Here is a 57,671-nt window from a genome sequence, read left to right as displayed (position 1 = left end):
GTCAATAATTCCGGCAATGACGGGATCGACGTTGATGGATCGACCGGTGTTGTTCAAATCACCTACAACAACATCAACGGCACCGGCACGGTCGGTGGCGGCTATTCCGGCAGCGATGGTTATAACGGCATCGAAGTTTCCGGGACGACCAATGCCGTGATCTATACCAACACGGTGACGGGCGCTGCTTGGGACGGGGTGAACCTGCAAGACAGCACCGGTGCAAAAATCCTTAGCAATACCATCAGCAACACGCAGGGTGCTTCCGGCGTTGGCGTGCTGAACAGCAGCAACACCGAGATTGCCACCAACACCATCACCAACAGCTACCAGTATGGCATGTATATTGGCGGTCATACCGGCACGCTGAACATCCATGACAACACGGTGACCGGTGCGACGCTGCATGACGGTATTTATGTCACCGGCAGCCAGACGCCTTGGATCGAGAAAAACACGATCAATAACGTCGCGGGCGATGCTATCTCCGTTTACGCCAGCAGCAATGCCACGGTGAAAAAGAACAAGATCGGCCTCACGGGTGGCGCCAACAACATTGGCAGCGATGGTGTTTCCATCGTGGATTCCGCCAGCTCCACCGTTACCGGCAACGAGATTGTCAATGTGGTGGGCAGCGGCGTGTTCATCGACCCGAGCCCGAACAGCGCGGTGATCGGCAACACCATCACGGGTGGTGCGAACGGCGTGTATGTTCTGAGCGCGGATAACGTGACGGTAGGTGGCGCCAATGCCGCTGACCGCAACTTCATCACGGGTTCTGGCACGGGTGTGCGCGTTGAAAACAGCGCGGGCTCCAACGTGTGGAACAACTCCATCACCGGTTCTCTGGGCGATGGCGTGTATGTAAGCGGCCTGACGGGCACGAACGTGATCCAGGGCAACACGGTTTCCGGTTCCGGCGATGACGGGATCGAGGCCAATGGCTCCGCCGGTGTGACCATCAAGAAAAACAAGGTGAGCAACAGCCACGATAACGGCATTGCGCTGTGGAACAGCGCAGGCGCCACGGTGGGTGGTTCCGGTTCCAGCGATGGCAACACCATCAGCGGTTCCGGCTGGGATGGGGTGAATGTCTGGTACAGCGACAATGCCCAGATCCTTCGTAACGCCATCAGCGATTCCACCGGTGCATCCGGCGTGGGTGTGCTTGAATCCGCTAATGTGAAGATCGACCGCAACAACATTCAGGACGTTGCGCGTCTGGGCATCTATGGCGGCAATGTCGATAATGTTCAGATCACCAACAACACTATCAAGGGTGCAGGCCTGGAAAACAGCGGCACGGGCTGGTTGAGCGGCATCCATGTGGAAGCTACCGATGGCCTGACCATCACCGGCAACGATATCGACGGCACCAAAGGCGACGGTATCAATTCCGGTGGGGCCATCAATTACGGTTCTGCCAACAATACCGGTGTTATCCTGATCAACAGCAACAAGGTTAAGAATGTTGCGCGTCATGGTATCTACGGTTCCGCCAATGTGGATGAAGTGAAGTCCAACACCATCAACGGTGCGGGTGGCGACGGTATCGAGATGAACAGCAGCGCCGATGTTGTGATCCAAAGCAATAAGGTTGGCCTGACCGGCGGTGCGAACAACATCACGGGCGACGGCATCAATGTGAACGGTTCCGTCCGTGCGCATGTGAACAGCAACGAGATCAGCAACACGGTCCGTAACGGTATCTACATCAATGGCAGCAACTACGCCGAAGCGCTGAGCAACATCATCAGCAAAACCGGCCTGAACGGCATTTATGTAAACCCGAGCGACTATGTTCAGGTGAAGCTCAACAGCATCACTTCCGCCGGTCTGGACGGTATCAGCATTCTGGGCGGCAAAGAAGCCACGATCGACAACAACACGATCGCCGGCGGCAATGGTTCCGGTAACACTATGGGTGCCGATGGCGCCGTGCGTGACGGTATCCATGTGGATGGCAACAAGGATGTTGTGATCTCCAACAACCAGATCAAAGGCGGCAACGGCACCGTTGGTCTGACCGGTCTGGGTGCCGGTGGCAAAGGCGCTGGCGCTAACGGTATCTTCGTGACCGGCAGCACGGGTGCAAACATCCACCACAACCAGATCAAAGGCGGCAATGCCGGTGCTACGTTCTCCGGCATCACCGCAGGTGGTATTGCTGCGGGTGCAAACGGCATCCAGCTGGTGTCCAACAACAATGCGCATATCAACAGCAACGCGATCAACCGCGTTGGTAACCACGGTATTTACGTCCAAAACAGCAACAGCACGGATGTCAGCCTGAACACGATCGGCGACGGCATCAACTATGGTGCGGTTGTGGATGGCATCAATATCGAAGGCGGCCGTCAGGTCAGCGTCGATAACAATACCATCCAGGGCGGTCTGCTGAACGCCCAGGGCGCTGGTCATGACGGCATCCATGTGGTGAATAACCGCGAAGCACGCATTACCAACAACACGGTGAAGAGCGGCCTTGGCATCGGTTCCGAAGGCGCCGGTAACCATGGCATCTATGCCGATAACAGCGGCGCAATCATCGGTGGCGGTTTTGATGCCATCCTTGGCCAGCTGCGCAGCGGCATCGTGGTGACGGGTAACAAGATCATCGCGGCCGGTCTGTCCAAAGGCGCCGTGGTGGACGGTATCCATATCAACAACAGCGCAGGCGGCCTGGCCGGTGCGCGCGCCAACGTCAGCGGCAACACCGTAACCTGGGTTGGCAATGACGGTATCTTCGTCAGCAACACCAACGGTGTGCTGGTGGATAATAACGGTATCACCCTTGCCGGTGATGATGGCATCGACCTACGCGATTCAAACCTTGCCCATATCGGCACCAACACGGTGACCGGTGCTGGCGATGTCGGCATCTTTGTGGATCCGAGCAGCTTCGTGGTGGTGGAAAACAACACCGTTACCGGTGCTGCCAGCCATGGTATCCAGGTGCAGTACGGCCTCTCCAACACGGTGCGCAACAACAGCGTGAGCCTGGTTGGCGGCGATGGCATCAACATCGACCAAAGCGCGCTGGCCAACGTGACTGGCAACACCGTGACGGGTGCCGAAGGCGATGGTATCCATGTTTATGGCAGCCTGGGCAGTCATATCGGCGGCAACAATGTTACGCTCGTTGGCCTGGATGGCGTTGAAGTCATCAGCTCCAGCGGCAGCAGCATCACCGACAACACGGTGACCGGTGCCGGCGAAGAAGGCATTGACCTGAGCGACAGCAGCCTGACGACCATCAGCGGCAACCATGTTACCGGTACGGCCAGCCATGGTATCCTGGTGGATGGCGGATTGCTGAACCAGATCACCGGCAATAATGTAACGCTGGCTCTGGGTGGCGACGGTATCCATGTGAATAACAGCCAGCTTGCCAATATCAGCGATAACCTGGTCACGCTCGTGACGGGTGACGGTATCGAGGTGCTTGGCTCTAACGGCAGCCTGATTGGCAACAACACCGTAACGGGTGCCGGTGAAGAAGGCATTGACGTGAGCGGCAGCAGCCTGGTCGGCATTATCGGCAACACGGTTACCGGTACCGGCAGCCACGGCATTCTGCTGAATGGCGGTTTGCTGAACAAGATCAAGGGCAACACGGTTACCCTGGCTCTGGGCGGCGACGGCATCCATGCGGATAACAACTGGTTCCTCGATGTGAGCAACAACCTCGTTACCCTGTCCTTCCAGGATGGTATCGAAGTGACCGGCACGCTGCTGAGCTCCATTGCTGACAATACCGTGACGGGCGCCGGCGAAGAAGGCATCGAACTGAGCGGCAGTAGTCTGACCACCATCAGCGGCAACCAAGTTACCGGCACCGGTAGCCATGGCATTGCAGTGGATGGCGGCATTCTGAACAGCGTGCTTGGCAACACGGTTACCCTGGCTCTCGGTGGCGATGGTATCCATGTCAATAACAGCTGGTTCAGTACCATTGCCGGTAACGGCGTGTTCCTGGCTGCTCAAGACGGCATCGACGTGAATGGCAGCCTGCTGGCCAACATTCATGACAACACCGTTGCGGGCGCTGGCGAAAACGGCATCAAGGTGAGCAACAGCTGGCTGTCCCGTATCGTGGACAACACGGTTACCCTTGCCCTGGGTGATGGTATCAATGTGAGCAACAGCTGGTTCAGCACCGTTGCCGGTAACGGCGTGACCCTGGTTGGTCATGACGGTATCGATGTGGATGGCAGCCTGCTGGCCAACATCCATGACAACACCGTGGTTGGCGCTGGCGAAAACGGCATCAAGGTGAGCAACAGCTGGCTGTCCCGTATCGTGGACAACACGGTTGCCCTGGTGCTTGGCAACGGTATCGACCTACGCGATTCCAGCTTCGCCTATATCAATGGGAACAATGTGTTCCTGGTGGGCGATAACGGTATCTTCGTTGATCCGAGCAGCTTCGTGACGGTTGCCAACAACACCGTGATCGGTGCGGTTAATAACGGTATCGAAGTTCAGGACGGCATCTTCAACACCGTACGCAACAACTCGGTTGCGCTGGTGGGTGGCGATGGCATCCATGTGAGCAACAGCTGGTTTGCAAACGTGCTCGACAACACGGTCATGGGCGCGTTGCATGACGGCATTTATGTTGAAGGCAGCGGGTTTGCCAATGTGAATGGCAACACGGTTGGCTTTACCGGCGATGACGGCATTGACGTGCGCAACAGCTTTGCCGCCGATGTGAACGACAATAATGTATTCCTGACGCTGGGTGATGGCATTCAGGTGCGTGACAGCGCGTTTGCCGATATCAAACGCAACACCGTAACCGGTGCTGCCGATGATGGCATCGATGTTGAAGGCAGCGCTTTTGCGGATGTGAACCAGAACCGTGTCAGCTTCGTTCTGCACAACGGTATCGAAGTGTCCGACAGCTTCAATGCGGACGTGATCGGTAACCGCGTTGCGTTTGCCGGCCATAACGGCATCGACGTGGACAATGCCGATTACGGCGATATCCGCGGCAATGACGTGATCTTCGCTGGAAACGACGGTATCCATGTTGAGGACAGCCGCTATGTGGACGTGAAAGGTAACGTGGTGGCCTTTGTGCTAGGTGACGGTATCGACGTGGATCACAGCCGTGGTGCTGACATCCGCCGCAACCGTATCGCGTTTGCCGGTGATAATGGTATCGAAGTATCCGACAGCCGCGATGCCAACATCGATAACAACGTGGTGGCTTTCGTGCTTGGCGACGGTATCCATGTGAATGACAGCCGCAATGTGGATGTGAACCACAACTTCATCGTCTTCGCACTGCATGACGGTATCGATGTAGATGGCAGCCGCAATGCCGACATCAACCGCAACCGCATCGCGTTTGTTGGTGATAACGGTATCGAGCTGTCTGACAGCCGTAACTCCGACATTAATGGCAACCGTATCGCCTTCACGGGTGGCAATGGTATCGATGTGGATAACAGCGATTACACCGATGTTCGTCGCAACGATATCTTCCGTCCCGGCGAGAATGGTGTGGAAATCAACGACAGCTTCGCTGTGGATGTTGACCACAACACCATCCGCGGTGCTGGCGATAACGGCGTGTTGGCATACCATGCCGACCTGCTGCGCGTGCGCGGCAACAGCATCACCGGCTCGAATGAAGACGGTGTGCATGTATCCTACAGCGACGGCGTGCACGTGCTCCGCAACACCATCTCCGGCTCCGGCGATGATGGAGTGGATATCAGCTACTCCGGCACTTACTGGGATGACCTGCCGATGGGCCTTATGGAGGATTCGTCCGAAGGTGGCGAAGGCTCCTCCGGCACGCATACGGTTGTGGCCCGCAACGATATCAGCGATTCCGGCACTCATGGCGTTCGCGCTTACGAGACCAATGATATCCGTATCAGCCGCAACATCATCACCGATTCCGGTGTGGATGGCGTGAACCTCGGCAACAGCGATTATGCCAAGATTCGCCGCAACACCATCACCGGCGCGGGTAGCGATGGCGTGGATGTGTGGCAGGATGCCGGGTATGTGATGGCAGCCAAAAACCTCTATTCAGAAGATTACGAAGGCTACTATTACGGCACCAGCTATGGCGTGGAAGTGACGGACAACGTTATTACCGGCACGTCGGAAAGCCCGATCACGGAGAATGGCGTTCGCGCCACGAATGTGGGCGGCATTCTGATTGCCGACAACACCATCAGCGGCCAGTCCTTCGGCGATATCGGCGAAGACGGCGTGCATCTTGAGAATGCCAGCTATGGTCAGGTTCTGCGCAATATCATCTACAATGTCGGCAGCGACGGCGTAGAGATTGCCAGCACCTATGCCGATGAAATGGGCAGTGAAGGTGGTGACTCCATCATGCCGCTCATCCTCGGCGGCGATGGCAGCGTGGGCATCGTGGTGTCTGACAACACGATCGGCGCGGCTGGCCAGCATGGCATCAATGCATACGATGCCGACGGCCTGGTAACCGAGCGCAACGTAATCGGCACCAGCGAGCTTGGCCAGGTTGCCCGCGATGGTATTCATATCTTTGCCAGCGATAATGTGGTGGTGCGTGGCAACACGATCACCGGCGCGGGTGAAGACGGTATCGACATCAGCGGCGTTCAGTCCGAAACCGTACCGGGTGACGATAGCGGCGAAGGTGGCAGTGACCAGGTGTTCCAGCTCTTTGCCGGTCCGAGCTTCTTCTTCACCGGCAGCAGCAACAATGCGCTGGTGGAAGGCAACGTGGTGACGGATTCCGCTGAAAACGGCATCAAGCTGACGGATACGCCGAACGCGCAGGTGCTTAGCAACACGGTTACCGGCAGCGGTGATGCGGGTATCTATGCTCTGCGTGCGGACGGTCTGCAGGTTGGCAGCAACGTGGTGGATACGGCCAGCGACGGCATCTATGTCGATGACAGCCAGAACACCGTACTGCGCTTCAACCGCATTACCAACGCCACGCGCGGCATTCACCTGATCAACAGCGAGACGGACCTGCAGGACAACACCGTTGTCGGCGGTCAGGACGGCCTGGTGGCTGAGGGTGCAGACGGGTTCCTGCAGTTTGTCGGTGTGAACAACGTGTTCCAGGGCCAGAGCCGCTACTTCATCGATCTGGAAAATAACTTCATGGATAATCAAGTGATTGATGCCCGCGGGGTTTATTTCAACGGTATCTTTGGTGGCACCGCTACGCCTGCACAGATCGCCTATATCGAGACCAAGCTGCATGACCAGGATGATGAGTCCACGGTTGGCCAGATCTTCAGCCTGCCTGCAGCCGGTCCGTCGGGTTTCAGCTTCTTCCTCTCCCTGCTGGAGCAACTGTTCCGCGACAGGTCGCCCGAGCCGATCTTCTCGATCGCCGGTCAGACCATTGAGACCAATGGTTTCAACGCGCCGTTCGGTTTCACCCCGGTTAAGGTGAATCTGAGCTTGAATGGCAGCACCCCGCCCGCTACACCTAACTCATTCAACGTGGCAGGTATGAGCGATACGGAACTGGCTGGCATCGCGCCGGCTGCTGGTCCGGGCGCACAGGGCGGCCAGTCGCAGCAAGGTGAAAACCAAGGCGGCAGCTCCGGCTGCGCCGCGGGCTTCCTCAGCTCCGGCTTCAGCCCGGCTTACAATATGGGCACCTGCCAAGTCAGCCAATAAGGGGAACCCATGAGCAAGACGACCAAAGCCTCCAATGGTAAAGCTGGTTCGGATAAAGCGGCTTCCGCACAGGAAGCCGCCCAGACCGGTCTGCCGCTTTTCCTGAAGAACCCCCGTCCGCTTGACGCTGAGGTGCATGGCACCGCCGGTCTCAAGAAAGACGGCAATTTCAACTTCGCCCAGCAGACCAACTCCGTGCCCATTACGCTGGCGGAACTGCCGGAAGCGGCCCTTTATTACCCGATCGTTTTCACGGGTGATGACTCGGCGCTGCCGGTGGTGGTGCTTGGCCTGGAGCAGAGCAACTACTTTGTCAGCGACAAAGGCCAGTGGAACGATGCCAATTACATCCCGGCCTATGTGCGCCAATATCCGTTTGTGCTGATGGAAGTGGATAACGGCAAGCGCCTGGTGCTGTGCGTGGATGAGGCTGCTGAAAGCTTTACCGCCAAAGGTCCGGGCAATGCCTTTTTTGAAGCCGACAAGAAACCGACGGCTTTCACGCAGGGCGCGCTGGATTTCTGCACGGCCGTGCATCAGCAGCACATGCTGACGCGTGGGTTTGTTGAAGTGCTGAAGCAGTATGATCTGCTGTCGCTTCAGGGAATTCAGGTGAATGTCAGCCAGGGCAAAACCATCCGCCTCAGCGGGTTCAAGATTCTGGACGAAGCCAAATTCAACCAGCTGCCGGGTGAGACCATCCTGAAGCTGCGCGAGCAGGGCTATCTCGGCCTGATTTACATGGTGCTGGCTTCCAGCCGTAACTGGCCGAAGCTTGCCCGTTTCGCCACGCTGGACACACGCAAGGCCGCTTAGTCCGGCAATTAAATGATCAAGGCCGCCGGAGTTTTCCGGCGGCCTTTTTTATTTCTGCTTTTTTGCCGGTTTCTTTTTGTTTTTCGGCCTGGCCGTGGTTGCGGAAGCCGGGGCGGGTTCGGGCTGAGCAGGCTTGTCGAATACACCGGTTTTCAGTCGTTGGATGTAACTGTTGGTTTCTTTGATGATGCGGGGGGTCAGCAGATAGACGGCTATGAGATTGGGCACACCCATGCCGAGAATCAGCAAATCAGAAAAATCGAGCACCAGGCCGAAATGCATGATGCCGCCGAAGAAAGTCGCCGTGCAGAAAAGCAGCTGATAAAGACGGATGCCGCGCTGGCCGAAAAGATAGGTCCAGGCCATTTCGCCATAATAGCTCCAGCCCAGGATGCAGCCATAGGCAAAGATCAGCACGTTGATGGTCAGCAGGATGGGGAACCAGGGGCCAACGGTCTCAAACGCACGGGCGGCGATCAGCACGCCGTCTTCCAGTGTGCCGCCGACATAGGCCTTGGTCACCACGACGGTTAAGCCCGTCATCAGGGCGATGATGGCGGCAAAGAAAGGTTCCAGCAGCGCTACTGCGCCTTCGCGTACGGGCTCGGTAGTTTTGGCGGCGGCGTGGGTGATGGGGGCCGAACCAAGGCCGGCCTCGTTGGCAAAGGATGCGCGCTTGAAGGCAATGGCGAGCATACCGATAAGTCCGCCCGCAGCGGCCTCACCCGAGAAAGCATTGCTGAAGATGCTTGCCAGGGCAGCGGGAATCTCCCCTGCATTCACGGCGATGATCAACAGGCAGCAGCAGATATAAAGCACGCCCTTAAGCGGCGTGACGATGTTAGTGACCTTGGCCACGCGTTTGATGCTGCCGATAAGCACGAGGAACACGCTGCCTGCGATGAGAAGGGAGGGTATCCATTTGTAATCCTCCAGCGAGTGGAAGGTGTTCACCAGGATTTTGACCGACTGGTTGGACTGGAACATGTTGCCGCCACCTAGGGCGCCGCCCATGCAGAAGAAAGCAAAGACAATGGCCAGGTATTTGCCGAACACGGGCATGTTGATTTCCGCCAGGCCATGACGGATGTAATGGAACGGGCCGCCATAGACCTTGCTGGTGGCATTGTCGATGCGGCGGTAGGACAGGCTGAGGACGACCTCGGCATATTTGCTGGACATGGCGAACAGGCCCGCGAGCACCACCCAGAACACCGCGCCCGGCCCGCCCACGGCCACGGCCACCGAAATGCCCGCGATGGAGCCAAGCCCCACCGTGCCGGAAATGGCGGCGCATAATGCCTGGAAATGGTTGATCTCGCCGCTGTCGGCGGCTTGGTCGTATTTGCCGCGAACGATATCGATGGCATGGCCGAAAAGTCGGATGTTCACAAAACGCAGCGCCAGGGTGAAGAAGAGGGCGGCGCCCAATAGCCAGAGCACGATGAAATCAAAGCCTGCGATTTTGTAGAACAGAAAGGCTGAAAAGGCGTTGTTGATGATCTGCAGCAGCGACTCACCCATGCCGGCCAGGTTCATGTTATTCTCCCTTTATGTTAATGCCGCCACCAGTGGTTTTCATTGATGGCGTAAATTGGATGGTAATGCTTGATGCGGGTGCTTTCGGTGACTTTGGGGATGTAGTTATCCAGCACCAGTGCCCGGCCATTGAACGAGACCACCAGCACGGCGTGCATCATGTTGATATTGGAATCCTTCAGGATGACGATGCGCATATCCTCGGGCGAGAAGCCCAGTTCCCGCAGGGTCATGTATTTGGCGATGGCGTAATCCTCGCAGTCACCGCTGCGGTTGATGAATTGCAGCGGGGTTTCCCAATAGTCATCCATGCCCCAGTTAACCAGATCGGTGATGTAAGGGGAGCGGTTCATTTCATCATTTACTGCATAGATCTGGGATTCGCGGCCAAGCGATTCCGCGCTCGATACGAATTCTTCCCACTGGGCGGGTTTGCATTGATCGTTTGGGCAATTTTCCAGAGCCTTGTTCAGGTCTTTTGGGTGCGTATCCAACACGCGCAGCCATTTCTTGAACATGCTGATATCGCCGGATTCCCGCTTGGGAGGGCTGAAATAAGCCGGAAACGCCGATGCATCCGCCACAAAGCCAAGTGCAAGCCAAAGCGACCAAAAAAGGGCTATGGCGGCAGTATGAAATGGTTTGGGTTGCCTCAGCATATGGCCACTATATAGTCATTCCTGAAAGAGTTCATACATTATTTGGCATGTCGCGGCGCAATGCCGTGGCAGCCCCTATGGAAACCACATGGCCGACCAGCAGCAAGCTTCGACCCAAACCATGATCCATGCCGAACAGGGGAGTGCGGGCGCCAGAAGCACCCCCGCCAGTATCCGCAGTCTTACCATGCTGCTGGCGTTTATTATGCTGGCCGGTTTCGCCGTGCTCTGGCAAGTGGGTAGCCACCAGCGTGAGCAGGAGAGCCTCAAGGCACAGCATTTGCTCCGTGTGCTGGCCGACAGCCGTGCGGAAGCCCTGCGCGCACGCCTGCAAAGCCGCTTCGATGTGCTGCAGGATATTGCCAATAACGATACGGTGACGCTTTATCTCTCGGAAGTGGAGCAAGCTGCCGCGCAAGGACAGGGGCCGGATTACAGCCTGCCGGAAATCACCTCGCTGCGCATGCTGGTGCAGGTGGCGGCCGCACGCGGCGGGTTTGAACCGACTTATGCATTGCCGCCCACGCCGTCATCGGCACCGGTGGTGGTGGGTGGGGTCGCCTTGCTGAACATGAAGCGTGAGCCGCTGGTGATGTCGCGCACCATGCCGCCGTTGGAGGCGGGAGGCTTGAAGGACAGGCTGGCCAAGCTGCCGCTGGCGAAAAGCCATTTCATCGATTTGTACCCGATGGCGGACGGGCGTTTGGCCATGGCGTTTGTCGTACCGGTATTTGCCGTGCAAGGCACCCGCATGGATACCGACCAGCGCGGCTGGCTGGTGGCGGTTGAGCGTGCCGATGCCAGCCTGCTGCAAACCGATATTCCCACCGTGGAGCCATATAAAAACGTGACGCTGCAGCTGGTGCGCCAGGGGGCAAAACAGGTGGAGTGGCTGGAAAATAAAGGCCAGGACGTGGCGTTGAAAAATATGGATGCCACCACACCTGATCTGGTGCCGGCCAAGTTGCTGCAGGATTCCGGCCGATTCGTATCGGGTGTGGATATGAGCGGCACCAAGGTGATGGCCGTGGCGCAAAAGGTTGCGAATGTTCCCTGGCTGGTAATGGCAAGCCTGCCGGCCAAGGATGCGCTGCATGAAGCGAACCAGCAGATTCAGCGCATGGGGCTGATGCTGGCGGTGGTGTTTATGCTCGTGATCGTGGGTGTGGTGTGGATGTGGCGCAAGGTGAGCCTGCAGCGCGCCGAGGAACTGGCGCATGACCTGAAGGGTGTGACGGCGCAGCTATCCTATGAGCATGCGCTGCTGGAAGTGGTGACGGATGCCGAGCCGGATGTGATGTTTATCTGCGACGAGGAAGGCATTTATCATTATGCCAACCGTCGCCTGGCCACCTTGTTGAAGACAAAGGCGGAAGACATTGTCGGCAAGCATCTGGTGCAGGTGATCGGCCCGCATGAGGCGGAGCGTCATCAGCCCTGGATGGAGGATGCGTTGAGCACCCGCACCAGCCATGTGCATGTACACCAGCTGATTGCCAAGAAGGGGCTTCAGGTTTTGCAGACGACCTATATACCCGTGGATGATCTGCCCACACCGGAGGGAACGCACAAAAAAGGCGTGCTGGTGGTGGAGCAGGATATCACGGCGCTGTCGCTGCAGAAGGATAAGGCCGAGCGCCTGATGACGCGCCTGGTGGCGACCCTGATGGGGCTGATCGACAAGCGTGACAAATTCGCGGCCGATCATTCCGTGCGGGTGGCAAAGCTTGCACGCGCGCTGGCGGAAAGCATGAAGCTGGATGAGACCACACAAAAGACGGCGGAGATCGCCGGCAGTCTGATGAACCTTGGAAAGCTGTTCATTCCCGAGGCGCTGCTGACACAGGAAGGCAGACTGAAGGCGGGCGACCTGAAGAAGATACGCGAGAGCATTATCGCTACCGCCGATCTGCTTCAGGATATCGAATTCGACGGTCCGGTGGCGGATACGATCCGTCAGTGTAAGGAGTTCTGGGATGGCAGCGGGATGCTTGGCATGAAGGGTGAGAAGATACTCATGGCGGCGCGAGTTGTGGCGGTGGCCAATGCGTTCATCAGCCTTACGTCCGACCGTGCCTTCCGTAAGGCCATGTCTACCGATGACACGATTCGTCAGCTGTTGGATGATATGGGCACGCTTTATGACCGTGCCGTTGTTGTGGCGCTTGCCAATCTGGTGGTGAGTAAGGGCAACGACTGGCTGGACCGGGACGCGGCTTAATGCCTAACCTGCGCTTTGCGCCCATTAGGGCACGAGGCTTCAAGGGTCCCACTCGCGGCGCTCGTATACAATAAATACATTTTAAAGGGTGCGTTTGCGCTTCTGGATTGCCTGTTCCAGCGTTTGTAGAAACTGAGAACGGTCCTGCTTGGTGAAGCTGGGGTTGTGGCCTTTGATCTCGCCGGCCTCGCGCAGGTAGGCGGTGAATTCACGCATGGCGAGCGCGCTACCGATGTTGGCCTTGGTGAAAGGTTTGCCGGTTGGGCCGATGACATCGGCCTGTTTTTCCAGGCAGCGGGCGGCGAGTTTGATATCGGCCGTGATGGCGATGTCGCCCGCTTCGATATGTTCGGTAATCCAGTCGTCCGCGGCATCAGGCCCCTGGCCGACCAGAATACGGTGAATATTGGGGCCGGTTGCACGGAACAACCCGCTGTTGCTGACCATGTATACGGAAAGCGCGTGACGTTCCGCCACGCGCATCACCTCATCCTTCACCGGGCAGGCATCGCCATCCACATAGATGTTCAGCATATGGCGATGCCCCGGTTCGGATTATTTATCGCCGAAGCGGCCCTTTTCACTGGACCATTTGTTCCATTGCTCGCGCAGCTCGGCAATGGAGGATGGCGAGGGGGAATCACTGGCAAGTGCTGCATCCAGCTTTTCACCGAAGCTTTTGAAGCTTGCGTCCAGCTCGCGGTCAGCGGAGCTTTTATTGGCTTTATCCAGTGTTTCTTTCACCTGTTTCAGCAGGCGTTTGCTTTCGGTGAAGGCATCGGCCTTGGCGAGCGTTTCGGCGGTTTCAAGCGCCAGCTTGCCTTTGTCATAGCCGACGGAGCTAAAATAGAAATAGCGCAGGTCGCGCTCCTGGGATTTGCTCAGGATGTCGTTGGCTTCCATCAGCGCGCCAGCATTGACCTTAGCCTGAGCGTCCTTGATGTCGGATGCCATCATGTTGTTGAAGCGGAGGTTCACCAGCGTGGCCTGCAGATCCGTCAGTTCGGGGTTGGTTTCGGCACTATCCCAGCTGCCGACGCTAGCCTGGTTGCTGTTGCCGAACAACGGCACCACGATGCCGATGGATTTATCGGCGATGGCATAGGAGATATACAGAGCGCGCACGGCGTTGTGGGTGCCGCTCAGTTCATTGCGGCGGTTGAGCTCGAACATGGCGGTGGAGGCATTCTCGAGCGACTTGGCGGCTTTTTCCTTGTTACCGGTCAGCATGTGGTAACGCGCTTCGCTTATGAGCCAGAGCACGGCTTCCTGGGAATATTCATCCGGCTGGCCGGTATAAGCGCCGGGGTAGATTTTCACCGGAGCGGGATAATCGGCCACAATGGTTTTGCCGGCTGTGGCGGTCGTTGCTTTGGTGATGTTGCCGGTTTCTTCTTTCACGGTGGTTTTGGTGGTGGTTTCTACCGTGGTGGTGCTTTGGATGGTTTCTTTGATAAGGCCTTTGTCATCCGGCAGCGCAACAGCCTTGGCAGGCGCTTCCTCTAACGTGGATTTTGCGGTTTCCACCGTGGTGGTGAGGGAAGGGACGGCTTCAGCCGGTTTACTGTCATCCAATGCCGGGGCATCCAGAGTGATGCCGGATAGGTTGCCGCTATCTTCGCTTTGAAGAGAGAAGGATTCCGATCCATCCAAAGCCAAGGCAGCTGAGGAAAGCAGAGTGGTGCAGGTTAGCAACGCCGCCAAGGTGATGGTACGCATGTTCTTCTCCATATTCTTGATAACCAACGAGATGGCGATACTGCACCAGAAGCCGTTATTTGGCAAGTTTGCGCGCTGCATTAAAGGGAAGATTAAAAACCTGTAATGTACGAAGGATGCCTTTCACACGCTCGTATCATAGGTATCAGAACACTGATACTGGAGATGACCTATGAAACGCCTCATGCTTGCTCTTGCCGTCGTGGCCGGTTTAAGCGCCATGGCACCCCAAGCCGCCCATGCTGGTGACAGCCGTTTTTACCTGAATATCGGCGGGCCTTCCTATGTGGTTCGGGAGCGGGCCTATTACGAGCCTGCTTATTATCAGCCTACTTATTATCGTCCTGTACGGTATGTGGAACCGCGCCATGTGCATAAGCACCACCGTCGCGAGCGCGATTATTATGTGCGGCGTGCCCCGGTGGAGCGTGTGGTGTACCGTGAAGAACCGCGCGGCTGGTTCGGCTTCAGCTTCTAGCCTGACAGGTTAAACGAAAACAGCCGGGAATTATCCCGGCTGTTTTTTATTCGATTTTGTCGCAGTTAAGCGGCAAAACCGCGGTTCTGACCACGCGGATTGCCTCCGCGGCTGTTGCCTTTTGTCCAGGTATTGGACTGGCCGTTGCCACGAGGTTTAAATCGCGCAGGCTTGTCGCTACCGCCTTCCAGACGTTCGCTGCGTTCCTGACGGGGACGAGCGGCATCATGTGCCCAGTTTTGTTTCGGCTGCTCTTTATGCGGTCTTTCCGTGCGCGGCATGTCGGACGCGGCGTGAAACTCATCACCTTTTCGGTTGCGCCCTTCACCACGGGGGGCTTGCGCATCCCGCGGTTGATCGTCGCGGCGAGGGCGGCGAGCATCACCATCCTGACGATTGCCCTTAAAACCACCGCCGTTGCGGCCGCGGCCACCGGAGCGTTTGCCTTCCGAGCGGTTGCCGCCGGATGAGAAGCCTTCCAGTTTTTCACCCGGATGCATCAGTTTGTGAATGGCGCGCCATTTGCTGCCATCCTGCGGGGTGATGAGGCAGATGGCCGAGCCTTCCGCACCCGCGCGGGCCGTGCGGCCGATGCGGTGAATATAATCTTCCGGCGCCTGGGGCAGGTCGTAGTTGATCACGTGCTCGATGTGCGGAATATCCAGACCGCGCGCAGCGATGTCGGTTGCCACCATGATGCGGTGTTTCTTATCGCGGAAGGACTGGATTACGCGGTCGCGCTTGTTCTGGCGCAGGTCGCCATGGATGGCGTCCGCGCTGTGGCCGCTGCGGGAAAGTTTAATCGCCATTTTCTCGGCACCCCATTTCGTTTTGACGAAGATGATGATGGAGCCTTCGCGGTTATTCAGCTGTTCGATCAGGTGATTGTATTTATCGCCCTCGGACGTCTGGATGATCTCCTGCTGAATCTTGGGAGCAGCGGCCGTGGTGGAACCAACGGTGATGCGGACAGGATCCGTCAGGTATTTGCTGGAAAGCTGCATGATGTTGCCGGGCATGGTGGCCGAGAACATCAGCGTCTGGCGCTGCTTGGGAAGGTATTTGGCAATCTTTTCCAGCTGAACACCGAAACCCATGTCAAGCATGCGGTCGGTCTCGTCCAGTACCAGGAAGCCCGCATCGTGCAGGGCCAGGGTGCCGCGCGCCAGGTGGTCGTTGATACGGCCAGGCGTGCCGACGATGAGGCGCGGACGCGCGCGCAGCTGCTGAAACTGCTTGGGCATGGGCTCACCGCCAATAAGCAAGGCGGTTTTGATGGGGCTATATTTGCCGAGCATCTTTTCCAGTGCTTCCAGCACCTGAACGGCGAGTTCGCGCGTCGGCGTCAGCACCAGGGCAGAGCCGCGCGGTTTGTTGAGCAGGTGGGCCACCAGCGGAATGCCGAAGGCACCGGTTTTGCCCGTGCCCGTCTGGGCGGAGCCGAGAATATCTTTGCCTTCCAGCGCAAGCGGAATGGCCTGGGCTTGGATAGGGGTGGGGGTGTTGAATTGCATTTGCTCAAGCGAATGCATAAGCTGCATGGGCAGCCCGAGAGATTGGAAATTCTCCATTGGGTATCCTTTAATGTATTTTTATTATGAAAAGCTGTGAATCTCGCCAGAACCCTGATTGCAGGGCCATGCACCCTTTGTGGTGCGGAAATATGCAGCTTGCAGGCGCGCTGCTAAAAGGGGCGGATCACACAGCACCCATTGGAGTGCTAAATAATGCGGTTCTTAGTCACGCCTTATTGCCCGCAGCGGAATGCCGCGGGCAACAGTATTCGGTAGTCAAGAAATAGGACGCGTATTAGGCAACCAGTTTCAGGTTTGCAGCAGAGGTCTTGCCTTTGTTGGTGGCGAGTTCGTAGCTGACTTTCTGGCCTTCGTTCAGACCGGCGAGGCCTGCACGCTCAACCGCGCTGATGTGCACAAACACATCGTTGCCACCTTCTTCCGGCTGAATAAAGCCGTAGCCTTTGGTGGGGTTGAACCATTTAACGGTACCGGTAGCCATGGGTAGTTCTCCTAAAAAGTAGTCTATTGATCATGCGTAGTGACTGTCATTGCCTGCCTTAAGGGCCGAAAACAACAGAAAGAGCCTTGTATTCTCAGCTTTCGCTGTAACTCTTAGTCACGCAGCATAATGATCGACTTCTCAGAAGACCCTTATGTATCAGTAAGATAGGCCGGTTTGGACGGCCCGCAAAGGCGAAGAGTAAAACAAACACTCGGCTGGTCTTTTAATGCTACGCGCTGGAAAAGTCAAGGTAATTGCATGGGTTGTGCCAGGAAAGCCCCCTTGTCATACAAGAGGGCTTCCTTGCGGAGTAGCTAGGCTGCAGCGAGGTTTTGCGCATTGCTGCGTTTCAGAATGGCTTCCGCCAGGTCGTTTTCCGCATCATTATGAGTGGTCACGGCAATGAGAATGGCCCCGCCTTTCACATCGCTTTCGTAAAGCTTGGCTTCGTGTTCCGGCAGACCGAGGCCGATAAGGCCGCCTACCAGACCGCCCGTCAGCGCACCTGCGCCACCGCCGGTGAAGGCGGCAACAAGCGGGCCAGCTGCCAGAAAGCCCGCACCCGGAACAGCAACCGAGCCGATGGCAACCAGTCCGGCCGCGATGGCGCCGATAATGCCGCCAACTACGCCACCGGTGGCGATGCCTTCCGGCGCTTTGCTGGCATCCTCAATGCCGAAGAATTTGCTCCGCGTCTGTTCGTTCATCAGCACGCTGACGTCGTTACGGCTGAAGCCGGAGGTTTCCAGTTCAGCAATGGCGGATTCTGCATCGGCACGGGTGCGAAATGTCGCGGTGATGGTCTTGGTCATGGGTGTCTCCTGTTTCCTATTTGGTGTGTAATGGCAGCATCTGCCATAGCGTGCTCAGACTAGGCGGCGTGCCGTAAAGATGCGATGGCACGTGGCCGCTTGGCCATAAAGGAACGGTAAGGGCAATAATGCGGTGCAATATGAAAAAGCGTTGCGGGGCAGTGCCAGCCCCGTAAGATGATAAAAAATACAATCATCACGGGGAGTATGGATGAGCGCATCCATTTATGCCGATTTGCTGCGGAACGAGGCGAACTGCCTGCCGCTTTCCCCGCTTGGTTTTATCGAGCGCAGCGCGCAGGTTTATCCAAGCCATGTGGCAGTGATTCATGGAGACAGAAAGCATAGCTGGGCGGAGGTGTATGCGCGTTGCCGCAGGCTTGCCTCGGCGCTGGTTAAAAAAGGCATCAAGCGTGGCGATACGGTATCCATCATGGCGCATAATACGCCTGCGCATATGGAGGTGTATTTTGGCGTGCCAATGGCGGGCGCGGTGATCAGCGCGCTGAATACGCGACTGGATGCGAAAATGATTGCCTTCATGCTGGATCATTCGGAGACAAAGCTGCTGCTGACGGACAGGCAGCTTTCACCGGTGATGAAGGAAGCGCTGGGCTTAATGAAGGGCAGGCCCATCGTGATTGATATCGACGATTATCTTTACGAGGGTTCGGGCGAGCTGATCGGTGAGATGGATTACGAGGCGTTTCTGCAAACCGGTGATCCCGAATATGCCTGGGAATGGCCGGTGGATGAATGGGAGCCGATTGCGCTGAACTATACGTCCGGCACGACGGGCGATCCCAAGGGTGTGGTCTATAACCATCGTGGGGCTTATCTGAACAGCGTCGGCAATGCGCTGGTGTGGAACATGCAGCATCACCCGACCTATCTGTGGACACTGCCGATGTTTCATGCAAGTGGATGGTGCTTTCACTGGACGGTGACCATGCTGGCAGGCACGCATGTGATGCTGCGCAAGGTGGATGCGGCCGATATTTTCCGGCTTATTGAGACGCATGGGGTGACGCATTTCACAGCGGCCCCGGTGGTGCTGAACATTCTGTTGAACGCACCCGATGCGGTGAAGCGGAAGTTCGACCGCAGGATAGAGGTGATGACGGCAGGTTCGGCGCCGCCCGCTGCTGTGCTGGAAGCCATGGAAGCGATGGGTTTTAATGTGACGCATGTGTATGGCGGCACGGAGGTATACGGGCCGAATATGTCCTGCGCGTGGCATGCGCCATGGAACGAGCATGACCCCGCAGAGCGCGCGCGGCTGAAGGCACGGCAAGGCGTGCGCTCGCCGGTGCTGGAGCAGATGATGGTGGCGCATTCCGAAACCATGGAAGAAACCCCGTGGGATGGCAAAACTATCGGCGAATGCATGATGAAGGGCAATGTGGTGATGTCGGGCTATTTGAAAAATCCGCATACCACGGCAAAGACCTTCCATGGGGGATGGTATCATACGGGGGATCTCGCCGTGCGGCACCCGGATGGGTATATCGAGGTGAAGGACCGGTTGAAGGACATCATCATTTCCGGAGGGGAGAATATCTCCTCCATTGAGGTGGAAAGCGTGCTGTACCGTCACCCGGCGGTGCTGGAGGCGGCGGTGGTGGCCAAGCCGGATGAGAAATGGCAGGAAGTGCCATGTGCCTTCATTGAACTGAAGCCTGGTATACAAGTGACGGAAGAAGAGATTATCGCGCATTGCGCAGCCAACATGGCGCGCTACAAATTGCCGAAGCAGGTGGTGTTTGGCCCGCTGGATAAAACGCCAACCGGGAAAATCCAAAAATATATCCTGCGTGAGCGGGCGAAGTCATTATGATGCATGGGGCCGGCTGGGAGGCGTGATGAATTCTGACCCGATTGTGATTGTTGGTTATGCCCGCACGCCGCTTGGCGGGTTTCAGGGTGATTTTGCTTCGCTCAGCGCACCGGAACTTGGTGCGACAGCGATTCGTGCAGCGGTAGAGCGTAGCGGCCTGAAGGCGGATGTCATCGAAGAAGTGGCAATGGGGTGCGTGCTGCCTGCCGGGCTGGGGCAGGCACCCGCGCGTCAAGCCGCCTTGGGTGCTGGGCTTGTGGAATCGGTCGGGTGCGTGACGGTGAACAAAATGTGCGGCAGCGGCATGAAGGCGGCGATGCTGATGCATGACCAGCTGGTGGCGGGTACCAGCACCATTGTGGTGGCGGGCGGCATGGAGAGCATGAGCAATGCGCCCTATTTGTTGCCCAAGGCGCGTGCGGGGTTGCGCATGGGGCATGGCGAGGTGAAGGACCATATGTTCCTTGATGGGTTGGAAGATGCCTATGACAAGGGCAAGCTGATGGGCGTGTTTGCCGAGGCCTGCGCACAGGAATTTGAATTTACGCGTGAGATGCAGGATGAATTCGCCATCACCTCTCTCACGCGGGCGCAGCGGGCCATTGCGGAAGATCTTTTCGCGCAGGAAATCGTGCCGGTGGAGGTGGTGACGCGTAACGGTACCGTCACGGTGGCGGATGATGAACAGCCGGGCAAGGCCAAGCTGGATAAGATACCGACGCTTAAACCCGCTTTTGCCAAAGACGGCACAGTGACGGCGGCCAATGCCAGTTCGATTTCCGATGGGGCCGCGGCGCTGGTGATGATGCGCCTGAGCGAGGCAGAGAAACGCAGGTTGCAGCCGCTGGCCGTGATTCGTGGCCACAGCACGCATGCCCTGAAGCCGTCGCAATTTCCGGTGGCGCCTATCGGCAGTCTGGAGAAGCTCGCCATTAAGACGGGATGGGACCTGAAAAGCGTGGAGCTGTTTGAGATCAATGAGGCCTTTGCCGTGGTGACGATGGCCGCGATGAAGGCGCTGCAACTGCCGCATGAGAAAGTGAACATTCATGGCGGGGCCTGTGCCTTAGGTCATCCGATTGGGGCCACAGGCGCGCGCATCATGGTGACGTTGCTTTCGGCCATGCAGGAATATGACCTGAAACGCGGCATGGCGAGCCTGTGCATCGGCGGTGGTGAAGCGACGGCCATCGCGCTTGAAAGGCTGGAGTGAGGATGCTGAACGAGACCCAGAAAATGATCCGCGATATGGCGCGGCAGTTTGCGCAGGAGAGGCTTTTGCCCGGTGTTGTGCAGCGTGACCGGACGGGTGAATTTCCACGTGCTGAACTGAAAGAAATGGGCCAGCTTGGCTTGATGGGGATGGTGGTGCCGGAGGCCTGGGGCGGTGCGGATGCGGGCTATGTAGCCATGGCGCTGGCCATTGCGGAAGTGGCGGCGGGCGATGCGGGTTGCTCGACCATCATGAGCGTGCAGAACTCGCTGGTATGTTCCGCCATTTTGCGTTTCGGCAGCGATGAGCAGAAAGAGCGTTTCCTGTTGCCATGTGCAAAGGGTGAGATGATCGGCGCGTTTGCACTGACGGAGCCGCAGGCAGGATCAGACGCAGCGGCCTTGCGCACCACAGCGTGCAGGGAGGGTGATGAATATGTGCTGAACGGTACCAAGCAGTTCATCACTTCCGGCAAGCATGGCGATGTGGCGCTGGTATTTGCGGTGACAGATGCAAGTGCTGGAAAGCGCGGCATGTCGGCGTTTCTGGTGCCGACCAATACGCCCGGTTATGTGGTGACGGCGGTGGAACATAAGATGGGGCAGCATTCCACTGATACGGCACAGATCACGTTTGACGGCATGCGTATTCCCATTGGTAACCGCATGGGTGAGGAAGGCGAGGGATATAAGATTGCGCTGGCAAACCTGGAGGCCGGGCGCATTGGTATTGCGGCGCAGTCGCTCGGGCTGGCGCAGGCCGCGTATGATGCAGCGATTGCTTATGCCAAGGAGCGGCAGAGTTTTGGTAAGCCAATTATGGAGCATCAGGCGGTGGGTTTCCGCTTAGCGGAAATGGCCACGCGAATTGAGGCGGCAAGGTTGCTGGTGCTGCAGGCGGCGCGGTTGCGTGATGAAGGCAAACCCTGTTTGAAAGAAGCCTGCATGGCAAAGCTATTTGCATCCGAAGCGGCGGAGAGCGTTGCGCGGGATGCGATTCAAACGCTCGGCGGCTATGGCTATATAGCGGAATATCATGTGGAGCGTATCTATCGCGATGCGCGTGTGTGCAGCATTTATGAAGGCACGAGTGATATTCAAAAACTGATCATTGCACGCGAACTGGCAAAGGAAAGCGCATGAAACTGACCCAAGGGATTTCCGCACTGGTAACTGGCGGCGGCAGCGGTATGGGCGCGGCGACTGCACGCGCACTGGCTGCTGCGGGTGCCAAGGTAGCGGTGGTGGATGTGAAGCTGGAAGCAGCGGAGGTGATTGCGAAGGAGATTGGCGGCATCGCGCTGACGGCGGATGTGACGAATGGCGAGGCGGTGCAGCAGGCGATGGATGCGGCGACCAAGGCGCATGGCGGGCCGCGCATTGTGGTGAATTGCGCGGGCATTCTCATTGGCAAGCGGATTCTGGGCAAGGAAGGCCCGGCGGATCTGGAGCATTTCAGCAAGGTGCTGAATGTGAACCTGGTCGGGTCTTTCAACGTGATGCGTCTGGCGGCGAATGCGATGTCGGGGCTAGAAGTGCTCACGAAATCGGGCGAGCGGGGGGTGATTATTCATGCGGCATCGATTGCGGCATTTGAGGGGCAGATCGGGCAGGCGGCCTATTCTGCTTCCAAGGGCGGGGTGGTGGCGATGCTGTTGCCTGCTGCGCGGGAGCTGGCGCGGTTCGGTGTGCGGGTGATGGCGATTGCACCGGGTGCGGTGGCCACGCCGATGATTGGCGAGATCTCGCAGGAATTACAGGATTCGATCGCGGCGACGATTCCTTTCCCGGCGCGTTTTGCGGAACCGGAGGAGTTTGCGAAACTGGCACTGCATATTGCGGAGAATGAGATGCTAAATGGCAGTGTCATCCGGCTGGATGGCGCGGCGCGGCTGGCAGCGAAATAGGAGTGGGTATGACACCGGGAAAGAAATTCCGCGAAGCGGTGAAGAATGAGAAGCCTCTGAAGATTGTCGGCACCATTTATGCCTATGCGGCGATGATGGCGGAAAAGACGGGGCATAAGGCGATTTATCTTTCCGGAGCGGGTGTGGCGAATGCATCGCACGGATTGCCGGATTTGGGCATTACTTCTCTGGAAGATGTGGTGGAGGACGCACGACGTATTACAGCGGCATCCAGCCTGCCGCTGCTGGTGGATATTGATGTGGGTTGGGGCGGTGCGTTCAACATTGCCCGCACGATTCGAGAGATGGAACGCGCAGGTGTGGCGGCGGTGCATATGGAAGACCAGATTCTGCAGAAGCGGTGCGGGCACCGGCCGAATAAGGAGATTGTTTCGACCGGTGAAATGCAAGATCGCATCAAATCCGCCGTGGATGCACGGGTGGATAAGAATTTCGTTATCATGGCGCGGACGGATGCGCTGGCGGTGGAAGGGCTGGATGCGGCGATTGAGCGCGCGGTGGCCTATGTGGAAGCCGGGGCGGACATGATTTTTGCGGAGGCGATGACGGAGATTTCGCATTACACGCGCTTCAAGCAGGCGGTGAAGGTTCCGCTGCTGGCGAATGTGACGGAGTTTGGCAAAACGCCGCTTTATAGCGCGGACGAGCTGGCAGGGGCGGGCGTGGATATGGTGCTGTATCCGCTGAGTGCGTTCCGCGCAATGAACCAGGCGGCGCTGAAAGTGTATGAATCCATCATGGCGCAGGGGCATCAGCGTGATGTGCTGCCGTTGATGCAGACGCGCGAGGAGCTGTATCAGTTCCTTGGTTATTATGAATATGAGAAGAAGCTGGATGCATTGTTCGGGAAGGAAAAAGCATGAGCGAGCCACTTGCCAAAAAACAGGGCGGCCTTGCCGGAGTGACGGCGGGTGATACGGAAATCTCCTCCGCCGGTGGTGGGCATGATCTGGATTACCGCGGCTACAGCATTTATGATTTGGCTGAGCAGGCGACGTTTGAGGAAGTGGCTTTTCTGCTGGTGGAAGGGCATTTGCCGAATGCGAAAGAGCTGGCTGCATATCGCAAAAAGCTGCAAGGGCTGCGCGATGTGCCGGACAGTTTGAAGCAAGTGCTGGAGCGTATCCCTGCCGATGCGCACCCGATGGATGTGATGCGCACGGCCTGCTCGTTTCTGGGCACGATTGAGCCGGAAACGAAGGTACATGAGCAGCATGCGATTACGCACCGGCTGCTGGGGATCTTCCCGGCGGTGATGGTGTATTGGTGGAAGTTTGCGCATGAGGGCAAGCGCATTAACTGCGTGACGGATGGTGAGGGGATTGCGGAGCATTTCCTCACGCTGTTGCATGGCAAGGCGCCGTCTGCACTTCATGCGAAGGCGATGCATGTGTCGCTGGTGTTGTATGCGGAGCATGAGTTCAATGCTTCCACCTTTGCGGCGCGGGTGACGACCTCGACCTTGTCGGATTTTTATTCGGCCATTACCTCGGCCATTGGCACCTTGCGCGGGCCGCTGCATGGCGGGGCGAATGAGGCGGCGATGGAGCTGATTGCGAAGTTTGACACGCCGGAAGCGGCGGTGGCGGGTGTGAAGCAGATGATGGCGGAGAAAAAGCTCATCATGGGTTTCGGGCATCGTGTGTATAGCGAGTGCGACCCGCGCAATAAGGTGATCAAGGAATGGTCGCGCAAGCTGTGTGCAGAGGGTGGTAAACCGCAGCTATTTGCGGTGAGTGAGGCGATTGAGAAACTGATGTGGGATGAGAAGGAACTGTTCCCGAATCTCGATTTTTTCAGCGCCAGCACCTATCACATGATGGGGGTTCCCACGCCGATGTTTACGCCGGTGTTTGTGATGTCCCGCGTGGCGGGGTGGGCGGCGCATGTGATGGAGCAGCGTGCGCATAACAAGCTCATCCGCCCATCGGCGAATTATACCGGCCCCGGCCATTTGACCTATGTACCCCTGGAGAAGCGATAATCATGTCTCATCACAATACCGACCTTAATCATCGCCCCGCGCCGGATCAGGCGATGGTGGATATTGCCGATTATGTGCTGAACTATAAAATTACGAGCGAGGAGGCCTATCGTACGGCGCGTTATTGCCTGATGGATACGCTGGGGTGCGGGATTCTGGCGCTGAAATTTCCGGAATGCGTGAAGATGCTTGGGCCGGTGGTGGAAGGCACGGTCGTGCCAAATGGTGCGCGCGTGCCGGGCACGAAGCATGTGCTGGACCCGATCAAGGCGGCGTTCGATATTGGCTGCATGGTGCGCTGGCTGGATTTCAACGATACGTGGCTGGCGGCGGAGTGGGGGCATCCGTCCGATAACCTTGGCGCGATTCTGGCGGTGGCGGATTACATGAACCGCAGCGGCAAGGCGAATTTCACCATGCGCGATGTGCTGGGCTTCATGATCAAGGCGCATGAGATTCAGGGCTGCATGGCGCTGGAGAACAGCTTTAACCGTGTGGGGCTTGACCATGTGGTGCTGGTGAAGCTGGCGAGCGCGGCGGTGGCGGCGCAGATGATGGGCGCGACGCGTGAGCAGATCATCGATGTCATCTCCCACGTATGGGTGGATGGGCAGAGTTTGCGCACCTATCGCCACAGCCCCAATACGGGCTCGCGCAAATCATGGGCGGCGGGGGATGCGACCAGCCGCGCGGTGCGTTTGGCGATGGTGGTGCTGAGCGGCGAAATGGGCTACCCAAGCGCGCTGACAGCGCAGAAATGGGGCTTTTACGATGTGCTGTTCAAAGGTAAGCCGTTTGCGTTTCAGCGGCCTTATGGCAGCTATGTGATGGAGCAGGTGTTGTTCAAGATCTCCTTCCCGGCGGAGTTCCATTCGCAAACGGCGGTGGAGGCGGCGGTGAAGCTGCACCCGCAGATCAAGGACAAGCTCGACCAGATTGAGCGTGTGGAGCTGGTGACGCATGAATCCGCCATTCGCATCATCAGCAAGACGGGGCCGCTGCATAACCCGGCGGACCGCGACCATTGCCTGCAATATATGGTGGCCATCGGGCTGCTGTATGGCAACCTGACCGCCGACCATTATGAGGATGGTGTGGCGAAAGACCCGCGCATCGATGCGCTGCGCGAGAAGATGGTGGTGAGCGAGGATGCCCGCTACAGCAAGGAATATCACGACCCCGACAAGCGCTCGATCGCCAATGCGGTGCAGGTGTTCTTCAAGGACGGCAGCAAGACGGAGAAGCTGGAGATCGAATACCCGATCGGCCATCGCCGCCGCCGGGCAGAGGGCATTCCCGTGCTGGAGCGTAAGTTTCTTGATAACCTCAAGACGCATTATAAGGCGAATAAGGCCGAGGCGATTTTTGCGATGTGTCAGGATGCTGGCAAATTGGAGAAGATGCGGGTCGAGGAATTCGTGAGCGCCTGGGTTTAAGCCGGATTTGCACAAACCCGGGCTTTCTGTTATCCAGCCTGCATTGTCCGCCCAGCGCAACCGTAGCTCAGCTGGATAGAGTATTGCCCTCCGAAGGCAAGGGTCGTGGGTTCGAATCCCGCCGGTTGCGCCAGCTAGCCTTCTGATCCGTAGTCAGATGCTTTTTAGGCGGCTTTTTTCGTGGTCAATTGACGGAAGATGTCTTCCACCGTGGGGTCGATGGTGGAGAGATCGGTGATGTCGGCGCCGGTTTTGTGGATGGCGGCGAGGATCTCGCCCATGTGGGTTTTGGTGGGCTGGTAGGTGAGGGTGAGGCGGCCTTGGGCGTCGACCACCGGGTTGTATTGGGCCAGGGATTTGTCGGCGGCTTTGATGGGTTTGCTGAAGGTGACGGTGAGTTCCTTGCGGTCCATGCGTTTCACCAGCTTTTCCTTGCTGTCCATGGCTACTACGGTGCCGTGGTTGATGATGGCGATCTGGTCGCAGAGTTCCTGTGCTTCTTCCAGGTAGTGCGTGGTCAGCAGCACGGTGGTGCCTTGCTGGTTGAGCTTTTTGACGTAATCCCAGAGCTGTTCACGCAGTTCCACGTCTACCCCGGCGGTGGGTTCGTCGAGGATGAGCACCTTGGGGCTATGGACGAGGGATTTGCCGACCAAGAGACGGCGTTTCATGCCGCCGGAGAGACGGCGGGAGGACATGTCGGCCTGCTGGGTGAGGCCGATGGCGTCGATGAGTTCCTGCGTGCGGCGTTGCTCCTTGGGGACGCCGTAATAGCCGGCATGGATGTCCATGGCCTGGCGTGCGGTGAAGAAGGTGTCCACCACCAGTTCCTGCGGGACGACCCCGAGGGAGAAGCTGGCCTGACGGCGGTGGGAGTCGATATCGTAGCCGTTGATTTCCACCGTGCCGCTGGTTTTCATCACCAGCCCCGCAAGGATGTTGATGAGCGTGGATTTGCCCGCGCCGTTGGGGCCGAGCAGGCCGAAGAACGAGCCTTCCGGCACATCCAGGCTGATGCCTTTCAGGGCTTCCTTGGGGGGGGATTTTTTGCCGCCCGCATAGGTTTTGACCAGGTTTTTGATGGAAACGGCGTTTGGCATGGGAGGCCTTGCTAAGCTGCGTGTGGCTGTTAGAATCTATCCCTGTTCTCTACTGCTCTGGCCTGCAAACAGTGGTTTTTCTGTGCTCCGATGCTCACGTATATAGAATACGCTCCGCTTCGGTGCTCGCAAAACCACTGTTTTCGGCTCAGCGCAGCGAGAACATGAATAGATTCATAGAAACGTGTCTAACCCCAATTCAAGGTGCCCGCAATAGATGCCAGCCAGTGTGAGAGAGCAAATCCAGCAAATTGCCCAGCAGCGTATCCTTGTGATTGACGGTGCCATGGGCACGATGATTCAGAAGCTGGGATTCGGTGAGAAGGAATATCGCGGCACGCAGTTTGCGGACTGGAAGCAGGATGTTAAGGGCAATAACGACATGCTGGTGCTGACGCAGCCGGATGCCATTCAGGATATCCATGCGGCTTATCTGGCCGCTGGGGCGGATATTCTTGAGACCAATACCTTCAGCTCCACCACCATTGCCATGGCGGATTACGGCATGGAGGGGTTCGTGGATGAGCTGAACCTGGCGGCAGCGCGGCTTGCGCGGGAAGCGGCGGATGCGGCTGCCACACCCGAAAAACCGAGGTTTGTGGCCGGAGCCATGGGGCCAACCAACCGCACCTGCTCGCTTTCGCCGGATGTGAATAACCCCGGCTTTCGCAATACGGATTTCGACCAGATGCAGGCGGCCTATAAGCAGCAGGCGCGGGCACTGGTACAGGGCGGGGTGGATTTTCTGCTGATCGAGACGATTTTCGACACGCTGAATGCCAAGGCGGCCATCCATGCTGTGATGGAGCTGGCCGATGAACTGGGGCGCGACGTGCCGATGATGATTTCCGGTACCATCACGGACCGGAGCGGGCGGAACCTTTCCGGCCAGACGGTGGAAGGATTCTGGCATTCCGTGCGGCATGCAAAGCCGCTGGCGGTGGGGCTTAACTGTGCCTTCGGGGCGGATTTGATGCGGCCTTATATCGCCGACCTTGCGCGGGTGGTGGACACGCTGGTGATTTCCTACCCCAATGCGGGGTTGCCCAATGCTTTTGGGCAATATGACGAGCCGCCGGAGGAAACGGCGCGACAGCTGGGTGAATGGGCGATGGATGGGTTGATCAATATCGTTGGGGGGTGCTGCGGCACCACGCCGGACCATATCCGGGCGATTGCTGAAAAAGTGGCGCAGCAGGCACCGCGCAAGGTGCACCCGCAGCCGGTGGTGATGCGGCTTTCCGGCCTTGAAGCCGTGACGATTGCGGCGTGAGGCGGGCATGAGCATTCCCAACAGCAGCCTGTTTATCAATATTGGCGAGCGCACGAATGTGACGGGCTCGGCCCGCTTTCGTGACCTTATCCTCAACGGTGACCTTGCCGCGGCGGTGGAAGTGGCGCGCAGTCAGGTGGAAAATGGCGCCCAGGTCATCGACATTAACATGGATGACGGCATGCTGGATGCCGAGAAGGCGATGGTGGAATTCTTGCGGTTGATTGCCGCAGAGCCCAATATCGCCCGCGTGCCGGTGATGGTGGATTCCTCCAAATGGAGCATCCTGGAGGCGGGGCTGAAGAACCTGCAGGGCAAGGGGATTGTCAATTCCATTAGTCTGAAGGAGGGGGAAGAGGTTTTCCTGAACCAGGCGCAGACCATCATGCGTTATGGCGCTGCTGTGGTGGTGATGGCGTTTGATGAAGACGGACAGGCCGACACGGCGGAGCGGAAATTTTCCATCTGCCAGCGGGCCTACAAACTGCTGACGGAGAAAATCGGCTTTGCGCCGGAGGATATTATTTTCGATCCCAATATCTTCGCCGTGGCAACGGGGATTGAAGAGCATAATAATTACTGCGTGGAGTTTTTCGAGGCGGCCAAACGCATCCGCGCGGAATTGCCGCATTGTCACGTATCGGGCGGGCTTTCCAACATGAGTTTTTCCTTCCGTGGGAACAACCATGTGCGTGAAGCGATGCATAGTGTGTTTTTGTACCATGCCATTCCGGCGGGGATGGATATGGGCATCGTCAATGCCGGGCAATTGATGGTCTATGATAATATCGACCCCGAATTGCGTGAGGCGGTAGAAGATGTGGTGCTGAACCGCGACCCCAACGCCACCGAACGACTGCTGACCATTGCCGAGCGATTCAAGGGGCAGGGTGGGCAGGTTAAGACGCAGGATTTAAGCTGGCGCGAGTGGGAGGTCGTCAAGCGGCTGGAGCATGCGCTGGTGGAAGGCATTGCCGATTATGTGGAGCAGGATACGGAAGCGGCACGGCTGGCGGCCAGTAAGCCGCTGGATGTGATCGAAGGCCCGCTGATGGACGGGATGAACCGGGTGGGCGATTTGTTTGGCGCGGGCAAGATGTTTTTGCCGCAGGTGGTAAAATCCGCCCGGGTGATGAAGCAGGCGGTGGCCTATTTGATGCCGTTTATGGAAAAGGAGGCCGAGCAGAATAAGCGCGAGCCGACCGGGCGCGTTATCATGGCCACCGTGAAGGGGGATGTGCATGATATCGGCAAGAATATCGTGGGCGTGGTGCTTCAGTGCAATAATTTTGAGGTGATTGACCTTGGGGTGATGGTGCCTGCGGCAAAAATTCTCGAGGCCGCAAAGGAGCATAAGGCGCATATGATCGGTCTTTCGGGGCTGATAACGCCTTCCTTGGACGAAATGTGCTATGTGGCCAGCGAAATGCAGCGTGAGGGGTTTGATATTCCGCTTCTTATCGGAGGCGCAACCACCAGCAAGGTACACACGGCGGTCAAAATTGCCCCAAATTATCAGGGCGGTGTCGTATACGTGACGGACGCTTCACGCGCGGTGGGGGTAGCGACCAAGCTGGCTTCAAAAGAACACCGTTCAGAATATTTGCAGGGCGTGGCGGATGATTATGCCACCATGCGGGAGGTACATGCGCGAAACCAGCATGAAAATGCCAGATTGACGCTGGCTGAGGCGCGCGCCAATGCGGTGAAGATCGACTGGTCGAAGCATCAACCCTGTTATCCGGGGTATCTCGGGGTTCAGTGTTATGATGATTATGATTTGGAAGAGCTTTCCCGCTATATCGACTGGGGGCCGTTTTTCGCGAGCTGGGATTTGCGGGCGCATTTTCCCGATGTTCTGACCGACCCGACCTATGGCGTGGCGGCGCAGGCGCTGTGGAAGGATGCGCAGGCCATGCTGAAGAAAATCATCGGCGAAAAATGGTTCCACCCACGGGCTGTGGTTGGGTTCTGGCCTGCAAACCGACTGGGGGATGACGATATTGAGCTGTTTACGGACCTGACGCGCACCAATCGCCTGGCTGTATGCCATCATCTGCGTCAGCAGATGAGGAAAAGCAAGGCCGACCGCCCTAATCAGTGCCTGGCGGATTATATCGCCCCGCCCGGTGTTGAGGATTATATGGGGGCGTTTGCCGTTACTACCGGCGAGGAAGTTGAGAAAATCGCCCGGAATTTTGAAAATAAGCACGATGATTACAGCAGTATCATGGTGAAGGCGCTCGGGGACCGTTTTGCCGAGGCTCTGGCTGAGCGGATGCATGAGCGCGTGCGCAAGGAGGCCTGGGGGTATGCTCCCTGGGAGCAGTTGACCAATGAACAGCTGATAAATGAGAAATATATTGGTGTTCGCCCGGCGCCGGGATACCCGGCCTGCCCGGAACATACCGAGAAAAAGACGCTGTTCAAGCTGCTGGAAGTCGAGAAAAACGCAGGGATTGCGTTGACGGAGAGCATGGCCATGTGGCCGGGAGCATCCGTCAGCGGCTGGTATTTCAGCCATCCGGAGGCGAAATATTTTGGGGTGGGCAAAATCGGGCGCGACCAACTGGAGGATTACGCCAAACGCAAGGGCTGGAGCCTGGAAGTGGCCGAAAAGTGGCTGGCGCCCAATCTTTAGCGATTTAGCGACCTTAATCCGTTAATGGTCACAAATAGTAAACATTCCCATGCTAATTTTAAGCCTGAAGGAGTGTTTTATCCATGGTGGATGATCAACGACTTGCACAGCTGACAGGTTTGGTGGCGTGGTATCTGCGTTTCGCCAATACCAGCTATGAGGGAGATGACAGCCAGATTATTGCTGCGCTTCCCCAATATGCCGACCAGCTGAACAATACGAGCCTTGACGACATCATCAATGGTTCGGCCAGTATTTCGGTCAGTGGGCAGAGCATCAACATTGCCATGAGCCCTGAAACGCTCAGCATCTATTTTGAAACCCAGGGCATTGGCGATAACCATGAAATGAACCTGGTGGACTATCTCGTGCAGAACGGGGTGGTCAGTGATGAGGACATGTCCAGCCTGTTTAATGGCGTTACGTTCGACCAAATATTCGATGCTATGGATGCCGGAACCATTACCGACGCGCCGAGCCTGATTCGCGCGGTGGTGCCTCCGCAGACGATTGAACGAGTATTTGGGCGCGATAGGGCGATCAGCCAGCATTTGATTGATGCGCCTGCGACCCCTGAAGTGGAAGAGCCGGAAGTTCCGGAAGCACCGCCTGCTGAAACGACGCCAACGGTAACGACGACGCCAACAAACCCGGAAGAAACGGCCACGCTTCCGAATGTTGAATCTCCTGCTGCTGAAACGCCCAGTACGGAAACGGGTGCTGCCTCGCCTCCGGTTGCGACAGCGGACGGCACGCACGCTTATGCGCCGCAGCCTGTTATTCAATGGGGATTACCCATTCCCTCTATCATGAGCGGGGGTGCATTCATCACTCCCACGGGCGATCCCAATGAAGATTTGGGCGCTTCCTTGCATGCCGCACGGGAAGCGGGCTCAACCATCCAGGGGCGTACGCTGGATGATGCGCGCAATGACGGTGTTTTGAATGCGTGGGTTGGTACAACCGATGTAGATAATTTCTTTTGGGAAGCGCATCCGGATGACATTCGGAACAATGGGTCTCCGACTCCGCATTTCCGTAACATCCTCGGTTCGATAGCAACCGAGCCTGATCCGGAACGTCGGGCCTTGCTGGTTTCACGCGCATACCAAATGGTCGGGATGTCGGCGTTGAGCGATGATTTGAAGGGGGATTTCCTTCAGGCAACTCAGTTTATCGGGTCTTACTTGATTGAGGCGGGCGGTACACCGGAGGCCGCCAACCAGCTCACCATGTATTGGAATGCCCTTGATCAGGCTCGCACCAATGGCGGCAGCCTGGTTGATGCCTTTGCATCGGTCAATGGGGTTACCCGTGCCGAAGCGCAGACAAGCCTGACGCGGATGAGCTTGATTTCCGGCGCGCGTATGCTGCAAGACGGCGTGCCGATGGACGATTTCAATGAGATACTCGGCAATTTGATGTTCGATGACCAGCAGGCGTCCATGGGCGCTCAGGTTATGCTGGACATCCTCTATGGGCCTCATAGCGGGCTTGCGACCGATCAGATGCGTCACGACATGCAGGCCATTCTGGCCCTGCCGCCGGAGCAATTCGCCGTTTCCTACGCTTCCTATATGGATCAGGTGATGGTGCCGTTTGTCGGCCAGCATCTCGATCAGTTCACGCAGGCTGATCTCGAAGCCATTTTTACCGATGAGCAAATGGCCCAGGTGCAGCAAATTGCCACCGCGGCGCGTGCGAATACCAACCTGACGACGGATAATCCGGCGCTTGCCACTGCCAATGACGCTGGTGCGGCCATCTATGGCGTTACGAACCGTCAGGCGAATTATGCCAGTGCACCGGCTGTGTATTACCAGACACATTCGGACGGTACGGTGGCCACGCCGGAAGATAACCCCGAAACGATGCTGGTTAATGAGGCGGAGGGGTTTGACGAGGTTAAAGGCCGGTTCGAGGACCTGGCGGAAGAAATTCCGCATGCGTTTCTTGAGTTCATCCAGGACCTTTTCTCCAATATTCTGACCGGCGAGGCCGGCCGCAATAACTTTTTGTCCAACGACTTTAATCACGACGGCCAGAATATGCGTGCCGAGGTGAATGTGGCGCGGACGGAGGTTCAGACCACGGACCCCGACCTGGCTACCGCAACCAACCCGGATGTCTATCCTGCAGTTGCCGCTCCGGAAGTGCCCACAGCGGATCAGGAGCGTACGACTACACCCACGACGACGGCTACACCGCCGGAGCATATTGATCCGCCTGCGGCGAATGTGGATTTCTCTTCCAAGCTGATGGAGCTTTTCAGCCAGACGCATTACCCGGTGACGGCGGAGTCTTTCAACGACCTTTCCACGCTGTTCCGTTTCGATACGAACGAGAATCATCAGCTCGATTCAAATGAGGGCGCGTTTGGTGCTGCGGGTGGGCTGCTGTTCCGCCTGCTTGACCATGTGGAAGGCGGCAAAAGCTGGGCCGAGACCGAAGCGGCGCTTCAGGAGCTTTGCCCGGCCTATATTCCGATGATACGCCAGTGGCTGTATGGCAATGATAACGAGATTGATGAAGAAGCACGCCAGGCGCTGGAGCAGATGATGGCCAGCAATCCTGATTTCCAGAATCTCTACCAGATCCGCTGCGAACATTACGGCATTCAGCCGGTGGGACTGGATAGCCATCAAGGCACGGGTTATAATCCGTCGGTAGATCAAGGCACCGAACTGGGCTAAGCCCTTATTCCTGCGACTGATATTGCATGCGCAGGTGTTTTATCTCCTGCATCAGGCGCTTTTTTTCCTCGCGCAGCAGCTCGATTTCCTCATCCGGTTCGGTTGCGGGCACACGCAGGCGCATGTGCAGAAGCTGTTCGTCGGTGAGGCGTTGATGCGGCTTCATGTTCTAGTGATTGCAAAAGGCGCTGTGGACGTGATGATGGTGATGCTTGGATGCTTTTTTCATCCGGCGAAGGGCGATGTCGCGCTTCATGGGGCTAAGGTAATCCAGTAGTGTCCTGCCGTCCAGATAATCCATCTCGTGCTGGATGCAGGTGGCCAAAAGCCCTTTGGCATCAAGGCGATGCGTTTGACCGTCCGTACCAAGATATTCCACGGTGATTTCACTCGGCCGCGTAATGGCGGTCACCACGTCGGGGAAGGTGATGGAGGCTTCGTCCAGCGTGGTCATTTCCTTGCTGGCATGGATGATGCGCGGGTTGGCCATTTGCAGTGAATGGATCTCACCATCCTGCTCCAGCTTGATGACCACCAGCTGCTTGCTGATGCCGACCATGGGCGCGGCCACGCCAATGGCGTCATATGCCTCCAGCGTGTCCATCATGTCGTCGAGCAGCATCTTGATATCCGGCGTCATGCCGTCCACCGGTGTGCTTTTTTCCTTGTAAACGGGGTGCGGGGCGATGACGAGATCGAGTGCGGGCATGAAGGCCTCTTGATTGCGGGTTCAGATTTTTCGCCAGAGGTCTAGTATATCGTATTCCAGGATGCAATCGGCTTCCGGTTTGGGAGCGGCGCTTTTGTCCGTCCATTCGCTGTAACGGATGATTTCCCAGCGATCAGGGTCCAGCCCGATGATGTGAAAGCCGAGCTCTTCATGCACGCGCAGGGCGGTCTGGTTGGCCCATTCCTTTTCCACCAGTTTGCGCACGTCGGCTTCCGCGGGGATGGTATCGCTTTCCAGACGCGCGTAACGGGCCTTGTCCGGCCGGTTGGCATCGTAGGTATGCAATACCTGCCAGCTGCGGATGCGCGGGCGGCTGAAGCTGGTGACAACGCCGTGAAAGAGGTCATCAAGCAGGAAGTTGGTCAGCTCGTCGTCATTCTCCCATACGTAGAAGGGGGCGTAGACGGCCTCTTTGGCATTGTAGAGATAGGATTTATGCTTGAGGCCCTCACGGCCCACGAACAGGGGGTGACGCTTCTCCACCCGTTCCTGAATGGCTTCCGGCGCATGCCCCCGGGGCAGGGATATGGTGTATTGCATGGCCATCATGGGAAGATGTGTTCCATTCGCTGAGGTTGCCGCCTGTGGATAAGTCTATTGCGAATAGCAAACAAGCCAGGGCTGCGCAAGGATTGCCAATGCTGTGCCGCAGCGAAACTCAGCCCCGATGCACATAGCCTTCGCGCAGAAGAGCAATGGGTTTGCCGCTATCATCCAGTAAATGAAGTGAATTTGCCTCGGCCGTGGTGCGGCCTATGCGGGTAACGGCATGCGGAAGTTTTTTTGCGGCCAGCCGGATATTTTCCGCATCTTTCGGCCTGGCGGTGAAGAGCAGCTCGTAATCATCGCCAGCTGCCACGATGGAGGGCCAGTATTCCGGCAATTCATTCAGCAGCCGTTGCGTGTCTTCATGGAGGGGCAATGTGTTGCGCGCGATGGCCGCGCCCACGTTGCTGGCCGCGCAGATGTGCCGCATGTCGGCCATCAGGCCATCGGAAATATCGATGCTTGCCTGAATATAGGAGGCGAGCATATGCGCGGCCAGCAGGCGTGGTTCAGGCAGGCGATAGCGGTTGAGCCAATGGCCAGAGGGGCCGGTCAACGCGCCATGCGCGCATTTCAGGCCCAGGGCGGCATCGCCCAGGGTGCCTGTGACCCAGATATCCTGATGGGGCGTTGCCCGGTTGCGGTGTTTTACGCCATGAGTGCCCGGGATTCCAAACGCGGTGATGGTCAGCACCAATGCCTGTGGGCTGAGGGTGGTATCGCCGCCGACCAGATGCAGGGCATAGAGTTGCTGATCCTCCGCCAGGCCTGAGGTGAAAGCCTGCATCCAGCTTTCATCGCATTCTCCGGGCAGGCTCAGGTTCAACGTATAGGCATGGGGCGTTGCGCCCGATGCAGCCAGATCGGACAGGTTTACACGCATAAGTTTGCGGGCGATGAGGCTGGGCGGTTCATTGCCGATGAAATGGATGCCGCTGACCATGGTATCGGTAGTGACGAGCAATCCCTGCGGCGCCTGTAGCAGAGCCGTGTCATCCTTCAGGTTGAAGGAACCTTCAAACCCAAGGGTTAGGGGCCGCAGATAACGATCAATCCAGTCGAACTCACGCATGGTTGTCATCCAACTGGCTGGCCTTGTTTATGGGCGTAGGCGTTTGGCCATCTGATCGAGGAAGCCGTTGACGAAGGCGATCTCGCGATCTTCAAAGAAGGCTTTGGCGACCTCGATATATTCGTTGATGATGACGTTGGTTGGGGTGTCGGTCGTCATCAGTTCCCACGCGCTGGCGCGGAGGATGGTGCGCAGCACGGGGTCGATGCGCTCGTAGCGCCACTCGGCGGAGAGGTGCGGGATGATGGCATCGTCCAGTTTTTGCGCGTTGGTGATGCAGCCTTCGGCGATCTGGCGCAGGAAAGCCATGTCCGGCTGATAGGAGAGGCCTTCCTCCTCATCGCCTTCGCGCATGTTGTCCAGCAGCTGCACGCTCAGGCCTTTCAGTGCTTCGTCCAGGTTGACGTTTTTCATGCCCGACTCATGCTGGAACAGCAGCTGCACCGCGCCCAGACGGGCGGCGCTGCGTTGCATCATCTTGGGTGGAAGCGGCTTGGTGGGGCGGGGGTCGGTGGTCATAGTCCCATCCATTGGCGTTTGAGGGCAATCAGCGCAAGGCAGGCTTCCGCCGCGCCCGCGCCTTTGTTCATTTTCTTAGGGTCGGCCCGTTCAAGGGCCTGTTTTTCGTTTTCCACGGTCAGGATGCCGTTGCCGATGGCGAGTTTGTGCTGGATGCCGAGATCCATGATGCCGCGGGCGGATTCGTTGCAGACCACGTCGAAATGGAAGGTTTCACCGCGGATGACGCAGCCCAGGGCCACGTAGCCATCGTAATTGCCGGTGGCGGCGGCCATGGCGATGGCGGGCGGTATTTCCAGCGCGCCGGGCAGGGTGACGCGATCATAGCTTGCGCCAGCGGCTTCGAGCGCGGCGATGGCGCCGGCGGCGAGCTTGTCGCTGATATGGTCGTAAAAACGGGCTTCGAGGATCAGGATGTGCATGAGGCGGCTAAATTATTGAATAGGTCTGTGGTCTACCACGCTCAAGCCGTAGCCGTCCAGCCCAATGGCCTGCGGGCGGGAGTTGGTGAGCAGGACCATTTGTTTCACGCCGAGATCGAGCAGAATTTGCGCGCCGATGCCGTAATCGCGGATGGGGTGGCTGGTGCCGGGGGCCGGATTGACCCGGGCGGAGACCATGTCGGCCAGCTTGCGGCGCTGGTTTTCGCGCAGCAGCACAATGACGCCGCGGCCTTCCTTGCCGACGATCTGCATGGCCTGCTGGAGTTCGCCGCCCTTGCCTTCGTGGTCATCGCCCAGCACGTCGGTGAAAATATGCAGAGCATGCATACGGGTTAAGACCGGCTCGGGTGTGGAAATATCGCCTTTGATAAGGGCGATGTGTTCGATGCCTTCCAGCGTGTTTTCGAACACGACCATCTGGAAATCGCCGCCGAAACGGCTGTGGAAAGGCATGGTGGCCACGCGGCGGATGATGGTTTCGTGCCGGCGGCGGTAGGCGATGAGATCGGCAATGGAGCCGAGGTTCAGGCCGTGTTTTTTGGCGAAGTTCTCTAGGTCCGGCATGCGGGCCATGGTGCCGTCATCCCTCATGATCTCGCAAATGACGCCCGCGGGGATGAGGCCTGCCATGCGGGCGATGTCCACCGCGGCTTCCGTATGGCCAGCACGGACGAGCACACCGCCGTCGCGCGCTACCAGCGGGAAGATGTGGCCGGGGGAGACGATGTCGGTATCGCCTTTGGCGGGGTCGATGGCGACCGCCACGGTGCGGGCGCGGTCGGGTGCGGAAATGCCGGTGCTGATGCCTTCGCGGGCTTCGATGGAGACGGTGAAGGCTGTCTGGTGGCGGCTCTGGTTGGCCTGGGCCATGAGGGGGAGGCGGAGTTTTTCCACCCGGTCGCGCGTCAGGGCCAGGCAGATGAGGCCGCGGCCGTGGGTGGCCATGAAATTCACCGCATCGGGCGTGGCCATTTGCGCGGGGATGACGAGATCGCCCTCGTTCTCGCGGTCCTCGTCATCCACGAGGATGAACATGCGGCCGTTGCGGGCGTCGTCGATCAATTGCTCAATGTTGCAAAGGGTCATGGCTGGGTTCCGTATTCCTGCATTCTGGCGATATAACGCGCCAGCACGTCAATTTCCAGCTGTAGCTTGTCGCCGGGTTTGCGGGTGTGCAGGTTGGTGTTGGTCCAGGTATGGGGGATTATCTGCACCCAGAAGCGATTTTGCTCCACACCGTTGACAGTAAGAGAAATGCCATCCAGCGTGACGGAACCTTTGGCGGCGATGAAGCGGGCGAGGGTGGCGGGGGCGGCCAGTTCGATGCGATAGCTGTCGCCCATTGGCTGGATGTGCAGGATTTCCGACAATCCGTCCACATGGCCGGTGACGAGGTGGCCGCCGAGTTCGTCGCCTATTTTCAGGGCGCGTTCCAGATTGAGGAGGGTTCCGTTCTGCCATTGTCCCGCTTGCGTGACGGCAATGCTTTCCGGTGAGATGTCGACAGAGAACTGACAGCCTTCCTTCGTATTTTCCAATGAGGTAACGGTGAGGCACATGCCGTTGCAGGCGATGGATGCGCCGAGCTGGATGGAGGCGGCATCATAAGGGCAGGAGATTCTGGCCTGAAGTGAGCCGTTTTTCTCTTGGATATCCATGATGGTACCGATGGCGGAAATGATGCCGGTGAACATGGTTCAATTACCTTTCGCCAGATGGACCAGCAGGTCGGTGCCGAGCTGTTGAGTGGCGGTAACCTGCAGGCGAAGTGCCTTGCTCAGGTTCTGAAGGTTGAGTTCGCCCACGGCGGGCATGGCGTCGTGCCCCATCAGGGTGGCGGCCTGGTACCACCAGGCTTCCTCAACCAGATTATCGCGGATCAGGCTGGTGGAAAGCTGCATGCCGGCTTCCACGAGGATGCGGGTGAGGCCGCGTTCTCCCAGCAGTTTCAAGACCGGTTCAATCTCTTTCATGTCGCCGCCATCGATGACGGTAACGCCTGCTTTTGCAAAGCCTTGCGCGGCCGGTGAGGATGCTTGCGCGCTGGTGGTCACCAGCCAGAGAGGCGCTTTTTGCAGGGACTGGACCAGCTTATGCTCGGGCGTGAGGCGCAATTTGCGGTCCAGCAGGATGCGGACAGGGGAATGATGCTCCAGGCCTGGCAGGCGGCAGGTCAATAGCGGGTCGTCCGCCAGTACGGTGCCGATGCCGGTGAGGATGGCATCATAACGGGTGCGGAGCCCGTGGGCATGGCGGCGGGAGGCTTCCCCGGTAATCCACTGACTTTCGCCATCCCGCGTGGCGATACTGCCGTCGATGGAACTGGCGATTTTGAGGGCGATCAACGGGCGCTGCTGGGTGGTGCGCAGGAAAAACCCTTGGTTCTGGGCTTTGGCGGCTTTTTCTTCCGCGCCTTCGGTCACGTGGATGTGTGCATCTTTCAACATGGCGATGCCCTGGCCGTTGACGCGGGCGTCGGGGTCGCGCGTGGCGGAGACGACATGGGCGATGCCAGCCTGAATCAGGGCTTCGGCGCAGGGCGGGGTGCGGCCATGGTGGGCGCAGGGCTCCAGCGTGGTGTAGAGGGTGGCGCCTTTGGCGTGGGGCCCGGCCTGTTTAAGGGCGATGGTCTCGGCATGGGGGCGGCCGCCGGGCTGGGTGAAGCCAGTGCCGATGATCTGGCCATCTTTGACGATGACACAGCCGACGGCAGGATTAGGCCATGCGCGGCCAAGCACGCGGTCGGCCAGCCGCAGGGCATGTTTCATCCATGCGTGGTGGTTAAGCTCTTCCGGCGGGTTTGCTGAGTGCGTCGACAATCGCTTCAAAATCTTTCGCTTCGCGGAAGTTACGGTAAACGGAGGCGAAACGAATATAAGCGACGAGGTCCAGCTCTTTCAAGCCTTCAACGATGTATTCCCCGATTGTGGAGGTACGAATCTCCGAATCGCCGGAACGCTCGAGGCGGCGGACGATGTTGTTGACCAGCTGTTCGATCTGGTCCGGCTTGACCGGGCGTTTGCGGCAGGCAATCTCGATAGAGCGAACAATTTTTTCGCGGTCGAAGGGGCGTTTTTCGCCGCTGCTTTTGACCACGGTGAGCTCGCGAAGCTGAACACGCTCGAATGTGGTGAAGCGCGATTCGCAGGAAGGGCAGAAGCGCCGGCGGCGGATGGCCATGCCATCGTCACTCGGGCGGGAATCTTTTACTTGCGTGTCGTGATGACCGCAGAAGGGGCAGCGCATGGGTGTCTAGCCTATTTGGTTATCCCAAGGCCAAAGTTTACCCCACACCAGGTTTACACCAGATATGGGGGTTTACTTAGCCGTGAGCTACCATAACCCGTAAAGGCTTAATAAATCGGAAATGCGGCACAAAGTTTTTCGACTTCCTGGCGCACCTGCTTTTCCACCGCGCCGTTTTGCTCGCCATTCTTGGCAAGGCCGTCAATGACATCGGCGATCCATTGGCCAATCTGGTGGAATTCCGCCTCACCGAAGCCACGGGTGGTCCCAGCAGGGGAACCCAGGCGGATGCCGGAGGAAACGGCTGGGGGCTGTGGATCAAAGGGGATGGAGTTTTTGTTGCAGGTGAGGCCTGCGCGTTCCAGGGCGATTTCGGTGTCCTTACCGGTGACGTTCTTGGAGCGGAGGTCGACCAGAACCATGTGGCAATCCGTGCCGCCGCTGACGATATCCACGCCGCGGGATTGCAGGCTGGCGGCAAGCTTGCGGGCGTTGGCCAGCACTTGTTTGCCATAGGCCTTGAATTCGGGCGTGAGGGCTTCGCCGAAGGCGACGGCCTTGGCGGCGATGACATGCATCAGCGGGCCGCCCTGAAGGCCAGGGAACACGGCGCTGTTGATCTTCTTACCCAGATCCTCGTCGTCGGCCATGATCATGCCGCCGCGCGGGCCGCGAAGGGTTTTGTGCGTGGTGGTGGTGGCCACGTGCACATGCGGGAAGGGAGAGGGGTAATTGCCGGTGGCGACCAAGCCGGAATAATGTGCGATGTCGGCCATCAGGTATGCGCCTACCTTATCGGCGATAGCACGGAATTTGGCGAAATCGATCACACGCGGGTAGGCGGAAGCACCGGCGATGATGAGCTGGGGCTTGTGTTCCAGCGCGAGTTTTTCCACGGCGACGTAGTCAATGAGGCCGTCGCTCTGCTTGACGCCATATTGCACGGCATGGAACCATTTGCCGGACTGCGTGGGGGCAGCGCCGTGCGTGAGGTGTCCACCCGCGTTCAATGCCATGCCGAGGATGGTATCGCCCGGCTTCAGCAGTGCCATGAACACGGCTTGGTTGGCCTGCGCGCCGGAGTGGGGCTGCACGTTGGCATAACTGCATTTGAAGAGTTTCTTGGCACGTTCAATGGCCAGGTCTTCCGCCACATCCACGTATTCGCAGCCGCCGTAATAGCGGCGGTGGGGATAGCCTTCGGCATATTTGTTGGTCAATACCGAGCCTTGGGCTTCCAGCACAGCGCGTGAGACGATGTTCTCGGATGCGATGAGTTCAATCTGCGTTTGCTGGCGCACCAGTTCCTTGGAGACGGCTTTGGCGAGTTCGGGATCGCGCTCGGCTAGGGACTGGGTAAAAAACGGGTTGCCGCTGGCGGACAGGTTTTTCGCGGTGGCTGGCATAAGGGCTCCTGTGAATATCGTGCGTTCTGTCGCCCGAGGAGGGCGAAAAGTCAAGTTTTAGGGTTTATTTTCTCCACCCGCTTGGCATGGCGGCCACCTTCAAAATCGGTTGATAAAAAGGCCTGAAGGCAAGTTTTGGCGATATCGTTATTGGTAAAGCGCGCGCCCAGCACCAGCACGTTGGCGTCGTTATGCTGACGGGCGAGGGTGGCTTCCTCCGGGCTGCGCACCAGGGCGGCGCGAATTTCCGGATGGCGGTTGGCGGCGATGCTGATGCCAATGCCTGAACCGCAGATCAGCACGCCCCGGGCAGCTTTGTTAGCGGCGATGGCTTTGGCCAGTGCGTGCGCATAATCAGGGTAATCACAGGAGCTTTCGTCATTCGTGCCGACATCCAGCACGGTGAACCCTTCCGTTTTCAGGAAACGGATGAGGTCGGTTTTCAGGTTGAAGCCCGCATGGTCGGCACCGATGGCAATGGGCAGGAGATTGGGAAAGAGATCCATGGGCTCTATGTAGCATTTGCCGCCAATGACGGCAAGCGGCCGTAAACAAGCTGAAACAAATTGAAGATACAGTTGTTTATGGATGTTTGAGGCTGCCCGGCAAGCCTGTGGATAGTTTGACAAATGCCTGATTTTGTGTTATGGTTAACATAGTATTAAGTTAACCAGACGCATTTGAAAAATTTTTTGATTGACCGAGTTTGACCATGTTTAATGCCACGCCCGCTCTTCCCGGTAGCGTGACGCCAACCCCAGTAGCGTTGGCGAGTGTGGTCGCGACTGGTCATGTGGCCGGCATGATGCCTGTTTCGGCCGTGGCCCCCGTCATCCATAATGAAGCCATCGATTTTAATTTACGCCAGCAGCCGAACTCCAAACAGCCCATTCGTGCCGAGAAGGAAAAGGATGCGGAATCAGAAGCGGTTCCTGCATTGCCAGGCTATGTGATTCCTTTCGGTTTCGCCCCGTTTTTTGCACAGATGTTTGCACAAGGCCAGGTGAGCGGCACGGATGTGGATGCCATGTTCAAGCAGGCGCTTCAAAACAATGGACCGAAGAATTTTTCCATTGGCAGTGAGAGCTTTCTTGATCCGCTTCAGGATCAGCTGCTTTACAATGCGCCGCCTTATGAAGAAGGTGAATCCAGCGCGATTCCGGCCATGCCGGCACCTGCGGCATCGGGTGAGGCGCGTTATCTTTATTCCGCCGATTATGCCTATGGTGCTTACCGCACCAGCATGAACCCCGAAGCATAAGCATGCGCATCACCATCGCCTGTGTTGGCAAAATGCGAGAGGCTGCGCAGAAATCCCTTATCGATGAATATCTCAAGCGATGCCCATGGGCCATCCAGGTGCAGGATGTGGTGGCGAAAAAAGCTCAGCAAGGCGAAGCACTGCAACGTGAAGAGGCTGAGCTTTTGAAGCTGGCGCTTGGCAAGGTGGACCGGCTGGTCATCCTCGATGAACGGGGTAAAAACCCCGACAGTATTGAATTTGCGCATCAGCTGCGTGACTGGCGTGACGGGGGCTGTCAGCATCTGGGGTTTGTGATTGGCGGAGCGGAAGGTGTCCATCCTGAGCTGCGCAAGCAGGCGCATCTCTTGCTTTCATTCGGCAAACTCACCTGGCCCCACATGCTGGCGCGCATCCTGTTGACGGAGCAGCTTTACCGGGCATGGAGCATTCTGGAAGGACATCCTTATCACAAGGTGTAAGTTCAGATGTGCCATGCGGGCATGGAATTGACCTCGTAGCCTGCTATCTGCTCGCAATAAAAATCAAAAGACGAAGCGCTTGAGAGGAGAACGGAGGCGATCCTGTATAGCAGGTTGCTCGATTCCTCATACGGCATGCCTTGAGAAAAATTGCGCCTGTTCTCCATTTCAGCCGCATGAAACAAAATGGCCGAACAATTAGGACCGGATACATCACTATCGTCACCGGGAGCATCCGACACAAAATGCCCGCGTATGGTCTGCTCGGAGAAGGGGCTGCCTTCCTCGTCGTCCATATCCATAAAGATGTTATCGATTGCCGGATGGCTGAGAAGGTAATTGCCGATGGTGTATTGTTTTGCTCCAATGCATATGGGATCTCTGATGGATTTCACAAGAAACGCACAGCGTGAGTCATCTATCTGCGAGATATCTTCCAGAAGTGCGCAGGTGCGACGCGGTATATCCTGACTGTGTTCATGCAAAAACCTTACGATGGCCGGCTGGTAATAATGGCACCAGTCCAAATCCGACATGATGGCGCCGAGGCCGGTCCATGCGGCAATGCCCTCATCGGTCATGTTGATGGAGGTGTGGCTGTAACCGAGATGGTGTTCCAGCCATATTTTGAACAAAAACATTTCTGTTCCTAGGCCGTGACCCTGCAGGGCGGGAGAAACCACGACATTGCCATTGGTCGCATAGGGGATGTGATCATAATGGGTGGAAAATTCAAAACAGTGATCGGCTTTTTTGGACTGATCCTCCAGGCAGAGTTTGAATGCCAGGCAATTATCCTTAAATGCAATGTGCAGCTCATAATTGCGTTTTGAACTCAAATGAGCAGCGGCAAGGTTTATCGCGTTTAGAAAATCGTCCCAGTTTTCAGGTAATGCATGTTGCGCGCTGTAGGTCGCCCTGTGATTCGCTCTGAACCGTTCATAACGGGATGCGGCATCTTCGGGCAGGTCGATGATCTGTAACGGCATGGTATTACCTCTACCGTTTTGATAGGACTCAATTGTTACATTTTATTGAACGGTAGAGGCGATAAATTCAATTATTATAATATGTTGCGCTGCAAAAACCGTTGCTCAACTTTATTTTCAACGAATAAATCATGCACGCAGTCGGTGCATGTTCTCCGGCATTTGTTTTTGATCAGTACAGTATGTTTACGGTCATGCCATCGGTCTGTCTGGCCGATTCGATCAGATGCTCTGCACGCGCGAGGATGTTCGCGGCACGCTCGCCATAAAGGGCAAGGCGCTGATTGTTCAGCGCGACAAGCTCATTGTGGCTGAGTTCCTCGTGATTGGTTTCCGGTATGAAGGTTCCATCCAGCGCAAGTACCTGACCATCTGGCAGATGACCGGAATTGCCTTCGCGTCCGTTTTTATTATCGCGGTATTTATAGCCGTGCTCCAGAGCGACGGAATCGAGCAGGTCTATATCGGCTTGCGTGACGGCCATCGTGTCCATCCAGGACAACCATTCCAGGTGAAAATCACCCATGCTGACCCGGACAAGCGGGTGATGCACGAAACCGGCGGATGGCTTGATGCTTTTCGTTTGCAACAGGCGGTATGCGCCAAGGTTTGGCACTTCGATAACGAGAGCATCGTTGGTGCTGTAGTGAATGATGACATCATCGGGATTCAGATCATCATGCACTTGATTGAGCAATTGCTCAAATGCCTCCATGACCGCGGGCGATGCTCTCAAGGCGAGGGCGGTTTTGGGGGGGTGCTGTTCGTTGTACCGTTCGTCGTCGTCAAAATAGGGTTGATTGTCCTGGATGGATTTATCAACGAGCTGTGACAGCTTAAGTGGAGCGGCAATATCGGTAGTCATATCGGCACCTTGAGCAGTTACCGATACGAATAGGATTCTTTTGTGACAGTTCGTTGAATCTAACATTAAAAAAATCCAATGTTTCTAGTATGTTGCGACGCAATATACGGTGGATGATGCTGTCAACGCCTTGTGGTGAAACGTATTTTCTCAGTTAGGTTGGAATGTCCGCAGCATATATTGTTCCGGAGGCACGCTCAATTATATTTATATTGCAGCGCAACAGGCGCGTTTATATGTCCGTATTGCTGGGAAACCGTCCTTTATCTGGCATAAAGCAGGGGTCCGCCGCGCGGTCTGCATTACATGCATTATGTGGTCATAGGGCATGATCGCCATGCCATGACGATACCTTCGTGGTGCGCGCGCCGGAATGCATCACCGATCAGGATATCGAAGAAATCAGCGCGCAGATCGATGGAACCAGGATGTTCTTGCCGATCATCTGAGCGTGCAGGGGGGCAGGCTTCATTACGACGGTGCGCTGGCACGCTCTGCCGGGCTGGTGATTTATTATGTGCTGGCAGCCACGCTGCGGTTTTCTAGTTGCGCAATGGTTTTCCGTTGGCGAGCATGTATTCGATGCGAGCCAGGGTTTGCGGCGTTTTTAACAGCGGGATGAACACATGGCGCTCAAGATCGAGCAGGTGCTGTTCGTTCACCGTATCTGTCGCATCCACATCGCCCCCTGTAAGCACAGTGGCCAGGTAATGCGCCACTGTCATATCATGCGCGGAGGCTTTGCCCTGCGCGTGCAGGGTTTCGGCGCCATACATCAGTGTTTCGCACGCCGATGGGCCGGGAAGGTGCAATGGAGGCGGCGAAGGCGGAGTGTAACCGTCGGCCAGTTCCAGCACGCGGGATTTGGCATCGGCCAGCAGGCGGGAGCGGTTCATGGAGATGCGGTCGCCGCCGGCGGGGCTTTGCTTGCGGAGGATCTGCATGTCCATGGCATCGTAGGCGGAATTTGAGACCTTGCCGGTGGCGAGCATTTCAAACACCTTGCCCAGCGGCGGGATGGGGCCGCCGGCGGGAGGGTTCTGCAGCCAGCGCAGGGCCATTTCCTTGCAGCCACCCCAACCGGGGACGAGGCCTACGCCGACTTCCACCAGACCGATATAGCTTTCCAGATGCGCCTGCACGGCGTCGCAATGAAGCACCATTTCGCAGCCGCCACCCAGCGCCATGCCGCCCAATGCGGCCACGACGGGGAAGGGAGCGTATTTCATGGTCATGTAAGCATCCTGGCCTTGTTTCAGGATGGTGTCGATCTGTTCCCACGCCGCGACGTTGGAGACGAAGAGCAGCAGGTTGAGGTTGGCGCCGACGGAGAAATTTTCGCCGTCACCGCCGATCATCAGACCCTTGGCGCCACGCTTCTGCACTTCCTGCACGGATTGCACGATCATGGTCATGATGTCGGGGTCGACACTGTTCATCTTGGAGGTGAGCTCGATGCAAAGCACGCCGTCATCCACGTCCCACAGGCGGGCGCTGGCGTTTTTCAGCAAGGGTTCCTTGCCACGCACCTTGTCGGCCAGTTGCCAGGCATCCTGCTTGAGCGGTATGGGCGCGCGCGCGCCTTTGGGTGTCATGACCGTGCGATGGTTGTTTTCGATTGTGTAAAGGGGTTTGTCACCCGCTTTTTCCAGCAGGGAGGGTACGGGAAGTTTTTCGGCTTTCAGTTTTTCAGCAAACCATGCGGGGCCGGATTTGCCATCGGCAGTGAAGCGGTCGATGAGTTCGAAAGGGCCGTATTTCCAGTTATAGCCCATGCGCATGGCGGCATCGACATCGCTAAGGGAATCGGAGATTTCCGGGATGAGGGAGGCGGCATAGGCGAGCGTCTGGCGCATGACGGCCCAGGCGTATTGGCCGCCGATATCCGGGTGGGTCATGAGGTTGGCTATGCCGGAGCGAGCAGCTTCCACGCTTGCAAGCTGCGGCTTTTGCGGTTTTGCGTAGTCACCGGTTTTGAGATTGATAACCTCTTTCTTCTTGCCGCCCTTCTCGTCCTTGACCATGCGGTAGAAACCGCCTTTGCCCTTGCGGCCGGTATAGCCGTCGGCAATCATTTTGGTGACGAGTTCGGGCTCGGCGTAGATTTTACGGAATTCGTCATTGTCAGGCAGGGTGGTCAGCATGGATTTGGCGATGAGGGGCATCAGATCGATGCCGATGAGATCGTAGAGGCCGAACATGCCGGTTTTAGGGAAACCCAGCGGCTTGCCCATGACGGCGTCGGCTTCTTCCACCGAGATGCCGAGTTTGAGTGCTTCCACCAAACCGGCAACCAGCCAGAAACAGCCGATACGGTTGGCAATGAAGCCGGGGGTATCCTTGCAGTCTACCACGCCTTTGCCGAGGGCGATGTCGCAGAAATCCCGAACTTCCTTCACCAGTTTGGCATCGGCCTCTCCGGGTACGAGTTCCAGCAGCGGCATGAAGCGCGGCGGGTTAAAGAAATGGGTGATCATGAAATGCTGACGGAAGTCATCCGGCATGCCCTTGGTCAGCTCATGCAGCGGCAGGGTGGAGGTGTTGGAAGAGATGACGGCGGTTTTTTTGCGGATGTCATAGAGTTTTTTGTAGAGCGATTGCTTGATCTCAAGCTTTTCAACGATGGCTTCAATCATCCAGTCATGGTCGCCGAGGTTGGCGATGTCGTCCTCGATATTGCCGGGTGTAATGCGTTTGGCGAAGCTCGGGTGTGCAAAGGGAGAGGGCGAAGCTTTCACCATGCGCGCGATGGCATCGGCGGCGAGCTGGTTGCGGTCGGCGGCGTCTTTCGGCACGATGTCGAGCAGGGTGACTTCCGCCCCTGCATTGGCGCAATGGGCCGCAATGGCTGCGCCCATAACGCCTGAGCCGAATACCGCGATTTTTTTGATAGCCATGAGCTGTCTCCTGTTTCAGGGAGCAGCTTAGAGCAATGGTGGTAAAAGAAAAGTATCAGCGTGAAAGACTATTTAAAGGCTGCAACCGTAGCCTCGGCGGATTCATCCCACTTCTGAACCATGCGCAACAGTATCTCTCCGCGGTCGCGCATGATCTGAAGCAATTCATCGGCATTTTCCTGACCGCGGATTTGTTTTTCCGCTTCCCGCATGCCTTTCCAGAAACCATTCGTCCAGGCATTCACCAGTTGGTTGCCCTGAATAAAATCGGCTCCTGCCAGACCTTGCCTTTCAATTTCGTGCTCTACCGTGTTGATGAGTATCTGTTCGAGCGCCACCCCATCCTGCCGTTCCAGCAGGGTGATATGTTCGGCAAGGTGTCGGCCATATTCGTAAGCGGAATCTAGCAGGACATTGGGAATTTTGCGACTGTCACGGGCTTTCCATGCATCGAACTGCTGCATGAACAGCAGAGAATCCCTCAGGATGACTGCGCTGAGTTCAAACTGGCTCAACAAGGATGAGGCCCGTGCGGTGAGATGGGTGGAAAGACTATTGAGCGCATCGATGGCTTCGTCGTTCATGGAAATTCCGTTTATCATTAAGCCTTGAACAGGCGGTTCAGCTGTTTTTCCGTGTCGATATCCACAGCATCCAGGGATTCCAGGATATGGACCGCTTTTTCGACGCCGGTTTCATGCGTATCGCCCAGTTCCTGCAGCCGGTTGTCCTGTTTCATGGTCCTGAGGGTTGCGTAAAAGGTGCGGCACACTTCCAATCCGAAGAAATGGGGCCCGGAATGACCATCTTCATAGCAATGCTGGCGTTGGATGCGAATCGACCAGTCCTTGTATATGGGACCGAGGATTTTTGCGTCTTCCGCCGATATAAAGTTTAGCTTGCCTGCCAGTGTCTCGCCTATTTCCGCGGCAAGATTTTCCAGATCATGCATAGGGCGTTCGCTATGCATCAGCGCATTGAAGCGTTCCATATAGGGCACCATGATGGCGGCAAATGCTTCGCTGGCATGGAGTTCCAGCAGGTTAATGTCGTGTATGGCGCGCCAGTGCACAACCTTGCCGATGGCCGCGGTTGGTGAGTCAGGCGCCAGTGTCAGGCCATCGCCTTCCATGGCGGGATTGTAGGAGTTCGTCATTATTCATCCCTGTATATTCATTTGTTTTTTAGCAATGAACCACAGGGATGTGACGGTTCTGTGAAATTACTTCACGGCTTCCAGCACGGTGGCAATGCCCTGGCCGCCGCCGATGCATTGGGTGGCGAGCGCATAGCGGCCCTTGGTGCGGCCCAGCAGGCTGGCAGCCTTGGCGGTGATGCGTGCGCCGGTGGCCCCGAGCGGGTGGCCGATGGCGATGGCCCCGCCATCGAGATTGACCTTTTCCGGGTTAAGGCCCAGCTCGCTGATGCAGGGGAGGGACTGGGCGGCGAAGGCTTCGTTCAGTTCCACCACGTCCATGTCGCTGATTTTCAGGTTGGCGCGTTCCAGAGCCTTGCGGCTCGCACCGATGGGGCCTAGGCCCATTATCTCCGGCGCGCAGCCGCTGACGGCCATGCTTTTGATGCGGGCGAGCTTGGGCAGGCCAAGGCGGTCGCAGGCTTCTTCGGACGCGACGATGCAAAAGGCTGCGCCGTCCGTAAGCGGGGAAGCGGTGCCTGCCGTAACGGTTCCGGTTTCCAGAAAAGCGGGTTTCAGCCCAGCAAGGCCCTCCGTTGAAGTGTCCGGGCGCGGGCAGCCATCGGTTTCGATGGTGGCATCCTTATAGGAAATCGGCGTGATTTCGTCTTTCAACAGGCCTGCGGTAATGGCTTTGGCTGCCTTCTGCTGGCTGAAAAGGGCGAATGCCTCCTGTGCCTCCCGCGTGATGCCATGTTTTTTGGCGACATTCTCGGCAGTGATGCCCATTGCCGTGTAGGCTTCCGGGTAGGTTTTCATCAGGCCTGGGTGCGGCAGGAAATTATAGCCGCCCATGGGGATACGCGTCATGCTTTCCACGCCGCCGCAAAGAAATACCTCACCGCTGCCGGTGGCGATAGCTCCTGCGGCCATATGGATGGCCTGCATGGAAGAGCCACAAAAGCGATTAACCGTCACCGCGCCCGCTTTTTGCGGAATGCCTGCCAGAAAGCCGATGATGCGAGCGACGTTCATGCCCTGTTCGCCTTCTGGAAACGCGCAGCCGACAATTACATCCTCAATCTCATCGGCAATGGAAGGATGTTTAGCGATCAGCGCCTTTACCACCTGGGCGGCCATCTCATCCGGCCTTACACGGGCAAGGGTGCCCTTATTGGCAAGTGTGAAGGGGGAGCGTGACCAGCTGCTGATAATGGCGTTCATGGTGCATCCTTATGTTCAATGCTTCCATGCTACAGATGACTGGTTAGCGAAGCTTTAAGCGATTTCGGGGATGAGCATTTTCATGCGGCGATGCTGGATACGGGCATCCATGTAAGACTCGCCGTAAGGTTCGAAACCGAGATTTTCGTAAAAGGGAATGGCGACTGTCTGCGCTTCCAGCCGCAGGTCATTCAGGCCTTCGGCAATGGCATCCTCAATGACGGATTGAAGCAGCTGATAACCGATGCCTTTGCCCCGAGCGGCTTTCAGCACGCATACGCGCTCGATCTTGGCATATTCCTGCTCGCCATTTTTTTGTACGCGGCGCAGGCGGGCGGTGGCAACGGGCTGTCCGCCCGTATAGGCCAAGTAGTGCTGGGCGGTGCCATCAAGCCCATCCCATTCCTCTTCCGGAAATACGCCCTGTTCATCAATAAAAACCTGTTGGCGGATGCTGCGCACGGCTTCCATATCATCGGCGCTGAAGGCGCTGCGGATGTGAATATCAGCCATGATCGTCTCCCTTAAGATTCTTTTTCAATACTTTACCGATGATGGATTTTGGCAGGCTTTCCACAAAATGAAAGTGTTTTGGCATAGCATATTTAGATATATGCTTTTCCAGGTAAGTTTTCAGCATGGTTTCGTTTGCGGTTGCATTTGGTTTCGGCACAATGAAGGCGACCACCTTTTGGCCGGAATCCTTGTCTTTTTCGCCAATGACGGCGCATTCGCTGATGGCCTCGTGGGTGTAGAGGGCCTCTTCGACATGGCGCGGGTAGACCTTGTAGCCATTGGTGATGATCATGTCCTTCAGGCGGTCCAGCACGTAGACATAACCCCGTTCGTCCATCATGCCGATATCGCCGGTGCGCAGCCAGCGCCTGCCGTTTGAATCATCAAACAGGCAATGTTTGTCTTCCTCGGGTTTTTGCCAGTAACCCCGCATGACCTGGGGGCCGCTGACACAGATTTCGCCATGCTGGTTGATGGGAAGGGGGGCGAATGGGGCTTCCGGTTCGCGGATGCTGACGCGTGTGGCGGGGAATGGCAGGCCGATGGAACCGGCAACCGGTTTGCCTGTAAGCGGGTTGCAGGCGCACACGGGGGAGGCTTCCGTCAGGCCATAGCCTTCCACCAGCACGCTGCCGGTCAGTTCCTCAAAACGCTGCTTGATTTCCACCGGCAGGGGGGCGCCCCCGGAAATGCAGGCTTTCAGGCTTTTAATGGCTGCGAGAGCCGGTTTTTTCTCCAGCGCCTGAATGATGGCATTGTACATTGCGGGAACGCCGGGCATGGCCGTGGGGCGGTGGCGTTTCAGCGCGGCAAGCAGGGGATCGATCTCAAAACGGGGCTGCAGGATCAGTTCCGCCCCCAGCGCTATGCCGAGATTCATGATGCTGGTCATGGCGAAGACGTGAAAGAGCGGAAGGACGCCCAGGAAACGTTCCTCTCCCGGAATTAAAGTTCCCCTGACCCATTCCATGCATTGCATGGCGTTGCTGTATACATTGGCATGTGTCAGTACAGCGCCTTTGGGGATGCCGGTTGTTCCGCCTGTATATTGTAAAAGGGCGATGTCTTGCAGAGGGTCGATAACCGGATCTATTAAGCGCTGTTCAGAATGCTCTGCCAGGGGCTCCCACGCGAGAACCTGGGGAGTGGGCGCGAAATCCGCCAGGTGGCGGGATTTCAGCAGGCGGAAGGCCAGTCCTTTCAAAAAAGGCAGCTGCCGGATGAAGTCAACCACCAGCAGTTTTTCAATGCCGCAATTGCGCTGGATGGGTAATAGCTTATCCAGCGTGATGGCCAGATCCGCCGTGATCATGATGGTAAGCTGCGCGTCCATTGCCTGATGGATGATTTCGGAAGGGGCGTAGAGCGGGTTGAAATTCACCACCGTGCCGCCAGCTTTTAAAATGGCGTAATAGCTGATGATGAAAGCCGGGCAGTTGGGCAGCATCAGCCCCACCCGCACGCCCTTGCCCACCCCCATTGCCTGCAGGCTGGCCGCGAGGCTGGTTACGAAGGCGGATAATTCCGCATAATTATAACGCTTGCCTAGAAAATGGATGGCAGGGTGGCTGGGGAAATGCGAAGCGGCATGGTCGAGCAGCCGGAATAAGGGCTGGGGAGGGATTGAAATCTCCCATTCCTTGCCCTCAGGGTATGAATCTATCCAGGGAGTGTCCGACAAGGAGGCCGCCTATTGATTGCATCTGTTTTTATCCTACCACCCTGTGCGGGAATCGTACAGATGCTTACCAGTTAAAGCGCGGCGCAATGTAGGCGGGCCAGGCTTTGTGCGAGCGCATATACGGCTCGAGCTCCGTCAGCGAGGGGATTTCATCCGTATCGGCCAGGCCGCAGGCGATTTTCATGACGCCGCCTGCAATCAGCAGGCTATCGATGCCGGCGGCGTTTGCGCCACGTATGTCGGTGCTGAGATTGTCGCCCACTGCCAGGATGCGCTTTTTTTCGTGCCGCGGCCAATAGGCAAGGCAGTCGGCATAAACGCCAGGGTAGGGTTTGCCGATATAAGTCACGTGGCCGTTCATCTGCTCGTAAATCTCCGCGAGCCAGCCTGCGCAGGGCCAGATGAAGCCGTTCTGCTTGATGACCTCGCGGTCGGGGTTGATGCAGAGCATGGGGAGCTTGCGTTTGGCCGCGGCTTCCAGCTGGGGCACATAATGGTCTACTACCAGGTCGTTGTCATCCAGGCCTGCATTCAGCACGAAATCGGCTTTTTCCACGCTGGTTTCGGTGATGTCGGTGCCTTCCATCACATGACGGTCGCGCTCAGGCCCTATGAACAGAGCATGGGTTCCTTTAACGGTATTGATGGACCCGTCACGCAACCATTCAAACGCCAGTTGGCCCGATGTCAGGATGCGGTCGTACAGGTTCTGCTCAATTCCCATACGGTCAAGCACGGCGCTGGTGTTGGCCGCCTTGCGCGGGGCGTTGGACAGGAATTGCACGGCTTTGCCAGCTTTGTTCAGCTCCACCAGGCATTCGCGCACGCCGGGATATAGCTGTTCGCCGTCATGGATGACGCCCCAGAGATCGAGGATCAGCGCATCATACTGCCCCATCAGGCTAGAAAGACCTGCGATTTCCTGTACCATTAAGCAGCTGCCTTGCGGGAAAGGGCTTCGCTGATCAGCGCACAGCTTTCATCGCGGCCGAAGAGGGCGATGAAGGAACCCATGCGCGGGCCTTGGGGCTGGCCGAGCAGCACTTCGTACAATGCCTGGAACCAGAGTTTGAGTTCTGCGAACCCGGCTTCCTTGCCGATATCGTACACTTTCTGCTGGAATTCCTCGGCCGTGGCGGTGGCGGGCATGGCGCGCAATTCCGCTTCCAGCCTGCGCATGGCGGCGGCTTCCTCCGGCGTGGCGTCGCGGTAGCGTTTCGTCGGTTTGACGAAATCATGGTAATAGCGCACGGCATAGGCCGCAAGGCGGTCAAGCATCGGCGCGGTTTCCGGCGTGGCGCCTGGCACGTAACGGCTGATGAAGCCCCAGAGCACGCCCTTGTGCTCGGGATTGCAGGCCGAAGCAAGGTTCAGCAGCAGCGAGAAGCTAAGAGGGCTTTCCGCCTTAGGCGGGTTACCACCATGGATATGCCAGACGGGGTTTTCCACCTGCTGTGCAGGTTCCTGACCGGGGAATTTGTCCAGAAAGCTCAGGTATTCGTCCACGCATTTGGGGATGACATCGAAATACAGCCGTTTGGCACGGGTGGGCTGCTGGAACATGTAATAGGCCAGGCTTTCCTCTGGCGCATAGGTCAACCATTCGTCAATGGTGAGGCCGTTGCCCTTGGATTTGGAGATTTTCTGACCCTGCTCGTCGAGGAAAAGCTCATAGACCATGTTGTCCGGCGCGCGGTGCTTGAGGGCGCGGACGATTTTGCTGGAAAGGTCGTAGGAAGGAATGAGGTCCTTGCCGCACATCTCGTAATCCACATCCAGCGCGAGCCAGCGCATGGCCCAGTCGGCTTTCCATTGCAGCTTGCAATGGCCGCCGGTGACGGGTGTGGTGACGGTTTCGCCCGTTTCCGGATCCTGATAGCTGATCGTACCCCCGGCTTCGTCCCGCAAGGTGATGGCCACCTGCAGCACCTTGCCGGTGCGGGGGCATACAGGAAGAAAGGGGCTGTAGCTTTGCTGGCGCTCCTCACCAAGGGTGGGCAGCATGATGGCCATGACGGCGTCGTAATGTTTCAGGATGGTCAGCAAGGCCTGGTCAAACTCGCCGGATTTGTAGCTGTCCGTGGCGCTTTTGAATTCGTACTCGAATCCGTAACGATCCAGGAAGGCGCGCAGGCGGGCGTGCATATGGTGGCCAAAGCTCTCATGCGTGCCGTAAGGATCGGGGATGGCGGTGAGGGGTTTGCCGATATGGCTGCGCACCATCTCCTGCTCGGGGATATTGTCTGGTACCTTGCGGAGGCCGTCCATGTCGTCGGAAAAGGCGATGAGTTTGGTCGGGATATCGGACATGGCCATGAAGGCCCGGCGCACCATGGTGGTGCGGGCAACCTCGCCAAAGGTGCCGATATGCGGCAAGCCGGACGGACCGTAACCGGTTTCAAACAGGCAATAGCCCTTGGAAGGAGGGGAAGTTTCGAAACGTTTCAGCAATTTGCGGGCTTCTTCGAAGGGCCAGGCGCGGCCGGCAAGGGTCAGTTCACGTAATTGCTGGTTTGGGATGGTCGTCATTCGCTGTGCCTAAAGTTCAAAAAGAGTCGGTTCTTTACCAAATATTTAAGCTTTAGTCGCTTAAATTTCATTAGCCTGTCACCGATTCATCCCTTTCGCATGGTATCCTGCATACATATGACCCAAAAGGCCGACCACATGGTATCCATCCAACGGCCCAGATGCAGCCCTACCCGTCTTTGCCGTTTCGCAAGGAACGAAGAAGGCGCGACCATGATCGAGTTCGCCATCGCCTTTCCGGTATTTCTTTTCTTTTTCATGGGGCTGATGGAAATCGGGTTTGTTACCTTCGGGAATGCGCTGATCGATAACATGATGAACCAGGCGGCGCGTCAGGCCATGGTGGGATGCCAGCGCAATGAATTTATCGGCGGCGTGTGTGACGAGAAATTTGCGGTGACCCCCGCCGTTATCCGTAAAACCATGCGTGAGAAATCCTTCGGGCTGGTGGATGCCTGCGACAAGGATAAGCTGATTATCAGCGTGGCGCCGGTAACCGCGTTTAACTTTACCGACCCCGCCACCAATACCATGGACCTGGGGCAGGGAAACGAGCTGGTGGTCTATTACGCCAAATATAACTGGCCGATTTTTACCCCCGTGCTGAAAATCAAAGAAATATTCGGCAGCTTCATGGAGCATGAATATACAACCGTGCTGCGTAACGAGCGATTCGGCAGCATGGGCGGCCAGCGCGTGTTTGATGGGGAAAGCCCATGCGACTAAATCGAAACAACACATCGCAGCAAGGGGTGGCGTATATCGAACTCGCCATCATTCTGATGACAATGGTGACGATTTTCTTTGGCATGGTGGAAATAACCGCTTATGTTCGCATGAAAAATAAGATTAATCAGGCAGCTGACCAAATAGGAGAGGCATTGAGCACCATTCCATATTGGGTGCCAGGTGTGCAGGTTGACCCGTTGCTGCCCGCAGCGGAGCTGATGATGCGACCTTTTGGCGCACAGGTCAGCCTTGCATTTTGCACGGGCGAGCAAGGCATTGTGCCCGTCTATACCAAATCCATGACCGTGAAAGCGGGTGATTGCAGCCTGATCCAGCAGGGGCAGACCCCCACCAACCCCGACAGTCCCAAGGAAGGTTCGCCTACCTCGCCTGTTACATCTGGCGGCAGCAGCGGTGGATTAAGTAATGCCAAATGCGAAGACGCCGTGCTCAATGGCAAAAGCATGGTCACAGAGAACCCCACCACGCAATTTGTGGTGGTGGATGTGGCCTGCAATTACAAGCCCTATATCGAGTCCAAAATCATTTTTGGAGATTCAGGGATTTTCGGAAAGATTGCCGTAACAAGCCATGTTGTGAAGCCGATGCGCTATCACATGCAGTGGGATTTGCCAGAAGAAGAGGAAGATAAGTAACATGCATCAGCGCGTATCAGCAGCTATTCGCCAATGCCGTGACGACCAGCGGGGCGGCATTCTTATCATGTTCGCCTTCGGTCTTATTGTTCTGGCGGGGATTCTGGCCCTTTCGGTGGATCTGGGCAAAACCTTCATGCATGAAAGCAATTACGAGGAGCTTGTGCGCAGCTCCACCGTGGTGCCGACTAAAGAGCTGGCCTATATGCGCATTCGCTGCGCGGCCAATGCCACGCCGCGCCCGTTCAACATCCTGAAGGATTGCATGACGGATGATGAGGCGCTGGATATCCTGGATGATTACATCATTAAATATATCGACGAAAACCGTAACCCCGACCAGCCGCCTTTCGTCACCACCAAGCCGCAAATCCGCAAAAATGCGCAGGGCGAGGAATTTTTGTATGTCAGCATGGCGTTTCCGCAATCCGATACATTCAAGCTTTCCACCGATAAAATCGGCATGCGCCATGTTGTGAAAGAAGGCAGCACGCGTAAGCTGGTTGCCGATGGAATGGATGTGTGTTCCTGCACGGAAACGGAATGTTCTTCCAATGGCGGTAAATGCGCCATTGTGGAATCCGGCAAAATGCTGAACCGTAAGGACTGGGGGGTTGTTGATACGCCGACGACGCCGCCGACACCGACCACGCCGACGACACCGACCACGCCAACAACACCCACGACGCCAACCACGCCGACGACGCCAACCACACCGACGACGCCTGCAACGCCGACGACGCCGC

General features: G+C 57.1%; 46 protein-coding genes, 1 tRNA gene and 1 pseudogene (1 of these 48 running past the window's edge). 19 read left to right on the top strand and 29 right to left on the bottom strand.

Annotated elements, in window-relative coordinates; translation table 11 throughout:
* Positions 1 to 7,653 carry the 3' portion of a filamentous hemagglutinin N-terminal domain-containing protein gene (locus GC177_03385; GenBank protein ID MBI1274998.1) on the top strand. The gene continues 4,275 nt to the left of window position 1, outside the view, so the window shows 7,653 of its 11,928 coding nt (coding positions 4,276-11,928); its start codon lies beyond the left edge, outside the window; its stop codon occupies positions 7,651 to 7,653.
* Positions 7,654 to 7,662: 9 nt separating this feature from the next.
* Complete coding sequence (locus tag GC177_03380) at positions 7,663 to 8,469, top strand: SapC family protein (protein MBI1274997.1); 807 nt, start codon at positions 7,663 to 7,665, stop codon at positions 8,467 to 8,469.
* 48 nt (positions 8,470 to 8,517) lie between these two features.
* On the opposite strand, the gene GC177_03375 is transcribed toward GC177_03380, so the two are convergent.
* Both GC177_03375 and GC177_03370 read right to left on the bottom strand, forming a co-directional pair.
* Positions 8,518 to 10,008, bottom strand: coding sequence for an amino acid carrier protein (locus GC177_03375; protein ID MBI1274996.1), 1,491 nt, complete (start codon positions 10,006 to 10,008; stop codon positions 8,518 to 8,520).
* 17 nt (positions 10,009 to 10,025) lie between these two features.
* Complete coding sequence (locus GC177_03370) at positions 10,026 to 10,667, bottom strand: hypothetical protein (GenBank protein ID MBI1274995.1); 642 nt, start codon at positions 10,665 to 10,667, stop codon at positions 10,026 to 10,028.
* An 88-nt stretch (positions 10,668 to 10,755) separates the two neighbouring features.
* Between GC177_03370 and GC177_03365 the strand changes: the two genes are divergently transcribed.
* Positions 10,756 to 12,888, top strand: a complete 2,133-nt coding sequence (locus tag GC177_03365; GenBank protein ID MBI1274994.1) for a PAS domain-containing protein — start codon at positions 10,756 to 10,758, stop codon at positions 12,886 to 12,888.
* Positions 12,889 to 12,969: 81 nt separating this feature from the next.
* On the opposite strand, the gene GC177_03360 is transcribed toward GC177_03365, so the two are convergent.
* Together GC177_03360 and GC177_03355 are read right to left on the bottom strand one after the other, a co-directional pair.
* Entirely contained in the window at positions 12,970 to 13,422 is a 453-nt protein-coding gene (locus tag GC177_03360) for a YaiI/YqxD family protein (protein ID MBI1274993.1), read from the bottom strand.
* 21 nt (positions 13,423 to 13,443) lie between these two features.
* Positions 13,444 to 14,607 (bottom strand): hypothetical protein, encoded by a 1,164-nt coding sequence (locus tag GC177_03355; protein ID MBI1274992.1) that lies wholly within the window; start codon positions 14,605 to 14,607, stop codon positions 13,444 to 13,446.
* 172 nt (positions 14,608 to 14,779) lie between these two features.
* On the opposite strand from GC177_03355, the gene GC177_03350 reads away from it, so the two are divergent.
* Positions 14,780 to 15,085, top strand: coding sequence for a hypothetical protein (locus tag GC177_03350; protein MBI1274991.1), 306 nt, complete (start codon positions 14,780 to 14,782; stop codon positions 15,083 to 15,085).
* Positions 15,086 to 15,150: 65 nt separating this feature from the next.
* On the opposite strand, the gene GC177_03345 is transcribed toward GC177_03350, so the two are convergent.
* The 3 genes from GC177_03345 to GC177_03335 form a co-directional block, all read right to left on the bottom strand.
* Positions 15,151 to 16,656 carry a DEAD/DEAH box helicase gene (locus tag GC177_03345; protein ID MBI1274990.1) on the bottom strand — a complete coding sequence of 502 codons (1,506 nt, stop codon included), beginning with the start codon at positions 16,654 to 16,656 and terminating at the stop codon, positions 15,151 to 15,153.
* 238 nt (positions 16,657 to 16,894) lie between these two features.
* Positions 16,895 to 17,101 (bottom strand): cold-shock protein, encoded by a 207-nt coding sequence (locus tag GC177_03340; protein MBI1274989.1) that lies wholly within the window; start codon positions 17,099 to 17,101, stop codon positions 16,895 to 16,897.
* A 317-nt stretch (positions 17,102 to 17,418) separates the two neighbouring features.
* Positions 17,419 to 17,916 carry a hypothetical protein gene (locus GC177_03335; GenBank protein ID MBI1274988.1) on the bottom strand — a complete coding sequence of 166 codons (498 nt, stop codon included), beginning with the start codon at positions 17,914 to 17,916 and terminating at the stop codon, positions 17,419 to 17,421.
* A 211-nt stretch (positions 17,917 to 18,127) separates the two neighbouring features.
* Here GC177_03335 and GC177_03330 point away from each other — a divergent pair, with 211 nt between their 5' ends.
* From GC177_03330 to GC177_03295, 8 genes are all read left to right on the top strand, one after another.
* The gene (locus GC177_03330; protein MBI1274987.1) at positions 18,128 to 19,753 is read left to right on the top strand and encodes an AMP-binding protein; all 1,626 of its coding nucleotides are present in this window, start codon (positions 18,128 to 18,130) and stop codon (positions 19,751 to 19,753) included.
* Between the two features lie 25 nt (positions 19,754 to 19,778).
* Complete coding sequence (locus tag GC177_03325) at positions 19,779 to 20,966, top strand: acetyl-CoA C-acyltransferase (GenBank protein MBI1274986.1); 1,188 nt, start codon at positions 19,779 to 19,781, stop codon at positions 20,964 to 20,966.
* Positions 20,967 to 20,968: 2 nt separating this feature from the next.
* The gene (locus GC177_03320; GenBank protein ID MBI1274985.1) at positions 20,969 to 22,108 is read left to right on the top strand and encodes an acyl-CoA dehydrogenase; all 1,140 of its coding nucleotides are present in this window, start codon (positions 20,969 to 20,971) and stop codon (positions 22,106 to 22,108) included.
* The gene (locus tag GC177_03315; GenBank protein ID MBI1274984.1) at positions 22,105 to 22,872 is read left to right on the top strand and encodes an SDR family NAD(P)-dependent oxidoreductase; all 768 of its coding nucleotides are present in this window, start codon (positions 22,105 to 22,107) and stop codon (positions 22,870 to 22,872) included. Before GC177_03320 ends, GC177_03315 begins: the two co-directional genes overlap by 4 nt.
* Positions 22,873 to 22,880: 8 nt before the next feature.
* Positions 22,881 to 23,756 (top strand): methylisocitrate lyase, encoded by an 876-nt coding sequence (gene prpB, locus GC177_03310; protein ID MBI1274983.1) that lies wholly within the window; start codon positions 22,881 to 22,883, stop codon positions 23,754 to 23,756.
* Entirely contained in the window at positions 23,753 to 24,877 is a 1,125-nt protein-coding gene (gene prpC, locus GC177_03305; protein ID MBI1274982.1) for a 2-methylcitrate synthase, read from the top strand. The genes prpB and prpC overlap by 4 nt, the downstream gene beginning before the upstream one ends.
* Before the next feature lie 2 nt (positions 24,878 to 24,879).
* Complete coding sequence (locus tag GC177_03300; protein ID MBI1274981.1) at positions 24,880 to 26,313, top strand: bifunctional 2-methylcitrate dehydratase/aconitate hydratase; 1,434 nt, start codon at positions 24,880 to 24,882, stop codon at positions 26,311 to 26,313.
* A 56-nt stretch (positions 26,314 to 26,369) separates the two neighbouring features.
* A tRNA-Arg gene (locus GC177_03295) sits at positions 26,370 to 26,446 on the top strand.
* Between the two features lie 31 nt (positions 26,447 to 26,477).
* On the opposite strand, the gene GC177_03290 is transcribed toward GC177_03295, so the two are convergent.
* Positions 26,478 to 27,413 (bottom strand): ATP-binding cassette domain-containing protein, encoded by a 936-nt coding sequence (locus GC177_03290; GenBank protein MBI1274980.1) that lies wholly within the window; start codon positions 27,411 to 27,413, stop codon positions 26,478 to 26,480.
* 217 nt (positions 27,414 to 27,630) lie between these two features.
* Between GC177_03290 and metH the strand changes: the two are divergent.
* Both metH and GC177_03280 read left to right on the top strand, forming a co-directional pair.
* Positions 27,631 to 31,327, top strand: a pseudogene (metH, locus tag GC177_03285) (methionine synthase).
* Between the two features lie 83 nt (positions 31,328 to 31,410).
* A complete protein-coding gene (locus GC177_03280) occupies positions 31,411 to 34,020 on the top strand; it encodes a hypothetical protein (GenBank protein ID MBI1274979.1) in 2,610 nt (869 codons plus the stop codon).
* Between the two features lie 169 nt (positions 34,021 to 34,189).
* Here the strand turns inward: GC177_03280 and def are convergent, their stop codons facing one another.
* From def to rpiB, 11 genes are all read right to left on the bottom strand, one after another.
* Positions 34,190 to 34,729 (bottom strand): peptide deformylase, encoded by a 540-nt coding sequence (gene def / locus GC177_03275; GenBank protein ID MBI1274978.1) that lies wholly within the window; start codon positions 34,727 to 34,729, stop codon positions 34,190 to 34,192.
* Between the two features lie 21 nt (positions 34,730 to 34,750).
* The gene (locus GC177_03270) at positions 34,751 to 35,299 is read right to left on the bottom strand and encodes a DUF4865 family protein (GenBank protein ID MBI1274977.1); all 549 of its coding nucleotides are present in this window, start codon (positions 35,297 to 35,299) and stop codon (positions 34,751 to 34,753) included.
* A 109-nt stretch (positions 35,300 to 35,408) separates the two neighbouring features.
* Complete coding sequence (gene thiL / locus GC177_03265; protein MBI1274976.1) at positions 35,409 to 36,377, bottom strand: thiamine-phosphate kinase; 969 nt, start codon at positions 36,375 to 36,377, stop codon at positions 35,409 to 35,411.
* 18 nt (positions 36,378 to 36,395) lie between these two features.
* Positions 36,396 to 36,899, bottom strand: a complete 504-nt coding sequence (gene nusB, locus GC177_03260) for a transcription antitermination factor NusB (GenBank protein ID MBI1274975.1) — start codon at positions 36,897 to 36,899, stop codon at positions 36,396 to 36,398.
* The gene (locus tag GC177_03255; protein ID MBI1274974.1) at positions 36,884 to 37,309 is read right to left on the bottom strand and encodes a 6,7-dimethyl-8-ribityllumazine synthase; all 426 of its coding nucleotides are present in this window, start codon (positions 37,307 to 37,309) and stop codon (positions 36,884 to 36,886) included. The genes nusB and GC177_03255 overlap by 16 nt, the downstream gene beginning before the upstream one ends.
* Before the next feature lie 12 nt (positions 37,310 to 37,321).
* Positions 37,322 to 38,416, bottom strand: coding sequence for a 3,4-dihydroxy-2-butanone-4-phosphate synthase (gene ribB, locus GC177_03250; protein MBI1274973.1), 1,095 nt, complete (start codon positions 38,414 to 38,416; stop codon positions 37,322 to 37,324).
* Positions 38,413 to 39,024, bottom strand: coding sequence for a riboflavin synthase (locus tag GC177_03245; GenBank protein MBI1274972.1), 612 nt, complete (start codon positions 39,022 to 39,024; stop codon positions 38,413 to 38,415). Before GC177_03245 ends, ribB begins: the two co-directional genes overlap by 4 nt.
* Before the next feature lie 3 nt (positions 39,025 to 39,027).
* Positions 39,028 to 40,098: a bifunctional diaminohydroxyphosphoribosylaminopyrimidine deaminase/5-amino-6-(5-phosphoribosylamino)uracil reductase RibD gene (gene ribD / locus GC177_03240; GenBank protein MBI1274971.1), complete on the bottom strand. Its 1,071-nt coding sequence runs from the start codon at positions 40,096 to 40,098 to the stop codon at positions 39,028 to 39,030.
* A gap of 13 nt (positions 40,099 to 40,111) precedes the next feature.
* Positions 40,112 to 40,576 carry a transcriptional repressor NrdR gene (gene nrdR, locus GC177_03235; GenBank protein ID MBI1274970.1) on the bottom strand — a complete coding sequence of 155 codons (465 nt, stop codon included), beginning with the start codon at positions 40,574 to 40,576 and terminating at the stop codon, positions 40,112 to 40,114.
* 107 nt (positions 40,577 to 40,683) lie between these two features.
* The gene (locus tag GC177_03230) at positions 40,684 to 41,982 is read right to left on the bottom strand and encodes an aminotransferase class I/II-fold pyridoxal phosphate-dependent enzyme (GenBank protein MBI1274969.1); all 1,299 of its coding nucleotides are present in this window, start codon (positions 41,980 to 41,982) and stop codon (positions 40,684 to 40,686) included.
* A gap of 50 nt (positions 41,983 to 42,032) precedes the next feature.
* Entirely contained in the window at positions 42,033 to 42,488 is a 456-nt protein-coding gene (rpiB, locus tag GC177_03225; GenBank protein ID MBI1274968.1) for a ribose 5-phosphate isomerase B, read from the bottom strand.
* 206 nt (positions 42,489 to 42,694) lie between these two features.
* Here rpiB and GC177_03220 point away from each other — a divergent pair, with 206 nt between their 5' ends.
* Both GC177_03220 and rlmH read left to right on the top strand, forming a co-directional pair.
* Positions 42,695 to 43,243, top strand: coding sequence for a hypothetical protein (locus GC177_03220; protein MBI1274967.1), 549 nt, complete (start codon positions 42,695 to 42,697; stop codon positions 43,241 to 43,243).
* A 2-nt stretch (positions 43,244 to 43,245) separates the two neighbouring features.
* Positions 43,246 to 43,704 carry a 23S rRNA (pseudouridine(1915)-N(3))-methyltransferase RlmH gene (gene rlmH, locus GC177_03215; protein MBI1274966.1) on the top strand — a complete coding sequence of 153 codons (459 nt, stop codon included), beginning with the start codon at positions 43,246 to 43,248 and terminating at the stop codon, positions 43,702 to 43,704.
* Between the two features lie 2 nt (positions 43,705 to 43,706).
* Here rlmH and GC177_03210 read toward each other — a convergent pair whose 3' ends face one another.
* The 10 genes from GC177_03210 to GC177_03165 all read right to left on the bottom strand — a co-directional run bounded on the left by GC177_03210 (position 43,707) and on the right by GC177_03165 (position 55,540).
* Positions 43,707 to 44,693, bottom strand: a complete 987-nt coding sequence (locus GC177_03210; protein MBI1274965.1) for a hypothetical protein — start codon at positions 44,691 to 44,693, stop codon at positions 43,707 to 43,709.
* A 172-nt stretch (positions 44,694 to 44,865) separates the two neighbouring features.
* Complete coding sequence (locus tag GC177_03205; GenBank protein ID MBI1274964.1) at positions 44,866 to 45,558, bottom strand: hypothetical protein; 693 nt, start codon at positions 45,556 to 45,558, stop codon at positions 44,866 to 44,868.
* Positions 45,559 to 46,100: 542 nt separating this feature from the next.
* Positions 46,101 to 48,455 (bottom strand): 3-hydroxyacyl-CoA dehydrogenase, encoded by a 2,355-nt coding sequence (locus tag GC177_03200; GenBank protein ID MBI1274963.1) that lies wholly within the window; start codon positions 48,453 to 48,455, stop codon positions 46,101 to 46,103.
* 68 nt (positions 48,456 to 48,523) lie between these two features.
* Positions 48,524 to 49,039 (bottom strand): hypothetical protein, encoded by a 516-nt coding sequence (locus GC177_03195; GenBank protein MBI1274962.1) that lies wholly within the window; start codon positions 49,037 to 49,039, stop codon positions 48,524 to 48,526.
* A 17-nt stretch (positions 49,040 to 49,056) separates the two neighbouring features.
* A complete protein-coding gene (locus tag GC177_03190; GenBank protein ID MBI1274961.1) occupies positions 49,057 to 49,611 on the bottom strand; it encodes a hypothetical protein in 555 nt (184 codons plus the stop codon).
* Positions 49,612 to 49,677: 66 nt separating this feature from the next.
* On the bottom strand, positions 49,678 to 50,814 hold the full coding sequence (locus GC177_03185; GenBank protein MBI1274960.1) for an acetyl-CoA C-acyltransferase: 1,137 nt from the start codon (positions 50,812 to 50,814) through the stop codon (positions 49,678 to 49,680).
* Positions 50,815 to 50,868: 54 nt separating this feature from the next.
* Complete coding sequence (locus GC177_03180; GenBank protein MBI1274959.1) at positions 50,869 to 51,327, bottom strand: GNAT family N-acetyltransferase; 459 nt, start codon at positions 51,325 to 51,327, stop codon at positions 50,869 to 50,871.
* Positions 51,320 to 53,011, bottom strand: coding sequence for an AMP-binding protein (locus GC177_03175; GenBank protein MBI1274958.1), 1,692 nt, complete (start codon positions 53,009 to 53,011; stop codon positions 51,320 to 51,322). Before GC177_03175 ends, GC177_03180 begins: the two co-directional genes overlap by 8 nt.
* A gap of 64 nt (positions 53,012 to 53,075) precedes the next feature.
* Positions 53,076 to 53,942, bottom strand: a complete 867-nt coding sequence (locus GC177_03170) for a TIGR01459 family HAD-type hydrolase (protein MBI1274957.1) — start codon at positions 53,940 to 53,942, stop codon at positions 53,076 to 53,078.
* On the bottom strand, positions 53,942 to 55,540 hold the full coding sequence (locus GC177_03165; GenBank protein ID MBI1274956.1) for a lysine--tRNA ligase: 1,599 nt from the start codon (positions 55,538 to 55,540) through the stop codon (positions 53,942 to 53,944). The genes GC177_03170 and GC177_03165 overlap by 1 nt, the downstream gene beginning before the upstream one ends.
* A 99-nt stretch (positions 55,541 to 55,639) precedes the next feature.
* On the opposite strand from GC177_03165, the gene GC177_03160 reads away from it, so the two are divergent.
* The 3 genes from GC177_03160 to GC177_03150 all read left to right on the top strand — a co-directional run.
* Entirely contained in the window at positions 55,640 to 56,266 is a 627-nt protein-coding gene (locus tag GC177_03160; GenBank protein MBI1274955.1) for a hypothetical protein, read from the top strand.
* On the top strand, positions 56,257 to 56,925 hold the full coding sequence (locus tag GC177_03155) for a hypothetical protein (GenBank protein ID MBI1274954.1): 669 nt from the start codon (positions 56,257 to 56,259) through the stop codon (positions 56,923 to 56,925). The genes GC177_03160 and GC177_03155 overlap by 10 nt, the downstream gene beginning before the upstream one ends.
* Before the next feature lies 1 nt (position 56,926).
* Positions 56,927 to 57,671, top strand: a 745-nt coding sequence (locus GC177_03150) for a hypothetical protein (protein ID MBI1274953.1), incomplete at its 3' end; no start/stop codon positions are given.

This window comes from bacterium (assembly GCA_016124905.1).
Lineage (GTDB): Bacteria > Pseudomonadota > Alphaproteobacteria > Rickettsiales > RI-342 > RI-342.
The sequence above is the reverse complement of the archived record's forward strand: the minus strand, read 5'-3'. Positions and strand labels throughout refer to the sequence as shown.

Coding starts and splice junctions, on each gene's coding strand:
- prpB (MBI1274983.1), top strand. CDS start 22,881: ATGACACCGGGAAAGAAATTCCGCGAAGCGGTGAAGAATGAGAAGCCT.
- rlmH (MBI1274966.1), top strand. CDS start 43,246: ATGCGCATCACCATCGCCTGTGTTGGCAAAATGCGAGAGGCTGCGCAG.
- GC177_03300 (MBI1274981.1), top strand. CDS start 24,880: ATGTCTCATCACAATACCGACCTTAATCATCGCCCCGCGCCGGATCAG.
- GC177_03255 (MBI1274974.1), bottom strand. CDS start 37,309: ATGCACATCCTGATCCTCGAAGCCCGTTTTTACGACCATATCAGCGAC.
- GC177_03205 (MBI1274964.1), bottom strand. CDS start 45,558: ATGACTACCGATATTGCCGCTCCACTTAAGCTGTCACAGCTCGTTGAT.
- GC177_03290 (MBI1274980.1), bottom strand. CDS start 27,413: ATGCCAAACGCCGTTTCCATCAAAAACCTGGTCAAAACCTATGCGGGC.
- prpC (MBI1274982.1), top strand. CDS start 23,753: ATGAGCGAGCCACTTGCCAAAAAACAGGGCGGCCTTGCCGGAGTGACG.
- nrdR (MBI1274970.1), bottom strand. CDS start 40,576: ATGCGCTGCCCCTTCTGCGGTCATCACGACACGCAAGTAAAAGATTCC.
- GC177_03330 (MBI1274987.1), top strand. CDS start 18,128: ATGAGCGCATCCATTTATGCCGATTTGCTGCGGAACGAGGCGAACTGC.
- GC177_03230 (MBI1274969.1), bottom strand. CDS start 41,982: ATGCCAGCCACCGCGAAAAACCTGTCCGCCAGCGGCAACCCGTTTTTT.
- GC177_03245 (MBI1274972.1), bottom strand. CDS start 39,024: ATGTTCACCGGCATCATTTCCGCCATCGGTACCATCATGGATATCCAA.
- GC177_03195 (MBI1274962.1), bottom strand. CDS start 49,039: ATGAACGACGAAGCCATCGATGCGCTCAATAGTCTTTCCACCCATCTC.
- GC177_03320 (MBI1274985.1), top strand. CDS start 20,969: ATGCTGAACGAGACCCAGAAAATGATCCGCGATATGGCGCGGCAGTTT.
- def (MBI1274978.1), bottom strand. CDS start 34,729: ATGCCCGCACTCGATCTCGTCATCGCCCCGCACCCCGTTTACAAGGAA.
- GC177_03340 (MBI1274989.1), bottom strand. CDS start 17,101: ATGGCTACCGGTACCGTTAAATGGTTCAACCCCACCAAAGGCTACGGC.
- GC177_03155 (MBI1274954.1), top strand. CDS start 56,257: ATGCGACTAAATCGAAACAACACATCGCAGCAAGGGGTGGCGTATATC.
- nusB (MBI1274975.1), bottom strand. CDS start 36,899: ATGGATGGGACTATGACCACCGACCCCCGCCCCACCAAGCCGCTTCCA.
- GC177_03180 (MBI1274959.1), bottom strand. CDS start 51,327: ATGGCTGATATTCACATCCGCAGCGCCTTCAGCGCCGATGATATGGAA.
- ribD (MBI1274971.1), bottom strand. CDS start 40,098: ATGAAACATGCCCTGCGGCTGGCCGACCGCGTGCTTGGCCGCGCATGG.
- GC177_03280 (MBI1274979.1), top strand. CDS start 31,411: ATGGTGGATGATCAACGACTTGCACAGCTGACAGGTTTGGTGGCGTGG.
- GC177_03325 (MBI1274986.1), top strand. CDS start 19,779: ATGAATTCTGACCCGATTGTGATTGTTGGTTATGCCCGCACGCCGCTT.
- GC177_03365 (MBI1274994.1), top strand. CDS start 10,756: ATGGCCGACCAGCAGCAAGCTTCGACCCAAACCATGATCCATGCCGAA.
- GC177_03370 (MBI1274995.1), bottom strand. CDS start 10,667: ATGCTGAGGCAACCCAAACCATTTCATACTGCCGCCATAGCCCTTTTT.
- GC177_03315 (MBI1274984.1), top strand. CDS start 22,105: ATGAAACTGACCCAAGGGATTTCCGCACTGGTAACTGGCGGCGGCAGC.
- GC177_03160 (MBI1274955.1), top strand. CDS start 55,640: ATGGTATCCTGCATACATATGACCCAAAAGGCCGACCACATGGTATCC.
- thiL (MBI1274976.1), bottom strand. CDS start 36,377: ATGACAACCATGCGTGAGTTCGACTGGATTGATCGTTATCTGCGGCCC.
- GC177_03355 (MBI1274992.1), bottom strand. CDS start 14,607: ATGCGTACCATCACCTTGGCGGCGTTGCTAACCTGCACCACTCTGCTT.
- GC177_03335 (MBI1274988.1), bottom strand. CDS start 17,916: ATGACCAAGACCATCACCGCGACATTTCGCACCCGTGCCGATGCAGAA.
- GC177_03345 (MBI1274990.1), bottom strand. CDS start 16,656: ATGGAGAATTTCCAATCTCTCGGGCTGCCCATGCAGCTTATGCATTCG.
- GC177_03350 (MBI1274991.1), top strand. CDS start 14,780: ATGAAACGCCTCATGCTTGCTCTTGCCGTCGTGGCCGGTTTAAGCGCC.
- GC177_03270 (MBI1274977.1), bottom strand. CDS start 35,299: ATGATGGCCATGCAATACACCATATCCCTGCCCCGGGGGCATGCGCCG.
- GC177_03170 (MBI1274957.1), bottom strand. CDS start 53,942: ATGGTACAGGAAATCGCAGGTCTTTCTAGCCTGATGGGGCAGTATGAT.
- GC177_03375 (MBI1274996.1), bottom strand. CDS start 10,008: ATGAACCTGGCCGGCATGGGTGAGTCGCTGCTGCAGATCATCAACAAC.
- GC177_03360 (MBI1274993.1), bottom strand. CDS start 13,422: ATGCTGAACATCTATGTGGATGGCGATGCCTGCCCGGTGAAGGATGAG.
- GC177_03200 (MBI1274963.1), bottom strand. CDS start 48,455: ATGGCTATCAAAAAAATCGCGGTATTCGGCTCAGGCGTTATGGGCGCA.
- rpiB (MBI1274968.1), bottom strand. CDS start 42,488: ATGGATCTCTTTCCCAATCTCCTGCCCATTGCCATCGGTGCCGACCAT.
- GC177_03185 (MBI1274960.1), bottom strand. CDS start 50,814: ATGAACGCCATTATCAGCAGCTGGTCACGCTCCCCCTTCACACTTGCC.
- GC177_03220 (MBI1274967.1), top strand. CDS start 42,695: ATGTTTAATGCCACGCCCGCTCTTCCCGGTAGCGTGACGCCAACCCCA.
- GC177_03165 (MBI1274956.1), bottom strand. CDS start 55,540: ATGACGACCATCCCAAACCAGCAATTACGTGAACTGACCCTTGCCGGC.
- GC177_03210 (MBI1274965.1), bottom strand. CDS start 44,693: ATGCCGTTACAGATCATCGACCTGCCCGAAGATGCCGCATCCCGTTAT.
- GC177_03190 (MBI1274961.1), bottom strand. CDS start 49,611: ATGACGAACTCCTACAATCCCGCCATGGAAGGCGATGGCCTGACACTG.
- ribB (MBI1274973.1), bottom strand. CDS start 38,416: ATGACCCTTTGCAACATTGAGCAATTGATCGACGACGCCCGCAACGGC.
- GC177_03380 (MBI1274997.1), top strand. CDS start 7,663: ATGAGCAAGACGACCAAAGCCTCCAATGGTAAAGCTGGTTCGGATAAA.